Annotated in this window: 51 protein-coding genes and 1 tRNA gene (1 of these 52 only partly in view); 35 read left to right on the forward strand and 17 right to left on the reverse strand. The window is 65.2% G+C overall.

Features of this window, described 5'->3' with window-relative positions:
* Positions 1-169: 169 nt before the first annotated feature.
* From SMA01S_RS08885 to SMA01S_RS08900, 4 genes are all read left to right on the forward strand, one after another.
* Positions 170-2,503 carry a GH92 family glycosyl hydrolase gene (locus SMA01S_RS08885; protein ID WP_439654306.1) on the forward strand — a complete coding sequence of 778 codons (2,334 nt, stop codon included), beginning with the start codon at positions 170-172 and terminating at the stop codon, positions 2,501-2,503.
* 50 nt (positions 2,504-2,553) lie between these two features.
* Positions 2,554-2,940 carry a DUF427 domain-containing protein gene (locus SMA01S_RS08890; RefSeq protein WP_066820493.1) on the forward strand — a complete coding sequence of 129 codons (387 nt, stop codon included), beginning with the start codon at positions 2,554-2,556 and terminating at the stop codon, positions 2,938-2,940.
* Positions 2,941-3,016: 76 nt separating this feature from the next.
* Positions 3,017-3,352, forward strand: coding sequence for a WYL domain-containing protein (locus SMA01S_RS08895; RefSeq protein WP_066820705.1), 336 nt, complete (start codon positions 3,017-3,019; stop codon positions 3,350-3,352).
* Positions 3,353-3,416: 64 nt separating this feature from the next.
* The gene (locus SMA01S_RS08900; protein ID WP_066820707.1) at positions 3,417-3,788 is read left to right on the forward strand and encodes a GFA family protein; all 372 of its coding nucleotides are present in this window, start codon (positions 3,417-3,419) and stop codon (positions 3,786-3,788) included.
* Positions 3,789-3,830: 42 nt separating this feature from the next.
* Here SMA01S_RS08900 and SMA01S_RS08905 read toward each other — a convergent pair whose 3' ends face one another.
* From SMA01S_RS08905 to SMA01S_RS08920, 4 genes are all read right to left on the reverse strand, one after another.
* Positions 3,831-4,190 (reverse strand): hypothetical protein, encoded by a 360-nt coding sequence (locus SMA01S_RS08905; protein WP_066820495.1) that lies wholly within the window; start codon positions 4,188-4,190, stop codon positions 3,831-3,833.
* Positions 4,191-4,288: 98 nt separating this feature from the next.
* Positions 4,289-4,639, reverse strand: coding sequence for a DUF3147 family protein (locus tag SMA01S_RS08910; protein WP_066820497.1), 351 nt, complete (start codon positions 4,637-4,639; stop codon positions 4,289-4,291).
* A 9-nt stretch (positions 4,640-4,648) separates the two neighbouring features.
* Positions 4,649-5,962 (reverse strand): chromate efflux transporter, encoded by a 1,314-nt coding sequence (chrA, locus tag SMA01S_RS08915; protein WP_066820499.1) that lies wholly within the window; start codon positions 5,960-5,962, stop codon positions 4,649-4,651.
* Between the two features lie 288 nt (positions 5,963-6,250).
* A complete protein-coding gene (locus SMA01S_RS08920) occupies positions 6,251-6,436 on the reverse strand; it encodes a hypothetical protein (RefSeq protein WP_066820501.1) in 186 nt (61 codons plus the stop codon).
* A 75-nt stretch (positions 6,437-6,511) separates the two neighbouring features.
* Between SMA01S_RS08920 and SMA01S_RS08925 the strand changes: the two genes are divergently transcribed.
* Positions 6,512-7,234, forward strand: coding sequence for a phosphatase PAP2 family protein (locus tag SMA01S_RS08925; protein ID WP_066820503.1), 723 nt, complete (start codon positions 6,512-6,514; stop codon positions 7,232-7,234).
* A gap of 141 nt (positions 7,235-7,375) precedes the next feature.
* Positions 7,376-8,461, forward strand: coding sequence for an FRG domain-containing protein (locus SMA01S_RS24145; RefSeq protein ID WP_157093875.1), 1,086 nt, complete (start codon positions 7,376-7,378; stop codon positions 8,459-8,461).
* A 2-nt stretch (positions 8,462-8,463) separates the two neighbouring features.
* On the opposite strand, the gene SMA01S_RS08935 is transcribed toward SMA01S_RS24145, so the two are convergent.
* The gene (locus SMA01S_RS08935) at positions 8,464-10,839 is read right to left on the reverse strand and encodes an ATP-dependent helicase (protein ID WP_066820507.1); all 2,376 of its coding nucleotides are present in this window, start codon (positions 10,837-10,839) and stop codon (positions 8,464-8,466) included.
* 39 nt (positions 10,840-10,878) lie between these two features.
* Complete coding sequence (locus SMA01S_RS08940) at positions 10,879-12,276, reverse strand: class I SAM-dependent methyltransferase (RefSeq protein ID WP_169804219.1); 1,398 nt, start codon at positions 12,274-12,276, stop codon at positions 10,879-10,881.
* A 116-nt stretch (positions 12,277-12,392) separates the two neighbouring features.
* Between SMA01S_RS08940 and SMA01S_RS08945 the strand changes: the two genes are divergently transcribed.
* Both SMA01S_RS08945 and SMA01S_RS08950 read left to right on the forward strand, forming a co-directional pair.
* Positions 12,393-13,880 carry an amidohydrolase family protein gene (locus SMA01S_RS08945; RefSeq protein ID WP_066820510.1) on the forward strand — a complete coding sequence of 496 codons (1,488 nt, stop codon included), beginning with the start codon at positions 12,393-12,395 and terminating at the stop codon, positions 13,878-13,880.
* 411 nt (positions 13,881-14,291) lie between these two features.
* On the forward strand, positions 14,292-15,539 hold the full coding sequence (locus SMA01S_RS08950; protein WP_066820511.1) for an MFS transporter: 1,248 nt from the start codon (positions 14,292-14,294) through the stop codon (positions 15,537-15,539).
* Here the strand turns inward: SMA01S_RS08950 and SMA01S_RS08955 are convergent, their stop codons facing one another.
* Positions 15,540-15,809: a hypothetical protein gene (locus SMA01S_RS08955; protein ID WP_157093876.1), complete on the reverse strand. Its 270-nt coding sequence runs from the start codon at positions 15,807-15,809 to the stop codon at positions 15,540-15,542.
* A 152-nt stretch (positions 15,810-15,961) separates the two neighbouring features.
* Here SMA01S_RS08955 and SMA01S_RS08960 point away from each other — a divergent pair, with 152 nt between their 5' ends.
* The 9 genes from SMA01S_RS08960 to SMA01S_RS09000 all read left to right on the forward strand — a co-directional run bounded on the left by SMA01S_RS08960 (position 15,962) and on the right by SMA01S_RS09000 (position 28,498).
* On the forward strand, positions 15,962-17,617 hold the full coding sequence (locus SMA01S_RS08960) for an inorganic phosphate transporter (RefSeq protein ID WP_066820514.1): 1,656 nt from the start codon (positions 15,962-15,964) through the stop codon (positions 17,615-17,617).
* A 92-nt stretch (positions 17,618-17,709) separates the two neighbouring features.
* The gene (locus tag SMA01S_RS08965; protein ID WP_066820516.1) at positions 17,710-18,342 is read left to right on the forward strand and encodes a CerR family C-terminal domain-containing protein; all 633 of its coding nucleotides are present in this window, start codon (positions 17,710-17,712) and stop codon (positions 18,340-18,342) included.
* Entirely contained in the window at positions 18,339-19,466 is a 1,128-nt protein-coding gene (locus SMA01S_RS08970; protein WP_066820518.1) for an HlyD family secretion protein, read from the forward strand. The genes SMA01S_RS08965 and SMA01S_RS08970 overlap by 4 nt, the downstream gene beginning before the upstream one ends.
* A 1-nt stretch (position 19,467) precedes the next feature.
* Positions 19,468-21,093 carry a DHA2 family efflux MFS transporter permease subunit gene (locus tag SMA01S_RS08975; protein WP_245649212.1) on the forward strand — a complete coding sequence of 542 codons (1,626 nt, stop codon included), beginning with the start codon at positions 19,468-19,470 and terminating at the stop codon, positions 21,091-21,093.
* Between the two features lie 272 nt (positions 21,094-21,365).
* Complete coding sequence (locus SMA01S_RS08980) at positions 21,366-22,838, forward strand: efflux transporter outer membrane subunit (protein ID WP_157093877.1); 1,473 nt, start codon at positions 21,366-21,368, stop codon at positions 22,836-22,838.
* 528 nt (positions 22,839-23,366) lie between these two features.
* Complete coding sequence (locus tag SMA01S_RS08985; RefSeq protein ID WP_245649213.1) at positions 23,367-24,644, forward strand: GGDEF domain-containing phosphodiesterase; 1,278 nt, start codon at positions 23,367-23,369, stop codon at positions 24,642-24,644.
* A gap of 56 nt (positions 24,645-24,700) precedes the next feature.
* On the forward strand, positions 24,701-27,115 hold the full coding sequence (locus SMA01S_RS08990; protein WP_066820520.1) for a sensor histidine kinase: 2,415 nt from the start codon (positions 24,701-24,703) through the stop codon (positions 27,113-27,115).
* Between the two features lie 66 nt (positions 27,116-27,181).
* A complete protein-coding gene (locus SMA01S_RS08995) occupies positions 27,182-27,568 on the forward strand; it encodes a response regulator (RefSeq protein WP_066820522.1) in 387 nt (128 codons plus the stop codon).
* 39 nt (positions 27,569-27,607) lie between these two features.
* Positions 27,608-28,498, forward strand: coding sequence for an aldo/keto reductase (locus SMA01S_RS09000; RefSeq protein WP_066820524.1), 891 nt, complete (start codon positions 27,608-27,610; stop codon positions 28,496-28,498).
* A gap of 25 nt (positions 28,499-28,523) precedes the next feature.
* On the opposite strand, the gene SMA01S_RS09005 is transcribed toward SMA01S_RS09000, so the two are convergent.
* Positions 28,524-28,597: transfer RNA gene (locus SMA01S_RS09005), tRNA-Cys, on the reverse strand.
* A 182-nt stretch (positions 28,598-28,779) separates the two neighbouring features.
* On the opposite strand from SMA01S_RS09005, the gene SMA01S_RS09010 reads away from it, so the two are divergent.
* The 4 genes from SMA01S_RS09010 to SMA01S_RS09025 all read left to right on the forward strand — a co-directional run bounded on the left by SMA01S_RS09010 (position 28,780) and on the right by SMA01S_RS09025 (position 33,630).
* A complete protein-coding gene (locus tag SMA01S_RS09010; RefSeq protein WP_066820526.1) occupies positions 28,780-29,460 on the forward strand; it encodes a protein-L-isoaspartate O-methyltransferase family protein in 681 nt (226 codons plus the stop codon).
* A 34-nt stretch (positions 29,461-29,494) separates the two neighbouring features.
* Positions 29,495-31,000 carry a TolC family outer membrane protein gene (locus tag SMA01S_RS09015; RefSeq protein ID WP_066820527.1) on the forward strand — a complete coding sequence of 502 codons (1,506 nt, stop codon included), beginning with the start codon at positions 29,495-29,497 and terminating at the stop codon, positions 30,998-31,000.
* Positions 31,001-31,046: 46 nt separating this feature from the next.
* Complete coding sequence (locus SMA01S_RS09020) at positions 31,047-31,511, forward strand: DUF2497 domain-containing protein (RefSeq protein ID WP_174543103.1); 465 nt, start codon at positions 31,047-31,049, stop codon at positions 31,509-31,511.
* Positions 31,512-31,581: 70 nt separating this feature from the next.
* Positions 31,582-33,630, forward strand: a complete 2,049-nt coding sequence (locus tag SMA01S_RS09025; RefSeq protein WP_066820528.1) for an alpha/beta hydrolase family protein — start codon at positions 31,582-31,584, stop codon at positions 33,628-33,630.
* Between the two features lie 43 nt (positions 33,631-33,673).
* Here SMA01S_RS09025 and SMA01S_RS09030 read toward each other — a convergent pair whose 3' ends face one another.
* Positions 33,674-34,546: an HpcH/HpaI aldolase/citrate lyase family protein gene (locus tag SMA01S_RS09030; protein WP_066820530.1), complete on the reverse strand. Its 873-nt coding sequence runs from the start codon at positions 34,544-34,546 to the stop codon at positions 33,674-33,676.
* Positions 34,547-34,651: 105 nt separating this feature from the next.
* Here SMA01S_RS09030 and SMA01S_RS09035 point away from each other — a divergent pair, with 105 nt between their 5' ends.
* Positions 34,652-35,851, forward strand: coding sequence for an acetyl-CoA C-acyltransferase (locus tag SMA01S_RS09035; RefSeq protein WP_066820534.1), 1,200 nt, complete (start codon positions 34,652-34,654; stop codon positions 35,849-35,851).
* Positions 35,852-35,989: 138 nt separating this feature from the next.
* Here SMA01S_RS09035 and SMA01S_RS09040 read toward each other — a convergent pair whose 3' ends face one another.
* Positions 35,990-37,060: an alpha/beta hydrolase gene (locus SMA01S_RS09040; protein ID WP_169804220.1), complete on the reverse strand. Its 1,071-nt coding sequence runs from the start codon at positions 37,058-37,060 to the stop codon at positions 35,990-35,992.
* Between the two features lie 146 nt (positions 37,061-37,206).
* Here SMA01S_RS09040 and trxB point away from each other — a divergent pair, with 146 nt between their 5' ends.
* Entirely contained in the window at positions 37,207-38,175 is a 969-nt protein-coding gene (gene trxB, locus SMA01S_RS09045; RefSeq protein WP_066820536.1) for a thioredoxin-disulfide reductase, read from the forward strand.
* Positions 38,176-38,177: 2 nt separating this feature from the next.
* Here the strand turns inward: trxB and SMA01S_RS09050 are convergent, their stop codons facing one another.
* Genes SMA01S_RS09050 through SMA01S_RS09065 form a run of 4 tightly spaced genes read right to left on the reverse strand, consistent with a single transcriptional unit; the run spans position 38,178 to position 40,362 of the window.
* A complete protein-coding gene (locus tag SMA01S_RS09050) occupies positions 38,178-38,564 on the reverse strand; it encodes a nuclear transport factor 2 family protein (RefSeq protein ID WP_066820538.1) in 387 nt (128 codons plus the stop codon).
* Positions 38,565-38,621: 57 nt separating this feature from the next.
* Positions 38,622-39,392 carry a hydrolase 1, exosortase A system-associated gene (locus SMA01S_RS09055; protein ID WP_066820540.1) on the reverse strand — a complete coding sequence of 257 codons (771 nt, stop codon included), beginning with the start codon at positions 39,390-39,392 and terminating at the stop codon, positions 38,622-38,624.
* A complete protein-coding gene (locus tag SMA01S_RS09060) occupies positions 39,380-40,078 on the reverse strand; it encodes a hypothetical protein (protein WP_066820541.1) in 699 nt (232 codons plus the stop codon). The genes SMA01S_RS09055 and SMA01S_RS09060 overlap by 13 nt, the downstream gene beginning before the upstream one ends.
* Complete coding sequence (locus SMA01S_RS09065) at positions 40,075-40,362, reverse strand: acyl carrier protein (RefSeq protein ID WP_066820542.1); 288 nt, start codon at positions 40,360-40,362, stop codon at positions 40,075-40,077. The genes SMA01S_RS09060 and SMA01S_RS09065 overlap by 4 nt, the downstream gene beginning before the upstream one ends.
* A 255-nt stretch (positions 40,363-40,617) precedes the next feature.
* On the opposite strand from SMA01S_RS09065, the gene SMA01S_RS09070 reads away from it, so the two are divergent.
* The 12 genes from SMA01S_RS09070 (at position 40,618) to SMA01S_RS09125 (ending at position 56,054) form a co-directional block, all read left to right on the forward strand.
* Positions 40,618-42,102 carry an AMP-binding protein gene (locus SMA01S_RS09070; RefSeq protein ID WP_066820545.1) on the forward strand — a complete coding sequence of 495 codons (1,485 nt, stop codon included), beginning with the start codon at positions 40,618-40,620 and terminating at the stop codon, positions 42,100-42,102.
* Positions 42,099-43,286: a pyridoxal-dependent decarboxylase, exosortase A system-associated gene (locus SMA01S_RS09075; RefSeq protein WP_066820547.1), complete on the forward strand. Its 1,188-nt coding sequence runs from the start codon at positions 42,099-42,101 to the stop codon at positions 43,284-43,286. Before SMA01S_RS09070 ends, SMA01S_RS09075 begins: the two co-directional genes overlap by 4 nt.
* Positions 43,287-43,396: 110 nt before the next feature.
* Positions 43,397-44,038 carry an XrtA/PEP-CTERM system exopolysaccharide export protein gene (locus SMA01S_RS09080; protein WP_066820549.1) on the forward strand — a complete coding sequence of 214 codons (642 nt, stop codon included), beginning with the start codon at positions 43,397-43,399 and terminating at the stop codon, positions 44,036-44,038.
* A gap of 15 nt (positions 44,039-44,053) precedes the next feature.
* Positions 44,054-45,574, forward strand: coding sequence for an XrtA system polysaccharide chain length determinant (locus tag SMA01S_RS09085; RefSeq protein ID WP_066820552.1), 1,521 nt, complete (start codon positions 44,054-44,056; stop codon positions 45,572-45,574).
* Complete coding sequence (locus tag SMA01S_RS09090) at positions 45,571-46,575, forward strand: AAA family ATPase (protein WP_066820554.1); 1,005 nt, start codon at positions 45,571-45,573, stop codon at positions 46,573-46,575. Before SMA01S_RS09085 ends, SMA01S_RS09090 begins: the two co-directional genes overlap by 4 nt.
* Entirely contained in the window at positions 46,572-48,206 is a 1,635-nt protein-coding gene (locus SMA01S_RS09095) for a hypothetical protein (protein WP_066820556.1), read from the forward strand. Before SMA01S_RS09090 ends, SMA01S_RS09095 begins: the two co-directional genes overlap by 4 nt.
* A gap of 37 nt (positions 48,207-48,243) precedes the next feature.
* On the forward strand, positions 48,244-49,374 hold the full coding sequence (locus SMA01S_RS09100) for an AAA family ATPase (RefSeq protein ID WP_066820557.1): 1,131 nt from the start codon (positions 48,244-48,246) through the stop codon (positions 49,372-49,374).
* Positions 49,375-49,394: 20 nt separating this feature from the next.
* Positions 49,395-50,237: an XrtA system polysaccharide deacetylase gene (locus tag SMA01S_RS09105; RefSeq protein ID WP_066820559.1), complete on the forward strand. Its 843-nt coding sequence runs from the start codon at positions 49,395-49,397 to the stop codon at positions 50,235-50,237.
* On the forward strand, positions 50,234-51,307 hold the full coding sequence (locus tag SMA01S_RS09110) for a FemAB family XrtA/PEP-CTERM system-associated protein (protein ID WP_066820561.1): 1,074 nt from the start codon (positions 50,234-50,236) through the stop codon (positions 51,305-51,307). Before SMA01S_RS09105 ends, SMA01S_RS09110 begins: the two co-directional genes overlap by 4 nt.
* A complete protein-coding gene (locus tag SMA01S_RS09115) occupies positions 51,307-52,530 on the forward strand; it encodes a TIGR03087 family PEP-CTERM/XrtA system glycosyltransferase (protein WP_066820562.1) in 1,224 nt (407 codons plus the stop codon). The genes SMA01S_RS09110 and SMA01S_RS09115 overlap by 1 nt, the downstream gene beginning before the upstream one ends.
* A complete protein-coding gene (xrtA, locus tag SMA01S_RS09120; RefSeq protein ID WP_066820563.1) occupies positions 52,527-54,062 on the forward strand; it encodes an exosortase A in 1,536 nt (511 codons plus the stop codon). The genes SMA01S_RS09115 and xrtA overlap by 4 nt, the downstream gene beginning before the upstream one ends.
* A gap of 111 nt (positions 54,063-54,173) precedes the next feature.
* The gene (locus SMA01S_RS09125; protein WP_066820564.1) at positions 54,174-56,054 is read left to right on the forward strand and encodes an XrtA/PEP-CTERM system amidotransferase; all 1,881 of its coding nucleotides are present in this window, start codon (positions 54,174-54,176) and stop codon (positions 56,052-56,054) included.
* Between the two features lie 36 nt (positions 56,055-56,090).
* Here the strand turns inward: SMA01S_RS09125 and SMA01S_RS09130 are convergent, their stop codons facing one another.
* From SMA01S_RS09130 to SMA01S_RS09140, 3 genes are all read right to left on the reverse strand, one after another.
* On the reverse strand, positions 56,091-56,270 hold the full coding sequence (locus SMA01S_RS09130) for a hypothetical protein (protein ID WP_066820566.1): 180 nt from the start codon (positions 56,268-56,270) through the stop codon (positions 56,091-56,093).
* Positions 56,263-56,703, reverse strand: a complete 441-nt coding sequence (locus SMA01S_RS09135; RefSeq protein WP_066820568.1) for an MAPEG family protein — start codon at positions 56,701-56,703, stop codon at positions 56,263-56,265. The genes SMA01S_RS09130 and SMA01S_RS09135 overlap by 8 nt, the downstream gene beginning before the upstream one ends.
* Before the next feature lie 73 nt (positions 56,704-56,776).
* Positions 56,777-56,802, reverse strand: the 3' end of a protein-coding gene (locus SMA01S_RS09140; RefSeq protein WP_066820714.1) for a winged helix-turn-helix transcriptional regulator. It continues 373 nt past the right edge of the window; only the last 26 of its 399 coding nucleotides appear in the window; its start codon lies beyond the right edge, outside the window — the gene reads right to left on this strand; the stop codon is at positions 56,777-56,779.

Consider the following 56,802-nt stretch of genomic DNA (forward strand, 5'->3'; position numbering starts at 1 on the left):
AGCGGTGGGAAGGTGAGGGTCTTTTTTCTTCTTTTTGACGATCCCTCGCTTGGAAGAAGAAAGAAGACCCTCACCCAACCCTCTCCCGCAAGCGGGAGAGGGGATATCTAATGACCTGATTTCGCCGGTAACCTTGGCGCGCGGCGGCTGGTGTGCTTTGAAGCGGAGCATGCCGATGCTCCTCCCCCGCCGTCTGCCCGCCATGCTTGCCGCATGGGGGCTGGTTTTCTCGCCGATCGCCCAGGCCGCGCCGTCGGGCGCCGTTGCGGCGGTCGATCCGTTCATCGGGACGGGAGGAGAGGGGCACACGTTCCCGGGCGCGGTGTCGCCGTTCGGGATGATGCAGGTGTCGCCCGATACCGACGCGACCTGCGTGATCCGTACCTGTTACGGCCATGCCGCGGGCTATCGCTATGACGATCCGACCATCCAGGGGTTCAGCCAGACGCATTTCTCGGGATCGGGCCATTCCGACCTCGGCGATTTCCTCGTCATGCCGGTGTCGGGCGATGCCGTGCCGCTCGAGCCGGGCGATCCCGCAAAGCCGGGCAGCGGCTACCGCTCGCGCTTCACCCATCAAGGCGAGGTCGCGTCGCCGGGTTATTACGCGGTCAACCTGACCGATGCCGGCGTCCGCGCCGAGCTGACCGCGGGGGCGCGGATCGGCGTGCATCGCTATACGTTCGAGGTGGGCAAGCCCGCCCACCTCGTGTTCGACCTGCGCTCCAGCCTGTACAATTATCCCGGCAAGGTGTCCTGGTCCTCGGTTCGCCTCCGCGCCGACGGCACGCTGACCGGCGGGCGCGAGACGCGCGGCTGGGCGCCGGGGCGCAAATTGTTCTTCGCGATGCGCTTCTCGCGCCCGCTCACCGGGCACGAATTCGTCAATCGCGAGACCGACATCCCGTACAAGGGCTTCAAGGGCCCCGGCCGCACCGGTAGCGACATCGCCGAGATCAAGGGCAGGGCGCTGGTCGCGCGGCTCGATTTCGGCCGGCTCGATGCCCCGCTCGAGGTCAGGGTAGCGATCTCCAGCGTCGATGAGGACGGCGCGATCCGCAACCTCGACAGCGAGCCCGGCGGCTTCGACGCGATCCGCGCGAAGACCGAGGCGGCCTGGGCCAAAGCGCTGGGCGCGGTCGACATTCAGGCCGAGCCGGGCATCCGCAAGTCGGTCTATACCGCGCTCTATCATGCGATGATGGCGCCGAGCATCGCGGGCGATGCCGACGGCCGCTATCGCGGGCCCGACGATCAGGTCCACAAGGCCGAGGGCTTCACCTTCCGCTCGACCTTTTCGCTGTGGGATACGTTCCGCGCCGAGCACCCGCTGCTGACGATCATCCAGCCGCAACAGACCTCGACCGACGTCGTCCGCTCGCTGCTCGCGAGCCGCGACCAAAGCCCGTACGGCATCTTGCCCGTCTGGCAGTTCCAGGGGCAGGAGACGTGGTGCATGATCGGCTATCACGCCGTGCCGGTCATCGCTGACGCGTATCTGAAGGGCATCAAGGGGTTCGATGCCAACAAGGCGCTCGATGCGATGGTCGCGAGCGCGACTTATGCGCCTTATGGCGGGCTCGGCGACTATATGAAGCTCGGCTACGTGCCGATCGACCGTGAGCCCGAAGCGGCGTCGAAGACGGTCGAATATGCGTTTGACGACTGGACGATCGCGCGAATGGCGCGAAAGCTCGGTCGCAACGATGTGGCGGAGACGTTCGAGAAGCGCGCTGCCTTCTGGCGCAACAGCTTCGACACCCAGACGGGGTGGCTGCGCGCGCGCAAGGCCGACGGCAGCTATCGCACCCCGTTCGATCCAACCGCGATCAACTACGGATCGGACTATACCGAAGGCAATGCCTGGCAATATTCCTGGTTCATGCCGCATGATCAGGGCGGACTGATCAAGCTGCTCGGCGGCGATGCGGCAACCGTGAAGAAGCTCGACGCGATGTTCGACTTCGACAATTCGAAGGTCGATTACAGCCATGCCGAGGATATCGCCGGGCTGATCGGGCAGTACATCCATGGCAACGAGCCGAGCCACCATGTTGCCTATCTCTATGCCTATGCCGGCGCGCCATGGCGGACGCAGGAGCGGCTCAAGCAGATCGTCGACAGCCAGTACAAGCCGACGCCGGATGGGCTCGCGGGCAATGACGATCTCGGCCAGATGTCGGCTTGGCTGGTATTCACGTCGCTCGGTTTCTACCCGGTGGCGCCGGGCAGCGGGCAATATGTGATCGGCCGTCCGTTCGTCGACCGCGCGACGCTCAACCTGCCCAATGGCAAGCGCTTCACCATCACCGCCGACGGTCTGTCGCCGGCCAACCGCTATGTCGGCGCGGTAACGCTCAACGGCAAACCGCTCGACCGCGTGTGGATCGGGCATGACGAGATCATGCGCGGCGGCACGCTGCGCTTCACCATGAGCGCGACGCCCAACAAGGCCTGGGGCACCAGCACCGCCTCCCGGCCTTATTCGATGAGCGGCTATTGAGTGGGGCAGGGGGCGGACCCATCTGACCGGCAGTCCCAAGGAGGATCGCCATGTCCGATACCGCCACTGCCCGCCGCACGCTGATTCCGGGCCCCGACCACCCGATCACCGTCACGGCCAACCCGAAGCGCGTCGTTGTCAGCGCCGGCGACAAGGTGATCGCCGACACGCGCAACGCCTTGACGCTCAAGGAAGCGAGCTATCCCGCGGTGCAATATATTCCGCGCGCCGATGCCGATCTGGCGGCGCTCGAGCGGAGCGATCATCACAGCTGGTGCCCGTATAAAGGCGAGGCGTCCTATTTCTCGATTCCCGGCATCGATCGCGGCGACAATGCGATTTGGACCTATGAGCAACCGCATGAGGCGGTAGCCGGCATCCGCAGTCACCTTGCTTTCTACCCCGACCGCGTAGTGATCGAGGAACGCGACGACTGACGCTTCCGGGCCGCCGGATAACACATTTTGCCCCTAGGTTCTTGCTGCAATGCAGCATTTCCGCTATGGCCGAGTCATGTACCTCGCTGAGAAAACCGAGCCCGCGCCGAATGGCGGTCCCCCCGTCATCCTGGAAGGGATCGTGCGCAAGAAGTGCGTCGCGGCGACCTATAACCGCATGGCGGTGATCCTGGCGCCGCATGCCTTGTTCACCAAGAACGACGCGCTCTACGTCGCCGCGGTGACCATCGAGCGCGAGGGGCAGCGCCCGCGCGAGGAAAAGGTCGGTCTGTTCAAGCTCGACGGCCTGGTCGGCCTGCGTCTCGAAGAGCGCGATTTCGTGACCAGCTCGGTCTATGAGCCCGAGGACGAACGCTTCGTCGGCTCGACGCTGATGGCGGTAGAAGCCTGACCTGAGCCGTTCTCCTGCGGCAACTCCAATACGCTTCGAGCGTAGTGCCGAGAGGAGAATGCCGATGCCACTGACCGGCCGATGCCATTGCGGGCGTAATGCGTTCGAGATCGATGGCGACCTGCCCGAGGCGCTGACCCGCTGCACCTGTTCGTTCTGTGCGAAGCGCGGGCACCTCTACGCTTACTACCCGCCCGAGCGGTTCAAGGTCACGCTGGCGGACAGCGACGCGATCTATCGATGGAACACCCGGACGGTGCACAACCATTTCTGCTCGGCGTGTGGGTGCGATCTCTATGCCGACAGTCCCGCTTTTCAGCGTGACGGCAGTTGGGACGGCAAGACGCGGCGGATCGCGGTCAACGCGCGGCTGCTCGACGATTTCGAAGCGGCCGACTGGCCGGTGATGGTCATCGACGGCAAGAATTTATGGTGAAACGAAAAAGGGGCGACCAACTGGCCGCCCCTTTTTGTTCATTCAGCGCCAGTTGCGGCGGCCGCAGACGCGCACCCAGCGGCCATGGCGGCGTTCGTTGTGGCAACGGCGAGCATTCCAGCCCCAGCGATTGCCGCGACCATTGTTCCAGCGGTCCTGGCGATTGTCGCGGCGGCCATTGTCCCAACGGTCCCCACGGCGGTCGTCGCGACGATCCATCCGGCGGTCGCCGCGATCATCGCGCCGATCCATTCCGCGGTCATCGCGCTGATTATCACGCCAGTCGCCGCGCGACTGCGGAGCTTCGATCCCCGGCGCGTTGCCCGCGACGGGCGCTGCAACCGCTGGTGTAACGCCCAGCATGGTGGCCATCAGGCCAGCCGCTATCAGGAACGTTTTCATGTAACCTCTCCTGGCCCGATATGAGCCGTTCCCAACGCTACGATTCGCAGCCGTTATGGTTCCTGAACGAGCCGTCTCTGACAGGTTCACATTCCCCCTCAGAGCTGGATGCCCAGCCGCGGCGCGATCGCGGTCATGCCGAGATAGAGGATCACGGTCAGCACGCAGCCGAGCGCGAGCGCGAGGTGGAATTGCACGCCGGCGCGCAACATCGCCGGAATCGCCAGGAACATCGGCAGCGACGGCAGCACGTACCAGAAGGTCGCCTGGGCATGCGCCGCCATGTTGCCGGCATCGGGCTTCTCGCTCCACAGCCACAGCATTCCGAGCACCGAGACGAGCGGGAGCGAGGCGATCAGCGCGCCGAAGCCGGGATAGCGCTTGGCGAGGGTCGAGGCGGCGGCGATCAGGATGCCGGAGATCGCGGCTTTTAGGGCAAGCTGGAGCATGGTCCCCCTCTACGCCGCGACCGCGCCGATCCCAAGCCCGGCCGCGGCGCAGATCGCGAGCGTTCCGAGCAATCCCAGCCGCGTTCGAAACAGCAGCATCGCGGCAAGGGCAGCGAGCGCGACGGCGGCAAGGTTCACGCTCGCCCAGTCGGGCAGCAGCAATCGGATGGGGCCTGCGTCGAGCGGCGCGGTGCGACGAAACAGCACGTGGAGCGCGAACCAAAGGCTCAAATTGGCGATCACCCCGACCACCGCCGCCGTGATCGCGGCAAGCCCGCCTTTCAGTCGCGTCGCGTTGCGCGCGCGGTCGATCCACGGCGCCAGCGCGAAGATCCACAGGAAGCACGGCGCGAACGTCACCCAGATCGTCAGGCCGGCACCCAGCACGCCCGCGACGAACGGCGTGAACGGGGCCGGCGCGCGAAACGCGGCGAGATAGCCGACGAACTGCGTCACCAGGATCAGCGGCCCGGGCGTGGTCTCTGCCAGGCCCAGCCCGTCGGCCATCTCGCCCGGCAGCAGCCAGCCCTGCGTCTGAACCGCCTGCTGCGCCATATAGGCGAGCACCGCATAGGCCCCCCCGAACGTCACCACTGCCAGCCGCGAGAAGAACAGGCCGATCTTCCACAGCACATGGCCGGGGCCGAGCAGGACGAGCACGACCACCATCGGCGCTGCCCAGATCGCCAGCCACAGGATCACCGTCCGCACCGTCCGCCAGATCGGCAAGGGCGTGCGCGCCGCGTCACCCTCCGCCGATGGCGCCAGGGCGAGCAGCGCCGGCCGCCATGCCGCGACGGCAATGCCGATCGCGCCGGCGCCCAGCACGACGAGCGGGAAGGGGGCGTTGATCGCGAACAAAGCGAGGAATGCCGCCACGGCGATGCCGCGCTTGAACCCGGTATCGAGCGCGCGGCGCCCGATCCGGATCAGCGCCTGGACGACGATCGCCAGCACCGCCGCCTTGATGCCGAGGAACAAGGCCGCGAACCAGGCCAGCCCGGCCGCCGCGGCATAAAGCGCCGACAGAACGAGCATGACGAACGCGCCGGGCAGGACGAACAACAGCCCCGCCGCCAGCCCGCCGCGGGCGCCGTGCAGCCGCCAGCCGATCCAGGTCGCGAGCTGCTGCGCCTCCGGCCCGGGCAGCAGCATGCAGACGTTGAGCGCGTGGAGATACGAGTCCTCATCGACCCAGCGTTTTTGTTCGACGATCTCGCGATGCATCAGCGCGATCTGTCCGGCCGGGCCGCCAAAGCTGAGGCATCCGATCCGCGCGAAGGTGCGCACCAGCTCGGCGAAGGTCGGGCTCGGCTCGGTCACGGCGATGTCTTCCCCTCGGCGCGGATCAGGTTGCCAGGATCATGCCGGCCCGGATCGGCTGCGTCTCCGTAATTTTGCTTGGCCAGAGGATGCTTCTAACTCCCCTCCCTACTTGCAGGGAGGGGCTGGGGGTGGGTGCGCGCGCCCGCGCGCCCTCTAAAGACTCGATGGCCGACCGACAAAACAGCGCCGGACGAGGCATCGAGCCCCGTCCGGCGCTCAACCCACCCCTTGATCCCCTCCCTTGCAGGGAGGGGAAATCTGGAAGTCGACCGCTCAGTCGCTCCATCACCCCTCCGTCGGCAACCGCCGCAGCAATACGATCGCCCAGATCGCCATCCCGAGCGCGGCGAGCGACGCCATTACGAAATCGGGCTCGATGAGCAGGCGCGTTCCCTCCGCAACCACGCGCGCGACGTGCGCGCCCAGGATCAGGACGAAGATGGCGGCGGAGACGATCAGATAGCGTCGCATCGGCAGATCCCCCAAGGTCGCGACAGTCTGGCACGGATCCCGGGACCGTGCGAGAGTTCGCGCGTTGGAGGGGCGATGACCGAACCAGACAGCATCGAAGCGATTGTGGCGCCGGCGCGGCGCGGCGGCTGGGCATGGCCGGCGCTCGTCCTGTTCGCAGTGTCGCTGGTGTTGTTGGGCGTGCACCTGGCCGACGAGCTGATCGAAGGGGAAGGGTTCTCCTTCGACACTCGCCTGCTGCTCGCGCTCCGCGTGCCGGGGCATCCGCAGACCCCGATCGGGCCGTCCTGGCTGCTACAGTCGGCGGTCGATATCAGCGCGCTCGGCGGTTACACCTTGCTGTGGCTGTTCGGCGTGGCCGGCATCGCCTGGCTGATCGGCGCGGGCAAAAGGTCGGAGGCGGCGGGGATCGCGCTGTCGCTGATCGGCAGTTCGGTGATCGACGGCCTGCTCAAGAACTGGATCGCCCGCCCGCGCCCCGAGCTCGTCCCGCATCTGGTCCAGGTGACCCATGCCAGCTTCCCCAGCGGCCACGCGATGATCTCGTCCGCGGTCTATCTGACGCTCGCGCTGATGCTGGCGGAAGGCATGCCGCGCGATGGCTGGCGCGGCCGGGCGGGGCGCGTCGCGGTGGTCGCGTTCTTCAGCCTGATCGCCGTGCTGATCGGGATGAGCCGGGTGTATCTTGGCGTGCATTGGCCGAGCGACGTGCTGGCGGGCTGGTGCTTCGGGACGGCCTGGGCGTTGCTGGTGTGGATGGGGGATCGGTGGTTGGGGCGGCGGCACCGGAGTTTCTAGTCATGGGAGTGGTGAGCGCATCGGTGGTCGAGGTTTCGCAAGTTGGTTAGCAGAGGCGTTTTCGCGAACCAGCCGACGTGCTTATACTGAATGCAACAATTGTGATCGGGGGGCGTAAGAGTGGAAGGTCAATGGATCGGGGTGACCGATGGAGACACAGTTGGGCGTCTAATCGTCGACATAGATGATTGCTTTTCTCACTATGAAGGCATGGCTCGTTTGTTGGCTAAAGGTGAGCCGGGCATAGTGTGTCAGATCGTTACGTCAGATCGTTCAGATTCTTGTAAGCTGCAGGCTATTCCACTCGCCTGGCTTGAAGAGGGGCAAACCGTCCTGTTGGGGAGGGAAAATATCTCTGCGAAGTACCCCGACATATCGTTTCCCGAGACCGCCGACGTCGAAATGGAAAAGCAGGGCGACACCCTTAAAGTGTCGTGGAAGTCCAGTGTCGGTACGAGAGGAAGCGCTTTTCTTAAGCGAAGCGACGGAGGCTCTCCGTCTGACTTAAAACCGATTGCTACGGTAAAAACGTGGGATACTTTCAAAGAATTTGCTCTCGGGCAAAGTCCAGGAAAATACGTTTTTCGAGGACAGCCGGAGGCGTTCAAATTGCGGACTGCATTTCACAGATCACATCGAAAAGATCTGGTACGATACACCGTGAAAGATATTCCGGTTGCTCATAGGCTCCTAACGGCTAGGACGCGGCATATTTTCGATCTGTCGCGCCCAGACGAGCAAGGGGCTTTCTGGAACTTACTGCAGCATCACGGTTACCCTACACCACTACTCGACTGGACATACTCTCCTTTTGTTGCCGCTTTTTTTGCCTATAGAAGACGACAAGGCGCAAACTCGCCTAGCGATATGGTCAGAATATTCGCTTTTGACAAAGATCAGTGGGAGTCTGATTTTAATCAGATTCAGGCAATTAATTTTGCCGATATACATTTCTCGTTTCTTGAAGCTTTAGCAATAGAAAATCCCAGAGCTATTCCCCAGCAGGCCCTCTCGACCTTGGCAAATACTGATGACATCGAATCGTACATTCGTTTCCGTGAATCGGAAAAAGGAAAAACGTATCTTTACGCAATTGACTTACCCGCTTCTTCCCGTCGCGAAATAATGATCGAACTGAGCTTTATGGGAATAACGGCAGGGTCGCTCTTTCCCGGCTTGGACGGGGCCTGCGAGGACTTGAGGGGACGAATGTTCCACCAACAGTAAGATTAACCCACCGTCACAAAGCTATCCATCACCCGCTTCCGCCCGGCCTGCTCGAAATCGATCTCCAGCTTATTTCCCTCGATCTCCGCAATCTCACCATAACCGAACTTCTGGTGGAACACGCGCATGCCGACCGACAGGTCGCTGCGTCCCTTATTCCCCAAACTCACCGCACTCGCACGGCTCTCCACCACTCGTGCGGGCTCGCGCGTGAACGTCCGGCTCTGCCATTCGCCACCCGGCTTGGCCGCGTTGAGCGTGCCCGCCGCCCTCTGCCACCCAGGCCCGCGCCCGGTCCCACGTCCGACATCGGCGAACGGATCGCTCCGCTCGCTCCAGTTCGCGCGCCACAGGCTTTCGCCGCCCGACATGCTGCTTTCGCTGTCGATATGTGCTTGCGGAAGTTCGCCGACGAAGCGGCTGGGGATGCTCGACGTCCATTGGCCGTAGATGCGGCGGTTGGCGGCGTGGATGATGATCGCGCGGCGCCGGGCGCGGGTGATCGCGACATAGGCGAGGCGGCGTTCTTCCTCGAGGCTGGTCAGCCCGCCTTCGTCGAGCGCGCGTTGCGAGGGGAACAGGCCTTCTTCCCAGCCGACCAGGAACACGGTGTCGAATTCGAGGCCCTTGGCGGCGTGGATGGTCATGATCGTGACCTTGGCCTCATCCGCCTGCGCCTCATTGTCCATGACGAGGCTGACATGTTCGAGGAACGCGCCGAGCGTTTCATATTCCTCCATCGCACGGACGAGTTCGCTCAGGTTCTCGAGGCGGCCGGCGGCGTCGGCGGATTTCTCGGCTTGCCACATGGCGGTGTAGCCGCTCTCGTCCAGGATGACTCTCGCGAGTTCGGAGTGAGGCACGCCCCCTCCGCCAGTCAGCTCCGTTAGCTGGTCCCCGTCTCCACGTTCTGGGGAGGAATTTAGCATGCTCCGCCAACGCATGATGTCGGTGACCAAATTGCCGAGCGCGCGACGAGCTTGCGGGGTGAGTTCGTCGGTGTCGAGGATGCGCGCCGCGGCGGTGGTCAGCGGGACCTGTTCTGCACGGGCGAGCTGGTGGACCTTGGCCAACGCCTTGTCGCCGAGACCACGCTTGGGGGTGTTGACGATGCGCTCGAACGCCAGGTCGTCGGCGGGCTGGGCGACGACGCGGAGATAGGCGAGCGCGTCGCGGATTTCCTGCCGCTCGTAGAAGCGGAAACCGCCGACGATGCGATAGGGCATGCCGATCGAGATGAAGCGGTCTTCGAACTCGCGCGTCTGATGCTGCGCGCGGACCAGGATGGCGATGTCGTCTAGGCTGGCGCCGCGGATCTGTTGCGCCGCCTCGATCTCGTCGCCGACACGGCGCGCTTCCTCGGGACCGTCCCAGACGCCGAGCACCTTCACCTTCTCGCCCTCGTTATGCTCGGTCCACAGCGTCTTGCCGAGCCGGCCCGAATTGTTGGCGATCACCCCCGACGCGGCGGCGAGGATGTGCGGGGTCGAGCGATAATTCTGTTCGAGCCGGATCACCTTGGCGCCGGGGAAGTCCTTCTCGAACTTCAGGATGTTTTCGACCTGCGCGCCGCGCCACGAATAGATCGACTGGTCGTCGTCACCGACGCAGCAGATATTCTTGCGTTCCTGGGCGAGCAGGCGGAGCCACAGATATTGGACGCTGTTGGTGTCCTGATACTCGTCCACCATGATGTAGCGAAAGCGCTGCTGGTATTCCTGCAGCACTTCGCGATGCGTTTTCAGGACGGTGAGCATGTGGAGCAGCAGGTCGCCGAAATCGCAGGCGTTCAGCGCGCGCAATCGCTCCTGATAGGCGGCATAAAGCTGCGCGCCGCGGCCATTGGCGTAGCGTTCGCCTTCGCCGGCATCGACATCCTTGGGCGTCAGGCCCTTGTTCTTCCACTCGTCGATCAGCCCGGCGAGTTGCCGCGCCGGCCAGCGCTTCTCGTCGAGATCCTCGGCCTGGATCAATTGCTTGAGCAGGCGGAGCTGGTCGTCAGTGTCGAGGATGGTGAAATTGGGGTGCAGCCCGACCAGCTCGGCATGGCGGCGCAGCATCTTGGCGCCGATCGCGTGGAAGGTGCCGAGCCACGGCATCCCCTCGACCGCGTCGCCGACCAGGCGGCCGACGCGCTCCTTCATCTCGCGCGCGGCGCGATTGGTGAAGGTGACGCTGAGGATTTCGGACGGATAGGCCTTGCGCGTCCAGAGGAGGTGCGCGAGCCGTGCGGTCAGTGCCGCCGTCTTGCCCGTGCCCGCGCCGGCCAGCACCAGCACTGGGCCGTCGGTGGTCAGCACCGCTTCACGCTGCGGCGGATTGAGGCCGCGCAGATAAGGCGGATCGTCGGGAAGAGAGGCGGGGGCAGGGTCGGTCACGCGTGAACACTTAGGGAACGGTGCCCGGCGGGGCAACCGTCAGGACGCGCGAGTGAGCGTCATCCGATACATCCCCGCGAAGGTGGACGGGTGGCCCATTTCATAGGCATGCCATGCGGCGACATCGCGGTGCAGCGGATCGTGTGGGGCGAGCTCGCGATATCGCGCGGCGTCTTCCGGTGTCGGCAGCCCGAAGCGCAGCAATTTCAGGCCGAGCGCATCGATCGCCCGCTCGATCCGGGGCACGTCGAAACAATCCTCATGGACGTGGAACAGCAGGTCGTGGACGCCGGCGGTGCTGAAGAAATCGCGCGAGTCGGTCACGCTCGGCACCGGCGCGGCGATCAGCTGACGCCGCGCGGCGCGGATCAGATCGTCGCTGACCGGCTCGCGCATCAGCGCGCCCAGCCGCATCCGCGCGGCGGCGACCGGCAATCGCGCGATCCGGCTGTATAGCGCGACTTGCATCGCGCCGCGGGGCGCCAGCACCCCGACCAGCGCCGCCCATCCGGCCTCGGGATCGGGCAGGTGGTGAAGTACGCCCGAGCAGACGATATAGTCGAACCGCTGGCCAAGCTCGGCGACGGCATGGAGATCATGGCGCAGCAAATGCAGATTGGCTTGCCCGGCGCAGCGCGCCCGCGCGACGGTGAGCGAGGTGTCGCTGAGCTCGATCGCGGTCACCGTCGCATCTGGCGCCAGGCGGGCCAGCGTCATCGCCTCGCGGCCCGTGCCGCAACCGGCGACCAGGATATTGGGTCGATCGGGCAGGACCGGCGCGTCGGAGCCGCACGCGCGCAACGTCTCGGCAAGCGATCGCAGCGTGACGGCGTTCGCCCGCTGCCACACCGGATAAGGCCAGCGGCCATATTGCGCGGCGACCGCGCGCGTCACTGGCGCATCGAAATCCGCACCGGCAGCGTCCGGTGGCGCCGGCAAATAGGCGGCAAGGAAATCGGGCGTGGCGGGAAGCGCGGCGCGTTCTTCCGCATCGAACGGCCAGGCCCCGCCATTGATCGCCGCTTGCCGGACCAACGCTGCCGCGAGGCGGGGGAAAGCGCCCGTTTTGCGGTCGAGCAACAGCCAGCGGCGTACCGCGCTTAGCACGCGCTCGGCGGCGGCATCGGCGACCTGGGTTTCCTCGATCAGCGCGATCGCAAGATCGTGGCGGTCGAGCCAGAGCGCTGCGGCCTGCGGATCGGCGGGATCGGGCAGCGCCGGACCGAGCGCGACCCAGCCCGCGCGTTCGAATTGGGCGGGATCGATCTCCGGATCGCGGATCATCGCTGCGATCGCCGGCAGGTGGGATGCATCGGCCAGATCGGGCCGACGCGACAGCTGGACCGCCAGCCGGGTACGCACGGCTGCATCGTCGGCCGCCGCCCGCCAGGCGCTGGTCGCGGCGGCGAGGCGCTTGACGGAGGGTGTGTCGGTCATCGTTGCGACCATGGCGCGGCGGCCGCCGGGCGGCAAGGCGGCCATAGGGCGCGATTGCCTTGCGCCGCCGAACATCGCATCGTTCGCCTGACGCCGGTTTTGGGAAGGCAAGAACGATGCGACCACTGATTCCGCTGACCGCCTTGCTGCTTGCCGCCGCGCCTGCCGAGAAAGTCGACATGGCCGCGGCGATCCTGCCGCCGCGCGCGGTGCCGGGCAAAGCGGTGCAGCCTTTCGTCAAGCTCGGCGACGCCAGGATCGCGCTCGCACATGTCCGGATCATCGACGGCACCGGCGCGCCCGCGCAGGACGACCGGCTGCTGCTGATCGACGGCGGCAAGATCGTGGGGATCGGCGCAGGCGGCGATCCCGTGCCGGCGGGATATCGCGTCATCGACGCGACCGGGCAAACCGTGTTGCCCGGCATCGTCGGCATGCACGACCATATGTATTATGCCGCACGGCCCAATCTGACCTCCGAGGGCAAGTCGGAACCGCCGATCATGGTGCCCGAAATGGCGTTCAGCTCGCCCCGTATGTATCTGGCGGCGGGCGTCACCACGATGCGGACGACGGGCGCGGTCGAGCCGGCAACCGACGTCAATATCAAGCGCGCGATCGATCGCGGCGATCTGCCCGGCCCGCATATGGACGTGACCGGCCCGTATCTAGAAGGGGCGAGCAGCCCGTTCATCCAGATGCAGCGGTTGAAGGATGCCGACGATGCCCGCCGCGTCGTCGCCTTCTGGGCGGATCATGGCGTGACCTCGTTCAAAGCGTACATGAACATCACCCGCGACGAGCTCAAGGCGGCGATCGACGAGGCGCATCGTCGTGGGCTGAAGCTCACCGGGCATCTGTGTTCGGTGACCTATCCCGAGGCGGCGGCGCTGGGGATCGACGATCTGGAGCACGGCTTCTTCGTCAATACGCAGCTCGACCCGGGCAAGTCACCGGACAAATGCCCGGACAGCGGCGGCGACCCCACCTTGACCGCGATGACGCCCGGCAGTGCTGCGGGTGCTGCGTTGATAAAGATATTGGTCGACCGTCATGTGGCGGTGACCTCGACCTTGCCGGTGTTCGAGGATGCGTCACCTGCCTACAAGATCCTTCCTCCGCGCCAGTTGGAGTTGCTGACGGCGGAGGCGCGCACAGCCTATCTTTACGGCTTTGCCCGGGTCGGCCGCCGCAGCGACGCCGCGCGGGCGGAACTTGCGACACTCTGGACCAATGAGCTTGCCATGGAGCGCGCCTTCGTCGCGGCGGGCGGTCTGTTGCTGGCCGGACCGGATCCCACCGGCGACGGCCATGTGTTGCCCGGATTCGGCGACCAGCGCGCGATCGAATTGCTGGTCGATGCCGGGTTCACCCCGCTCGAGGCGATTCGCATCGGCACGTTCAACGGCGCTACCTATCTGGGGCTGGCCGATCGCATCGGCTCGATCGCGGTCGGCAAGCACGCCGATCTGCTGCTCGTCCGTGGCGATCCGTCGCGGCGCATCGCCGACATCGAGAATGTCGAGACGGTGTTCAAGGATGGCGTCGGTTATGATCCGGCGGCGCTGCTGGCATCGGTGCGAGGGCGCTACGGCCAATATTGACCCCGAAAAGACGGGGCGGTTCCGGGAAGAACCGCCCCGCAGTTCGGGAAGAGCCGGCACATGGGGATGGACCGGCGCTCGCGGTCAGCAAGGGGCCTTCCGCGAGCGGCGCTCTGGGCGCGATTTGTCGCACGCGCGTGTCAATCTTGTATCAAAATGTCGCAACGCGAAAAAAGAGCGCGATCATCGGCGGGCCTCGTTCGCGGCCATGCCGGGCAAAAAAAGGGGGGCGGTCCGCAGGTGGAACCGCCCCGTAGTTCAGGGAGGACCGGCCCACAGGGGGAGGGGGCCGGTACAAACCGCGGCAAGCAAGGGGAAGAACTCTCCGCGGCAAGGCATAGGTAGGCGCACTTTGTCGCAGCGCAATGTCGCAATTGTTGCAAATTGTCGCAGGCTGCGTGCAGTGGGCGCATGCACCCGATCATCGCCAATCGCCGCATCCTGCTCGCCGCCCTGGTTGGCACCTCGGTCGAGTTTTACGACTTCTATATCTACGCGACCGCCGCCGCTCTGGTGCTCGGGCCGCTGTTTTTCCCCTCGTCATCCGACACCGCGCAATTGCTGTCGGCTTATGCCAGCTTCGGGCTCGCCTTCGTCGCGCGCCCGGTCGGGGCCGCGGTGTTCGGCCATTTCGGCGACCGGATCGGGCGCAAATCGACCCTGGTCGCCAGCCTGATGCTGATGGGTGCGTCGACATTGCTGATCGCCTTCCTGCCGACTTATCAGCAGATCGGCTGGTGGGCGCCGTTATTGCTGTGCGTGCTCCGCTTCGGCCAGGGGTTCGGCCTCGGCGGCGAGTGGGGCGGGGCGGCGCTGCTTGCGGTCGAGAACGCGCCTGACGGCTGGCGCGGCCGGTTCGGCACCGCGCCGCAAATGGGCGCGCCGATCGGGTTCATCGCGGCGAACGGCCTGTTCCTGATCCTGGGCGTGACGTTGACGCCCGAGCAGTTTCGCGACTGGGGATGGCGGCTGCCGTTCCTGGCAAGCGCGATCCTCGTCGGACTAGGACTGTGGGTGCGGCTCAAGGTGAGCGAGACTCCGGCATTCAAGCGCGTGCTCGCAGAGGGGCCGCCGCCGAGCGTTCCGCTGGGCGAAATGGCGCGCGATCATCTCGGCGCGGTGGTGCGCGGGACGCTAGCGGTGGTGGCGTGTTTCGCGATCTTCTACATCGCGACCGCGTTCGCACTCGGGTACGGCACGACCAAGCTCGGACACGCCAAACAAGCGTTCCTCGGCGTCCAGCTCGTCGCCATCCTGTTCATGGCCGCGGGCATCGCGATCGCCGGCTGGTGGAGCGACCGGTCGAACCCGCGGACGGTGCTGATGTGGGGATGCGCAGGGACGGTGGCCGCGGGCATGCTGTTGGCGCCGTTGATGGCCGGGCCGCTCGCGCTGGCCGGCCTGTTCCTGGCCTTCGCGCTGTTCGTAATGGGGTTTGTCTATGGGCCGGTCGGGGCTTGGTTGCCCGATCAGTTCCCGGCGCGCGTGCGCTATACCGGGGCGTCGATCGCGTTCAATGTCGGCGGCGTGATCGGCGGCGCGTTAACTCCGTTCGCGGCGCAGGCGTTGTCGGCGCGCGGTCTTGGCTGGGTCGGTCTGTATCTGGCGGCGGCCGGCGTACTGAGCTGGATTGGGCTCGCGGTGTCGCGCCGCCGCTAATCAAAACAAGGCGGGGCGACGGGTCGGAGAATCTGTCGTCGGCGTCGCGGAGGGAGCGCCGCTCGCCGCGGGATCATCATATTGGACCGGCGCCATCGGTTCGGGCGCCGGGGTCGAGGGTGAGGGAGCCGAAGGCGCCACGCTGGCGCTGACATTGGCGTCCGGCGAGGCACCCGCTGGGGCCGCCGACTGGGCGCCCTTGCCGCTAACGCCGAACGCGAACAATCCGATCATCACGCCTGACATGACCACAAGCACCAGCGCGATCATGAATGACCTGTTCTCCTTCATGCGCGTCCCTCGGCGAATCGATGTCGACCGGAGGCGGCTTAGGCGCGCGACTATGAAGAAATCGGCAATGTCGGCCCGCAATGGGACGGGGCTGTAACAAGCCTGTCACACGATCCGTGCAGGGCGGCGACATGGCTACCGATTTAACGGCTGATTCCGGCCAAGTGCTTCTTGCGGCCGAGTCTGACCCGACGCCGCGAGGCCGGCGTCTCGATCAGCCCAACCACCCGATCGCGAAGTTCGTGTTCGCCGCGCTGATCGTCGGCGCGCTGGGTTATGCCGGTTATTCGATCCTGGTCGACACCAACCATGTCGGCGAACAGATGGCGACGCACGTCTTCGCGTTCCTGATCGTCGCCCTGGTCATCGCGCTGGGATTCGAATTCGTGAATGGCTTTCACGACACCGCCAACGCGGTCGCGACGGTCATCTACACCAACTCGATGCCGGCCCCGCTCGCGGTAATGTGGTCGGGAGCGTTCAATTTCCTCGGTGTGCTGCTGTCCTCGGGCGCGGTCGCCTATACGATCGTGACATTGTTGCCGGTCGACCTGATCCTGCATGTCGGATCCAACGCCGGCTACGCGATGATTTTCGCCCTGTTGCTGGCGGCAGTGCTGTGGAACCTCGCGACCTGGTATGTCGGGCTGCCCAATTCGTCGAGCCATACGCTGATTGGGTCGGTGCTCGGCGTCGGTCTCGCCAATCAGCTGATTTCCTCGGGCTCGAAAGGCGGCACCGCCGGCGTGGATTGGAGCCAGGCCTATGGCGTGCTGTCCGGGCTGTTCTGGAGCCCGTTGATCGGTTTCGTCTGCGCCTTCCTGTTGCTCTCGCTGATGAAAAAGGTGATCCGTACGCCCAGCCTCTACGAGGCACCCCAAGGCGACGCGCCGCCGCCGGGGCCGGTCCGCGCGCTGCTGATCTTCACTTGTACGTTGGTCAGCTTCTTCCACGGCTCGAACGACGGGCAGAAGGGGATGGGGCTGATCATGCTCATCTTGATCGGCTGCGCGCCGACGGCTTATGCGCTCAACCGCACGATGCCCGCGAGCGCGAGCGCGGCGTTCATCGAGACGGCGAAGACCGGGGTGGCGCCGTTCACGGCCCGCGCCGGCATTGCCGATCCAAACGCCGATCATGCCCGCGCGACATTGGTTACCGCGCTGCAGCAGCGCAAGGCGGACGACGCGCGCGTCTATGGCGCGATCACCATCTTGTCGGCCGATATCAGCCAGCGCATCCAGGGCTATGGCACCATTTCCAACATTCCGGCGGCGGCGACCGGAAACCTGCGCAACGACATGTATCTGGTGCTCGACACGTCGAAGCTGATCACCAAGGCGAAGGACGCTGGTACGCGCTTCCGGCCCGCCGAGTTGAAGGCGATCGACGGCTATCAGAAGAACCTCGAGCTGGGCACGCGCTATATCCCGATCTGGGTGAAGCTGGCGGTCGCGGTCGCGCTCGGGCTCGGCACAATGGTCGGCTGGCGGCGCATCGTGAAGACCGTGGGCGAGCGGATCGGCAAGACTCACCTGACCTACGGTATGGGCGCAGCGGCCGAACTGGTCGCGGGTCTGACAATCGCGTTCGCGGACAGGATGGCGGTGCCGGTGTCGACTACGCACATCCTCACCTCCGGTGTGGCGGGGGCCAGTCTCGCCAATCGCGCCGGCCTGCAATTCCGGACGATACGGAACATGGTGCTGGCCTGGGTGTTGACCCTGCCGGCGGCAATGATCCTGTCGGGCGGGCTGTACTGGATTCTATTGCAATTCGTCAGTTGAAGACCGGCTGAGTTCGGGGAGGGGAGAGCGGATTTCCGCTCTCCTTTCATTTATGGGTTGATTGTTCGTTCGAACGAACTAATGGGCTGCCCATGGTCCAGCAGCGACTCCTAGACATTGCCGTAGATGCCTTCGGAAAGCATGGACTCGAGGGCGCCAGCACCCGCGAAATCGCAGCGGCGGCGGGGACCGCGATGTCCTCGATCACTTATCATTATGGCGGCAAGGAAGGGCTCTATCTCGCCGCCGCCGACCATATCTCCAGCCGCATGGCGGAGGGGATGTCTTCGGCTCTTCTGGTCGAAGTTGGGGATGGCGACGCGGCCGGCGCGCGTCGGGCTGTGCACGGAATGCTGGACGCGTTGTTCGACAAGATGATCGCGCAACAGAGCGAAAGCTGGAGCCTGTTCATCGTCCGTGAACAGATGCGCCCGACGGCCGCGTTCGCGCGGTTGTTTGACGGGCCGATGGGACAAATGATGCGGAAATTGATCCGCTTCATTTGCATCGCCACCGGGATCGAGGACGACGAGGACGCGCGCGTCACTGGCCTGACACTGTTCGGGCAAGTCCTGGTCCTGCGGTCGGCCCGCGCCTCGGCGCTTCGGCTGTTCGAAATCGAAACGATCGGCGACGAGCTGGCGCAGCGCATCCGCGCCCGCATCCACGCCAACACCAACGCCATTCTCGATGCCCTGACGGCGGAAGCAAAGGAAACGCGATGAGCGACGATACCCAGCCACCGGCGGCCCCCGATCAGCCCGAAGCAGGGGACGAGGCCAGGGAAAATGCCAAGGCCAAGGACGCCACGCCGATCTATCGCCGGCCGTTCTTCTGGGTGCTGATCCTCGTCGCGGGGGTCGCGGTGGTAGGCGGGACGCTCTACTACCTGCATTCGCGCCAGTTCGAAGCGACCGACGATGCATTCGTCGACGCGCACATCGTGCGAATTGCGCCTGAAGTGGCGGGCACGCTGATCGATGTCGCCGATCTCGACAACCGCCACGTCAATGCCGGTCAGTTGCTCGCGGTGATCAAGCCCACAGGCCCCGAAGCGCAGCTCGCCGAAGCCAGTGCCGGCGTGGATCAGGCTATCGCGCAGCTGCAACAGGCGCAGGCGCAGGTCAGCAGCGCGATCGCCACGCGCAATCAGTCGGCGGCGGAAGCGCAAGCCCCGCTGGCCGCCGCAATCAAGGCCGCGCAGGATCTCGCCCGTTATCAGAATTTGGCGAGGATCGATCGCTCGGCGGTCGCCTCGACTCAGCTCGACCAAGCGCGTGCCAACGCCAATTCGACCCGGGCGCAGGCCGATGCCGCCCGGCGCCAGATCGCGAGCGCCGACGCGCAGATCGCGGTCGCGCGCAAGCAGGTCGACGCGGCCGGCGCGGTGATCGCCGCCAAGCGTGCCCAGGTTGCCCAGGCCAATGTCACCTTGGGCAATCTCCGCCTCGTCGCGCCGGTGTCGGGTCAGGTGGTCAATCGCCAGGTCAACAAGGGATCGTACGTTGCGCCGGGCAGCCAATTGCTGGCGATCGTGCCCGACACGATGTGGGTCACCGCGAACTTCAAGGAAACCCAGCTCAAGAACATGCGCATCGGCCAGCCGGTATCGATCAAGGTCGACGCCTATCCCGATATCGAGTTCAAGGGTCGGGTCGATTCGATCCAGCGCGGCGCCGGCCAGGCCTTCGCCATTCTGCCGCCGCAGAATGCGACGGGCAATTACGTGAAAGTGGTCCAGCGCGTGCCGGTGCGGATCACCTTCGTCACCGGCAACGGCAATCCGGACCCGCGCAATTACCCGATCGGCCCCGGCATGTCGGTGACGCCGTCGGTCAAGGTCCGCTGAGGTGGCGAGCGCCGCGGTGCCGGCCGGCGCGGCGAAGCCCGCGCGGAGCGAGGACGGCTGGGATGACGCGAGGTCGGCGGCGGGGCGGTTCAATCCCTGGCTGATCGTCGCGATCATCTCGCTGCCGACCTTCATGGAGGTGCTCGACACCTCGATCGCCAATGTCAGCCTCGACCATATCGCCGGCGGCCTGTCGATCACCATCGATCAGGCGACCTGGGTGCTGACCAGCTATCTGGTCGCCAACGCGATCGTCATTCCGATCTCGGGCTGGCTGTCCGATGCGATCGGGCGCAAACGCTATTTCCTGATCTCGATCGCGCTGTTCACGATCTCCTCGTTCGTCTGCGGCATCGCGCCCAACCTGACGACCCTGGTCATCGCACGCGTGTTCCAGGGGATAGGCGGGGGCGGGCTGGCACCGGTCGAGCAATCGATGCTGGTCGACACGTTCCCGCCCCGACAGCGCGGCATGGCGATGGCGGCCTTCGCGATCGTCGTCGTGGTCGGTCCGGTGCTCGGCCCGACGCTCGGTGGCTGGATCACCGAGACGTCGAGCTGGCATTGGGTGTTCCTGATCAATGTGCCGATCGGCATCGGCGCATGGATCCTGGCCGACCTGTTCGTCGACGAGCCCAAGCAGGTGAAGCAGGATCGCGCGAAGCGGCTCGAGGGTGGCCTTCGCATCGACTATATCGGCGTGATCCTGGTTGCACTTGGTCTGGGCTTCTTCGAACTGACGCTCGACCGCGGCGAGCGCGAGGACTGGTTCGCCAGCGGCCTGATCGTCGCCACGGCGACGATCTCGGCGGTGTCGCTGGTCGCGCTGGTCTTCTGGGAGCTCAACCACAAGGATCCGGTGGTCGACCTCAAATTGTTCAAGAACCGCAGTTTCGCGATCACCACGTTGATCATGGGCATCACCGGGCTGATCCTGTTCGGCACGACCCAATTGATCCCGCAGATGCTGCAGCAAGTGATGGGCTACAGCTCGTTCGATGCCGGGCTGGCGCTGACGCTGGGCGGCCTCGCGACATTGGTCGCAGTACCATTCGCCGGGCGCATGGTCGGCAAGGTCGATGCCCGGATTCTGCTCGGCGGAGCGTTGCTCGTGCAGGCGGCGGCATTGTGGAACATGTCGCATTTCAGCCCCGATATCAGCTTCGCCGACGCCGCGATGGGGCGGCTCTATCAGGCGATGGCGCTGCCCTTCCTGTTCGTGCCGATCAACGCGGTCGCCTATCAGGGGCTGCCGCGCAACAAGACCGCGCAAGCGTCGAGCCTGCTCAACGTCGCGCGCAATTTGGGCGGATCGATCGGCATTTCGGCGGCGCAATCGATGCTGGCCGGCTCGATGCAACGGCACCAGACGGAGCTGGTCCAGAAACTCAACCCGCTCGACCCCAATTATACCGACTGGCTCGCCAAGGCTAAGGGCGCGTTCGCCGGGTTGGGCGATCCGACCATGCTGCCCCAGGCGGTCCTCTACCAACAAGTGCAGCGGCAGGCGGCGATGCTCGGGTTCCTCGACGTCTTCCGGTCGCTGATGGTGCTGATCCTGATCTTGCTGCCGGTGGTCTTCTTCATGAACTCGGGCAAGGGCGCGAGCGGCGGAATGGGACATTAGGGTCCGCATGCAGTTGGAACGAGCATCGTGATCGCCCGGAGAAGCCCGTTGGCTAGTAACGCAGCGCAGTCGCGTAGCTATAGCTACGCGCAAGTAAGTGACGACGTCCGGCGGGCTTCTCCGGGCGACCCCTTCGGGGCGGGCCGATTTTGGCGTGGGGCGGCGTCGCCGCGTCGGTCACGATGCTTCAGCATCGCTCCCTCCTTGCTTCTTGCCCAACACCAGAATCGGCTCCGTCACGAGCTCGTTCCAACTACATGCGGACCCTTATAATGCTGAAGAAACCGATCCTGCTCGTCTCGATGCTGGCGCTCGCCGCCTGCACCGTCGGTCCGAATTACACCAAGCCCGATCTGGCCGTGCCCGCGACCTATGCCGGCCCGCAAGGCGCGCCGCCTCCCGGCCAGGCAATCGATCCGGCGCATTGGTGGGAGGCGTTCAACGATCCCAAGCTGACCGATCTGATCGGACGCGCGCTCAAGGACAATCCCGATATGGCGGCGGCCGCGAGCCGAGTGCGCCAGGCGCGGTTGGGCGAAATCCAGGCGCGCGCGCAGTACAAGCCGGTGGTCAACACCGACGCCAACGCGACCGACGTCAAGTTCAGCAAGAATGCCGGCTTCGCGACCCTGGCGCGCGCCTTTTCGGGAGGCGGTAACAGCGGACCGCCTTCCGGCGTCGCTTTGCCCGGCGACAGCATCAAGACCTTCGCGGTGGGCTTCGACGCGAGCTGGGAGCTCGACGTCTTCGGCGGCGGCCGGCGCGGCGTCGAGGCGGCCCTGGCGCGCACCGAGGCGGCCGAGTGGAACCGGCGCGACGCCGCGGTGACGCTCGCGGCCGAAGTCGCCGACGCTTATTTCGCGCTTCGCCTCGATCAGGAACAGATCGCGGTGATCGAAAGCGAGATCGAACGGCAGAGCAGGGCGCTGCAGATCGCCTCCAACATCGCCAAGGTCGGGCTGACGCCGTCGATCGATGTCACCCGCCAGAACGGCAACATCACCGCGACGCGGGCGCGATTGGAACCGCTCAAGGCCGATCTCGACGTGCGCAAACACGCGCTAGGCGTCCTGGTCGGACAACCGCCAGAGGCTCTGATGGGCGAATTGTCCGGGCCGTTGCCCGCATTGGTCCCGACGCCGGAAATCCCGGCCGGGTTGCCCAGCGACCTGCTGCGCCGCCGCCCAGATATTCGCGCCGCCGAACGCAATCTGGCCGCGTCGACCGCCGATATCGGGGTCGCCGTCGCCGATCTCTACCCGAAGTTCAGCCTGACCGGGATGGCGCAACTCATTTCGACCACGCTGGGCAGCCTGTTTGCGGGCGATAGCCTGCAACTGACCGGCACCGGACAGGCGACGTTTCCGCTGTTGGATTGGGGAAAGCGCAAGGCGACGGTGAGCATCCGCAAGGAGCAGCGCGAGCAAGCGTATCAGGATTATCGCCTGACGGTGCTGCAGGCACTGCGCGACGTCGAGGATCCGTTGAGCAGAATCGACGCCGAACGCCGCCGCAATGCGCTGCTCCGCCAGGCGTTGGCCGATGCCGACCGCACCGCTGCCGCCGATCAGGCGCGATACCAGGCAGGCCTGGTCGCGCAGGATACGGTCATCAACACGCAAGTGGACGTCCTGCGCGCGAGGGAAAACCTGGCGGACAGCGACGCGCAACTGCGGCAGCTATCGGTTGCCTTGTTCAAGGCGATTGGTGGCGGCTGGTCGGAAGGCACCCCGAGCGCCGGTTAACGAGCGCGCTGGGCAAACGCGCAGACCATTTTTCTTTTCGCGCGGGGTTGCCACGGCGCGTAATGGTTAGCGGCCGATTCGGAAAAGTTAATAAAAGGTTAATTTAGCGCGACTTTCGGCCGCAACGGCAGTGCCGCAAGAGAACGATCCGGCCAGACACAGAGCGACCCGCCTCCACCGCCAACTTGTTGAATCAACAAGTCAATCGGTGGGAAGCGGGCCGTCTAGAATCGCTTTACCAGGGACGAATGGTTTCGCCGTGGACGAGCGCAATGAGAAACGCGAGCATTGCTTTACTCCTAATGCGCCCACCCCGGGCACGAGCAAATTCTTAATGGGTTTTTAACTTAAAAGCAATCGCGATTCCGGACGGTTACGTGTTTTCCCTGAGGTTCGGGCTTGGGAGCTTAAGAGTTCTTTCAGGCCCTTGGGGGTAGCAGGGCGACGATGGCGCGCGACCACACCCCGATCAGCCCGGTCGAAGAACCGGTTGGCCAATCCGGCCTTTCGTCGACATCGCGGAGTCGTATGCGCGGTGCTGCGACGCCGTTCGCGCAGGTTTCCGCCGCGAAACCCTGGGCTGTTCAGGCGCTTGCGCAAATGACCAACCAGGCATTCCTGCGCCGGCATCTCGGCGTCGCACGGTCGAACGACATCGCATTCGACATCGCCGACCGAATCGCGGGCGCGATGCCCGGCGTCGTGGCGACGGTGATCGGCCGCTGGACAGTCGAGGTCGAAACCTGCGTCGCTGATGCCAGCCAACTTCAACAATTCTCCGATAGCCTGACCGAGGCATTGGCCGAGCCGTTCGACCTTGACGGTGAACGTCATCATATCGACCTCGCGATCGGTATCGCTGCCGGCCCCCCAGGCACGCTGGATGACGTTCGCCTGGCAGAGGAGGCCGAGGACGCGCTGGTTCAGTCGCGCAACGAGAATCAATTGGTGCTTCGCGATCTGTCGCTGGTTGACCCGATGATCGACAAGCAGGCGTTGAAGCGCGAGCTCAAGGGCGCGATCGATCGCGGCGAGCTGTTCCTGCAATATCAGCCCAAGGTGCATGTCCGCCGCCAGGAGATTGCCAGCGCCGAGGCATTGGTGCGCTGGCGTCACCCTACGCGCGGATTGATACTGCCGAGCGACTTCATTCCGCTGGCCGAGGCCTCGCGCGATATCGATCGGCTGACGCTATGGACGATCGAACAGGTCATCACCGACCAGCATTATCTCCGCGCCGACGGGCAGGAGATCACGATTTTCGTCAACATCTCTGGCCAATTGCTGAGCAATGCCTTGTTCGTGAAGCGCGCTTGCGAGATGGTCAGCAACTCAGGCGTCCCGTTTGGTTTCGAGATCACTGAGACCTCGGTGATTCGCGACCCGGTCAGCGCTATCGCCAATCTGAATATCTTCGCTGATCATGGCATTGCGATCGCCATCGACGATTACGGCGCGGGGCTGTCGAGCCTAGCCTATCTCAAGCAGCTGCCGGCGCGCGAGCTCAAGATCGACAAGATGTTCGTTCTGCAGCTGACGAGCAGCAACCGCGACCCGCTGATCGTCCGATCGACCATCGACCTTGCCCACGCGCTGGAAATGGAAGTGACAGCCGAGGGGGTCGAGACACCGGCGGCACTCGCCCTGCTCAGCGTCATGGGATGCGACATGATCCAGGGGTATCTGATCAGCCGTCCGATCGAGATCGAGGCGTTCCGTCAGTTCCTGCGCGATCACAAGGATGCCGCGCTGGTGGATTCGGCGCGGGCGAGCTTCCGCGCCGCTGCTTTTCGCCGTCTCGCCTGATCGGTCGTGTCGACCTTAGCGCGGTTTTAACGTCGCACGTTCATTCTGGCCACGTCATGACTCGGTGGATCCTGCGCGCGTGCACGTTGTTTGCGATTCTCGTCGCGGCGCCTTGCGTGGCGCAGGTCGACGGGACGCAAGTCGACAAGGCCCAAGTCGACAAGGCGTTGGGCGACGCCAAGGCGACCATGGGCGTCAATCCGCAACTGACCGTGGAGAAGGCAATCGCGGCGCGCAAGCTCGCGGAGCGCATGGCGGGACCCGATCGCGACGTCGAGATCGCCACCGCACTGTGGCTGCAGGGTGTCGCGTCCAATTTCAGCGGCAAGCCGGCCGCTGCGGGCCAATTATTGGCGCAAGCGTTGAGCATCACTGAACGCGTGGCGAAGGGCAGCAAGCTGAATGCCGATATCTTGCTCGCCCGGGGCAGTTGGAATGCCGACAAGGCCAACATCGCCAGTGCATTGCATGACTATCAGGCGGCGCACGACCTCTATCGCGGGATCGGCGATACGACCGGCCAGGCCAAGGCGTTGATCGGCATTGCCGGGATCTACCTCGATGCCAACGACTTCGACGGCGCGATCAAGAATAGCGACAAGGCGCTCGCGGTTGGCAGCGCCGATTCTCAATTGTTGAGCACGATTCACGGCAACCGAGGCGACGCTCTGCGCGAGCTGCGCAGATATGACGAAGCTGAGGTCGAATTTCAGAAGGCGCTCAAGTTCGCGCGGCGGAGCCAGAATCCGGCCCTCGAAGCGATGGTATTGCGCAATCTGGCGCGGAACGAATTGTGGGCCGGCAAGCTTGATGAAGCCGAACGGACGATCGCGCAGGGCTTCAGCCTGACCGATAGCTCCTCGCGCGACGATGTGGCCCAGCTCTGGGCGCTTGCCGCCAAGGCCGCGTTCGAGCGTCGTAAGTTGACCGAGGCACGCTCAAAGATCGAACGAGCCTTTGCTTTGGCGGGTGGCGCGGTCGACACCGTGGCTTTTTGGCAGGCACACACGACCGCCTATGATATTTACAAGCAGCTGGGCGACAAGCCGCAAGCGCTGCACGAGCTCGAGGTGATTCGAGCGATCGACGAAAAAACGACGACGACCGCGCGATCGAACAACACCGCGCTGATGAGCGCGAAGTTCGACTTCGCCAATCAAGAGCTTCAGATCGCCAAGCTACAGGCCGACGAGGCGAAGAGGCGCGCCGATGCGCAATTCTGGATATTCGTCGCGACATCGGTGGTTTCGGTCATCGTGTTCGGTATGTTGAGCTTCGGGCTCATCACGATCCGTAAGAGCCGCAACCAAGTGCGCGCGGCGAACATCGATCTCGAAGCGAGCAACGCGGCCCTGGGCAAGGCGCTGGCCGCCAAAACCGAATTCCTGGCCACGACCAGTCACGAGATCCGCACGCCGCTCAATGGCATTCTGGGGATGACCCAGGTCATGCTGGCCGATCGACGGCTCGACCCCGCGATGCGCGACCGGATCGGCGTGGTGCATGGCGCCGGCGTATCGATGCGCGCGTTGGTCGACGATATCCTAGACGTCGCCAAGATGGAGACGGGCAATCTGACGATCGAGCGCGCGCCGGTCGACCTCGCCGCGATGCTGCGCGACGTGTCTCGCATGTGGCAGGAGCAGGCAGCGGCCAAGGGCGTCGAATTCGCGCTCGACGTGAGCGAGGCGCCGCCCTTGATCGAAAGCGATCCGGCGCGTTTACGACAAATCGCGTTCAACCTACTTTCCAATGCGCTGAAATTCACCCAGAATGGACATATTCACGTCCGGTCGGGGGTGATTCAGGGGGCCGACGGCGAGCAGGTGACCATCGAAATCCGCGATACCGGGATTGGCATCCCTCCGGACAAGCTCGAACTCATCTTCGAGTCGTTCCGTCAGGCTGACGCCGGCACAACGCGTCAGTTCGGCGGCACCGGCCTGGGCTTGGCGATCTGTCGCAACATCGCGCGGGCGATGGGCGGCGACGTCACGGTGGCGAGCGTTCCCGGGGAGGGGTCGACGTTTACCGTGGCCGTTCCGCTGGTTCGCGTCGAGGAGGATAAAGCCGCGGCGGTCGAGAACGAGCATGGCAAGGCACTGCTCATCGTCGACAAGAACCCAATCAGCCGCGCAATGCTGAAGACCTTGTTCGCGCCGCGTTTCCCGGCGCTGATCGCGGTCGGCTCGATCGACGAAGCGGCGGAGATGATCGAAGCAGGCGGCGTCCAGCGGATCGTCACCGATGAGGCGACGATTGCGATGGACGGCGATGTGGAAGCGGCGATCGGGCGCCTCGCCGGCGCGCCGATGTCTCTACTCTGGACAAACCCGGATGTGGCTGACCGCACCCGGTTAACCACGGCAGGCGTAGATCAACTGATTGCCAAGCCGATTGCCGGGGCGGCACTGGTTCAGACGATCGTTTCGGTAGCGCAAAATGAAGATGTTGATAGTCGGGCTGCATAAGCGGATAGGGGACCCAACCATGCTACCTGATACGCTTTGCCCGACGGCCTGGATGGGGTCGCTGCGATGAATGTGCTGTTCATCGAGGACGATCCGATGAATCGGCGCGTCGTCGCCGACATGCTCGATGTGGCGGGCGCGGCAATGACCGAGGCGGAAAGCGCGGAGATCGGTTTGAAACTGATCGACGAGCGCGATTTCGACATGGCGCTGGTCGACCTGCGCATGCCGGGGATGGATGGCATCACCGCGATCGAGCGCATTCGCGCGCGGCCCGATGCCAAGGCAAAACTGCCGATCATCGTCGTCACCGCGGATACCGCGATCGATCTGCGCGAACGCTGCATCGCGGCGGGCGCCAATGAGGTATTGTTCAAGCCAGTGGCGATGGATGCTCTGTTCGAGGCGATGGGCCGCATTCTCGCGGGCGGCGAGGGCGACGTGATCCTTTAGCCATTTCCGCTCGCTCACGCTCGTGGCAAGAGCGCTGCCATGATCGAACATCTCTCCACTGAATCACGGCCGCTCGGCAAAAGCGGCATTCTCGTCTCGCCTATCGCCTGGGGCATGTGGCGGCTTCGCGGTGACGACGTCGCCGGCGCCCGCGCGCTGATCGAGGCAGCGCTCGACAGCGGGATCACGCTCTTCGATACGGCCGATATCTATGGCTTCGACGGCACCGGCGGATTCGGCGATGCCGAAGCGGCGCTCGGCCACGTGCTAGGCGAGGCGCCCGAATTGCGCGCTCGCATGGTGGTGGCGACCAAGGGCGGAATCATTCCCGGTGTGCCGTACGATTCGAGTCCGGCCTATCTCGAGCGCGCTCTCGACGCATCGCTACGACGCCTGGGCGTCGAACAGGTCGACCTTTGGCAGGTTCATCGCCCCGACTTGCTCGCCCACCCGCAGGAATTGGCAGCGACGCTCGAGAAGATGATCGCCAGTGGGAAGACGCGCGCGATCGGTGTGTCCAACTTCACGCCGGCGCAGGTTGCGGCGCTGGAAAGCTTTCTCTCGATTCCGTTGGTGAGCACGCAGCCCGAATTCTCGCCGCTCCACACGGATCCCCTGTGGGACGGCACGCTCGACCTGGCGATGGCACGCGACCACGCCGTCCTTGCCTGGTCGCCACTGGGTGGAGGGCGACTGGGCCAGGACGGGCCGGTTGCCGCGCTGCTGGCGGAGAAGGGCGCGCACTATGGCGTTTCCGTGGCGGCCGCGACCTATGCGTGGCTGATGGCGCACCCGGCGCGGGTCATTCCGATCGTCGGCAGTCAGCGCGTCGAGCGAATTCGTGAGGCGCGCGATGCCTTCAAGGTCGAATGGACGCGCGCCGAATGGTATGCGGTTCTGCAGGCGTCGATGGGGAAAAAACTACCCTGATCGCTTGGCCGGAAAGGCGCGATGATGGAGGCCCGTGCCGGAATCGAACCGGCGTAAACGGATTTGCAGTCCGGTGCGTAACCACTCCGCCAACGGGCCCCGTAGGCGTGGTAAGGCGCGGGGCTTTGCGCATAGGACCGCCTCAAGTCAACAGTGGCTTCATATGACGTGTATAATTTAATACGCTATTGCGGGTTGGCGTGCGGCGCGGCGCGCCATATAGCAGCCGAGCGGCACGAAGTGTGTTGCATACGTAAAACAGTTATGCGATTGGGCGGGCTATGAGCAACTTGGCGCCAGAAACGACCGGCGAGGACATCAGCTTCGAGACGATGCGCCATGCCATGGTGCAGAGCCAGTTGCGTACCAACGCGGTCAACGACCCGCGCGTGGTTACCGCAATGGGCAGAGTGCCACGCGAAGCGTTCGTGCCGGAAGGCGCGCGTCGGCTGGCCTATCGCGATACCGCCGTGGCGATCGGCAACGGCCGCTATCTCAATCTGCCGATCGCTACCGGCAAGCTGTTGACCGAGGCCTATCTGGAGCCGACTGACCGGGTGCTGCTAATCGGCGCAGCCGGTGGCTATACCGCCGCGGTGCTTTCCGGCCTGGTGCGCTCGGTCGTCGCGGTCGAAAGCGATGCGGACCTTGCCGCGCACGCCCGCGCTGCGCTGGCGGGGTACGGCAATGTCGAGTTGGTGGAGGGACCGCTCGGTCAGGGCCATCAAGCGGGCGCGCCCTACGACGTGTTGATCGTCGATGGCTGTGTCGAGGCACTGCCCGAATCGCTGGTTGGCCAGGTTGCCCCCGGAGGGCGTGTGGTGACCGGGCTGCGTGAACGTGGCGTATCGCGCCTGGCGTCGGGGCGCACGATCAAGGGCGCGTTCGGGCTGCGCGCGTTCGCCGACGTGGATTGCGTCGAGCTGCCCGGTTTTTCGACGCCGCGGGGCTTCGCCTTTTGAAAGAAATGGGCGTTTTAGAAGAAATGGGGATTTGATGCGCGTTTCCGTCCTACTCGCTGGTGTCGCCATGGTGGCCATCGCCGCCGTGCCGGCCGCCGCCGACACGCTGCGCGAAGCGCTCGTCAAAGCGTACAACACCAATCCGGGACTGGCTGCCGAGCGCGCCAATGTCCGCGCGTCCGATGAGAACGTCCCGATCGCCAAGGCGCAGGGACGTCCGAATGCCGGCGTCACCGGCAATTATACCGAGAATGCGCTGAACAGCAGCCAGAACAGCTTGCTGTCGCCCGACCGCCAGCTTCAGGCGAGCGCGCAAGTCTCGGTCCCGGTGTATAGCGGCGGCCGCGTCCGCAACTCGATCAAGGGCGCCGAAACGCGCGTCGAGGCAAGCCGCATGCAGTTGCGCGGCACCGAATCGGATACATTCGTCGGCGTGGTCGGCGCCTATATGGACGTGATCCGCGACGAGGCGATCGTCGGGCTGAACAAGGAAAACGTGAAGGTGCTGGAGGTCAACCTCCAGGCTGCCAAGGATCGTTTCCAGGTGGGCGACCTGACGCGTACCGACGTTGCGCAGTCCGATGCGCGCCTGTCGGTCGCGCGCGGCCAGCTCGAACAGGCTCAGGCGCAGCTCATCTCGAGCAAGGAAAGCTACATTCGGGTGGTCGGTTCGCCTCCCGGGCAGCTGGAAGATCCTCCCGCTTTGCCGAACCTGCCCAATGCGCCCGACGACGCTGTCGACGTCGCGTTGAAGAACAACCCGGTACTGCTCGCGGCGCAGCGGAACAGCGACGCGACGCGCTTCGACATCAACGCGGCCAAGGGTGCGCGCCTGCCTACATTGAGCGGTGTCGTCGGCGGCAATTATTTCAACTATCTCGGTTCCTACGGCGCCGGCACCAGCCCCAAGCCGGGCCAGACCGGGTCGGCGGGCACGGTCGGTCTGCAATTCTCGGTCCCGCTCTATCAAGGCGGCGGCCCGTCGGCGCAGGTGCGCCAGGCGCAGGCGCGCCGGGCCCAGGCGCTCGAGCAGACGACGGATACCGAACGCGGCGTGATCGCGCAGACGCGCTCGGCCTATGCCATCTGGAAGTCTTCGCTCGAGGTGATCGCCTCGTCGCAGCGTGCGGTCGAAGCCAACAAACTGAGCCTGGAGGGTGTCCGCGCCGAGAACAGCGTCGGCAACCGCACCATCCTCGACATCCTGAATGCCGAGCAGGAATTGCTCAACAGCCAGGTGACCCTGGTGACCGCGCAGCGCGACGCTTATGTCGCCGGTTTCGCATTGCTCGCGGCGATGGGGCAGGCCGAGGCGCGTGACCTCGGTCTCGAGGGTGGCGCGCTCTACGATCCGCTGACCAACTACAAGCGCGTCAAGGGCAAATGGAGCGACTGGGACATCGATCCAACATATAAACCGATCGGTACCAGCACCCGCGATACGCCGTCGCAGGACTCGTCGCAAAAGCGTCCGCTCGACCCTCAGTTGAATGCCCCGGTTGACACGGCCCCCGATCGTCCCGCAAACGAGTCCAAATAGCTCGCGATTTGCGCGGGTTCGTGCGTCGTCAGGAAGCAGGCCGCCTATGGGGGATGTAAGCGCCGAACCGTCGATGGAGGACATCCTGTCCTCGATCAAACGGATCATCGCCGAGGATGTCGAGACCAGCGGGGCGTCGCGCGCGCGTCGTCGTCCGTCGCCGCAGCCGATTCCGGTCGAGGCGGCTGAAGAGGATGACGTGCTCGAATTGAACGAGCCCGCGCCCGATTCGGATGTGCCGTCGATGGCGGCACCCGTTGCCGCTTCGCCCGCGTCTGCCGCGCCCGCCGAAAAGATCATCTCCGATGAGGCAGCCGAAGTCAGCCGCGCGCGGCTCGCCAGCCTGTCGCGGCTCGTCATCAAGCCCGAAGTCGCGGGGAGCGACACGCTCGAGGGGCTGGTCCGCGAGATGCTGAAGCCGATGCTGCGCGACTGGCTCGACGCGAACCTGCCCGATCTGGTCGAAACCATGGTCGCCAAGGAAATCGCGCGGATCACCGGTCAGCGCTAGCCGAGACGAAGCGAGTTTTCGGTACGACGGGTAGTTGCTCGCGCAACCACCTTCTGCTCTATCTCGCGCCATGAAGAAGCTCCTCCTCGCGAGCGTCGCGCTCGCTTCGTTCGCTTTCCCTGCAACCGCGCGCCAACTGACCATCGAGGATGTGACGATGTTCAGTCGCGTCTCGTCGCCGGCCGTGTCGCCCGACGGCCGTTGGCTGGTCTGGCAGCAGCGCGAGACCGATCTGGCGGGCGACAGGGGGCGCTACGATTTGTGGCGGCTCGACCTGACCGCCAAGGGCGCCAAGCCTGAAAAGCTGATCGGCGAATGGGCGGTCAACGAAACCAGCCCGCAATTCTCGCATGATGGCAAGACAATCTGGTTCCAGTCCGACAAAGGCGGCGAGGACAATGTCTGGGCGATCGCGGTCACCGGCGGCGCACCGACCCAGGTCACCGACCTCAAGGGCGGGATCGGCGGGTTCAAGGTCGCGCCGACCGAGGACAAAATGCTGATCTGGGCCGATCGCCTGCCCGGCGCGCCGTCGAGCGAGCCGGCGATGGTCAAGAAGCGCGACGATGCCGGCAACGGCCGCACGTTCGACCAGATGTTCATCCGCCATTGGGCAAGCTGGTCGGACGGCACGCGATCGCAGCTGTTCGTGCTGCCGATGGCGAACGGCAAGGCCGCTGGCTACGGCAAGGCGATCGAAGGAGGACTGGTTGGCGATTCTCCGTCCAAGCCGTTCGGCGGCGGCGAGGAAGTGTCGTGGTCGGCCGACGGCAAGACGGTGTTCTTCGCGCTGCGCGAGGCAGGCCGGATCGAGCCGCTATCGACCAATCTCGACATCTTCGCGGCACCCGCCGACGGATCGGCCGCGCCGACCAACCTGACCGATGCCAATGACGGCATGGACAATCTGCCCACCGCGTCGCCCGACGGCAAATATCTCGCCTGGTTCGCGATGAAGCGCCCGGGCTACGAAGCCGACCGTCAGGTGCTGATGGTTCGCGATCTGGCAAGCGGCCAGGTGCGGGCGCTGACCGAAAGCTGGGACCGGTCGGTCGGGTCGATCGCGTGGAGCGAGGACAGCAAGACGATCTACGTCACCGCCGAGGACACGCAGGAAGTCCCGATCTTCGCGATCGACCTCAAGTCGGGCAAGCCGATGCGGCTGACTCAGGAAGGATCGGTTTCAGCGGTGGTGCCGACCGCCAAGGGCTTGGTCTATGCGATGAACTCGCTGACCGCGCCCGACGACTTCTACTGGCTGGCGGGCAAGAAGAGCGCGCGGCTGACCAGCGTCAATGCCGACAAATTCGCCGGGATCGACATGCCGACGGTCACGCGGTTCAGCTTCACCGGCGCCAATAACGACAAGGTCTGGGGCTATGCGGTCAAGCCGGCCGGCCTCGCCGCGGGTGCCAAGGCGCCGGTCGCGTTCATGGTCCATGGCGGCCCGCAAGGGTCGAGCAACAATAGCTGGTCGTACCGCTGGAACCCTGCTTTGTTCGCCGGCGCAGGCTATGGCCTGGTCGCGGTCGATTTCCACGGCTCGACCGGGTACGGCCAGGGCTTCACCGACGCGATCCGCAACAATTGGGGCGGCTGGCCGCTCGAAGACCTGAAAAAAGGCCTCAACGCCGCGACGACCAAGTTCACCTGGCTCGACGGCAACAACGCCTGCGCGCTGGGTGCGTCCTATGGCGGCTATATGATGAACTGGATCGAGGGCAATTGGCCCGACCGCTTCAAGTGTATCGTCCAGCATGACGGCGTGTTCGACGCGCGGGCGATGGCGTACGAGACCGAAGAACTCTGGTTCGACGAATGGGAGCATGGCGGGCATCCTTATTACGAGGACCCCGCCGCGTTCGAGAAATGGAATCCGGTCAACCTGGTCGACAAGTGGAAGACGCCGCAGCTCGTGATCACCAGTGAGGGCGATTACCGCATTCCCTATACCCAGGGCATCGCGGCCTTCACTGCGCTCCAGCGCCGCAACATCCCGTCGCGCCTCATCGTCTTCCCGGGCGGCAGCCATTGGGTGCTCAACCCCAAGGAAAGCCGTCAATGGTACCGCGAAGTGCTCGGCTGGATGGGCAAGTGGACGGGGAAGGGCGCCAACTAGCCCTTTCCTATCCTCGATAGCGGCGGATCAAGACCGAGTAGCGTTATCGCTTCATCGCCAGCAGTGCCTGGGCGCGCTTCAGATGCGGCATGTCGAGCATCGCGCCGTCGAGACCCACGGTCCCGGCGCCGGGATTGGCGTCGAACGCGGCGAGGACCTTCTCGGCATGGGCGATTTCATCGGGCGAGGGGGTGAAGGCGGCGTTGATCACCGGGACCTGATCGGGATGGATCGCCAGCATCCCGCGAAAGCCTGCGCGTCGCGCGCGGCGGGCCATTTTCTCCAGGCCCTCGGAATCGCGGAAATCGCCATGGATCGTCTCGATCGCGCTGACCGAGGCGGCAGCGGCGCCGGTCAGGCAGAGCGCGCGGAACAGCTGATAAGGGAAGTCGTACTCGCCATTGTCGTCGCGGTTGTTGGTCGCGCCGAGTGCCGTGGCGCTGTCCTCCGCGCCCCAGCTCAAGGCGGCGAGGCGCGGGCAGCCGGCATAATTGCCGACGTCGAACACGCCCGCGGGGGTCTCGGTCGCGAGGACGAACACCGGAATGCCGCCGATCGGAAGGCCGGCGGCCGCCTCGAGCGCGGTCAGATAATGGTTGAGCCGCTCGGCATCGGCACGGGTCGCCTTGGGCAGCATGATGCCATCGGGACGCGCTGGCACGATCGCTGCAAGGTCGGGCAATGCATGCGACGTATCGAGCGGATTGATCCGTACCCAGTGCGGTTGGCGGCGGTGCGTCGTCTTGAGGTGGCCGGCGACCGCCTTGCGCGCATCGGGCTTGGCGCTTTCGGCGACCGCGTCTTCCAGGTCGATGATCACCAGGTCGGCGGCACTCAGCCCGGCCTTTTCGAGCTTGCGGGGCGAATCGCCGGGGGCGAACAGGAGCGAGCGGGCAGCGAGCGGAGTGGTCGTCATGGCGGCGTTCTGGCGCAGGTGAGGGGCGTGCGCCAGCCCTCTCGCTTTTCGCGTTCCGTGAGGTTAAGCGCCATACCCGATATTCGATAAATGAGAGGACAGGTCATGCGCGAAGCCGTCATCGTCTCCACCGCCCGCACCGGTATCGGCAAGGCCAATCGCGGCTATTTCAACATCACCGAAGCACCGGTGATCGGCGCACATGTGATGAATGCCGCGGTCGAACGCGCCGGCATCGATCCGTCGCGGATCGACGACGTGTTCTACGGCGCCGGCAACGAATGGGGGACGCAGGGCTATAACGTCGCGCGCAACACGATCTTCGCCGCTGGCCTGCCGACCGAGGTGCCGGCGTTCACGCTCGATCGCAAATGCGGATCGGGTCTGACCGCGATCGCGCTCGCCGCGCGCGGGATCATGTGCGACGAGCTCGACGTCGCGCTCGCCGGCGGGATGGAATCGATTACCTTGACCGCCAAACAGGCAGGCAAGCCGTATCAGAACCAGTCGGTGATCGCGAAGAAGCCTTATGCCTATATGCCGATGATCGAGACCGCCGAGGTGGTCGCCGAGCGCTACGGGATCAGCCGAGAAGCACAGGACGAGTTCGGCGCGATGAGCCAACAGCGCGCCTATGACGGGCTGCAAAAAGGCGCGTTCGCCGAAGAGATCGTGCCGATCACGGTCGAAAAGGCGACCTTCGACAAGGAAGGCAACCAGACCGGCACCGAGCAGGTCACCGTCACCCAGGACGAGGGCATTCGCGGCGGTACGACGGCGGAAATCCTGTCGGGCCTACGCACCGTGTTCAAGGACGGCATGGTGATCAAGGAAGGCAAGTACATCACCGCGGGTAACGCCAGCCAGCTGTCCGACGGCGCCGCGGCGCAGATCCTGATGGAGCGCAAGGCAGCCGAGGCGGAAGGCAAGGACATCCTCGGCATCTATCGCGGTTTCCAGGTCGCGGGATGCGAGCCCGACGAAATGGGCATCGGCCCGGTCTTCGCGATCCCCAAGCTGCTCAAGCGCGCCGGGCTCAAGATCGAGGATATCGGCCTGTGGGAGATCAACGAGGCGTTCGCCTCGCAATGCCTCTATTGCCGCGACACGCTGGGGATCGATCCCGGTAAGCTCAACGTCAATGGCGGCGCGATCGCGGTCGGGCATCCGTTCGGGATGACGGGCTCGCGACTGGCGGGCCACGCCCTGATCGAGGGGCGCAAGCGCGGGGTGAAGTACGTCGTGGTGTCGATGTGCACCGCGGGCGGCATGGGCGCGGCGGGATTGTTCGAAATTCCGGGCTGACGAGCGAAACAAGGCGCCTTCGTCACCCCGGACTTGTTCCGGGGTCCAACCTTCCACAACGGAAATCCGACGGTTGTTGCCCGTTGGATGCCGGAACAAGTCCGGCATGACGGTTGGCTTTCCCCAGTGCTGGCTCACTCATCGCCTATCTCGACCAGCCAAATCCCAATTCGGGGAAGGGCTATCGGCGTTCGCTGATCGCGCCTGCAGCATCCCGATCTGCGTCATCCAGTGCTCGACCAGTTGCGGCCAGATCCCGACCGGCTCGTTCTTCTTGCGCAATCCGAAGGCGTGGCCGCCCTTGGCGAACAGGTGCATTTCGGTGGACACGCCGACTTTATCGAGCGCAGCGGCATACATCAGGCTGTTGCAGATCGGGTCGATCGGGTCGTTCCACGCCTGGGCGATGAAGGTCGGCGGCGCGATCTTGATGATCGGCAGGGTCGGGTCGAACTTGCCGCCGCCACGGCAGATATGGCCGGGATAGAGCGCGACGGCGAAGTCGGGGCGGCTGCTGACCGTGTCGATGGCGTCGACCGGCTTATAGGTCGGCGTGAGGATGTTGCTGGTCTGCGCAACCAGATAGCCACCCGCCGAAAAGCCCATCACGCCGATCTTGTTGGGGTCGATGTTCAGCTCTTTCGCCTTCGAGCGAACCAGCCGGATCGTCCGCTGCGCGTCCTGCAGCGCGCGCATGATCTTCGGCGTGATGTGGCGCTGGAGCCCGTCGTCCCAATATTCATTGCCGCCGGGCGCGCGGTATTTCGACACGATGCATGTAATCCCCTTGGTGGTCAGCCAGTCGCAGATCTCGGTGCCTTCGAGGGTGATGAACACCTTCTGAAATCCGCCGCCGGGAAAGACGATGACGGCGGTACCAGTGTTGCGGCCCTTGGGCGGGATGATCGTCATCGTCGGAATGGCGATGTCGAGCACCGCTTCGGACTTGCCGCCGAACTCGGGCGGTTCCTTGTACGTATCCACGCTTTCGGGCGGCTGCGGCCGGAGCGTGCCATCGGGCGGATTGCCGGGCCAGATCGGTAGCTGCGTCAGCCCCGCCGCGGGTTGCCAGACGCCGCTGGTGCGCACCGGCGGCGCGTCCTTTGCGGGAGCAGGCTGTTTGTCCGCCTGCGGCGCACTCTGCGCGCTGCAGGCGAGGCTGGTCAGGGTCAGCGCACAGAGAATCGGCAATCCGAGACGTAGCACCATCACGTTCCCCGCTCGACAAATGATTGGTTCTGCATCCTGCGGCGCTTGGAGCGGTGCAAGCTTTTCTCTCCATCCACGCAGCTTGTTGTGGATAAATCCCAACCCATGTTTGCGCCAAAGGGCCCTTCGCCCTTAGGACGTCCCGCATGACTACGCATACCACCCGCATGCTCATCCTCGGTTCGGGCCCGGCCGGCCTGTCGGCCGCGATCTACGGCGCGCGCGCCGGGATGGAGCCGATCGTCGTCCAGGGCATCCAGCCCGGCGGCCAGCTGACCACCACCACCGATGTCGAGAATTATCCCGGCTTCCGTGAGGTGATCCAGGGCCCCTGGCTGATGCAGGAGATGCAGGCCCAGGCCGAACATGTCGGCACGCGGATGATGTGGGATACGATCGTCGAGGTCGACCTGACCCGGCGCCCGTTCCGGTTGATCGGCGATAGCGGCGAGATCTATGTCGGTGACGTGCTGGTGATCGCGACCGGTGCGCAGGCCAAGTGGCTCGGGCTCGACAGCGAGGAAGCGCTGAAGGGCAAGGGCGTCAGCGCCTGCGCGACCTGCGACGGCTTCTTCTATCGCGGCAAGAAGGTCGCGGTGATCGGCGGCGGCAATACCGCGGTCGAGGAAGCGCTCTACCTCACCAATCACTCACCCGACGTGACTCTGATCCATCGCCGCGATTCGTTTCGGGCAGAAAAGATCCTGCAGCAGCGCCTGTTCGCCAACGAGCGGATCAAGGTGTTGTGGAACAAGGAAGTCGAAACCTTCGTCGATGGCGGCGGCATCGCCGGTCTGGTCGCGCTCGAGCTGCGCGACACGGTGACCGGCGAGCTCTCGCGGCTGGATGTCGAGGGCGGGTTCGTCGCGATCGGCCATCATCCGGCAACCGAACTGTTTCGCGGGCACCTCGAACTCGACGCCGACCATTATATCAAGGTCGAGACCGGCACGACGCGTACCAGCGTCCCGGGCGTGTTCGCGTGCGGCGATGTGATGGACAAAGTGTATCGGCAGGCGGTCACCGCCGCCGGCACCGGCTGCATGGCCGCGCTCGACGCCGAGCGCTTCCTGGCAGAGGCCGATTTCGAGAAGGTCGCCGAAGCCGCCGAGTGACGTCAGGCGCTTGCCGGCTCTTTTTTAGGGTCGGCATGCTGGCCCTCGGCGACGTCGTGAGGGACGTTCCAGCCGAAGTAGACCTCGGCCTCGACAATCTTGCGGTCGTGCAGAGTGTGAACTTCCGTATTGCGGAATCGCCGCCCGCGCATCGTGCCGATATAGGTGACGAACACCGTGTCCCCGTCAGAGGCCATGCGGACGATCTCAAAATCATCCATGTTCCGGCTGCTGGGCCAACAAAGGCGGAAATAGGCGTCGCGGTCGATCCGGTTGTCGAGGGGGCTGGAGAAATGGAAGTTCTCGGCGATCAACTGCTCGATCGCCTCGCGGTCCTTGTCGACATAGGCCTGCAGCGTACCGCGGACGACATCTTGGTCGGAAATCATGAGGGCAGCTCCCGTAGCGTCTCGCGCAAACGCGAGGGCGCACCGGGCGTTCCCGCGTCAGGCGCTCCGGATCGCCGTCAAGACCTCCTCGCGCAGCCAGTCGCCATCCCCCGGCCGCGCGAAGCTGTGGCTGTCGGTTTCGCGATAGTGGATCGGATCTGGCTCGCGCCAGGCATGCTCGAAGCGGATCGCGGTATTGTCGCGCCGGGCGAGCAGAATCGTGCGCGGCGTACCGATCATGGCCACTGCCATCCGCGCCGCAATCGGATTTGCAGCTTCTTTCGATTTGGTAGAAGCCTTGCGTAACCCCTTGATCGCTTTTCCGATATTTATCCCACCGGACAGGGCGCGAAGCCATTGGCGTGGATCGCGCGCGCGGTCCGCATAATGCGACCGGATGGCGGAGGCGGGGGGCAGAGCATCGTCTTCGTCTCCGACCCAGGGGTTGGCGAGGACCAGCGCGTCGATCCCGGCATCGCGATGGAACAAGGCGAGCGCGGTCGCGGCATCGCAATTGCCGAAGCCGACCACGCGCTTCATGTGCGGCGCGAGCGTACGAAAGGTGCATGCCGCGGCCGCGATGTCGGGCCCGCTATCCTGATAGCCGTGATTGGCACCGTCCGAATCGCCGATGCCGCGCCGGTCGAAGCGGAACACCGGAATGCCGGTGGCGGCCAAATCAGCGGCGAGCAGCGCCATGCCGCGATGCGCGCCGCAGCGCAGTTCGTTACCGCCCGACACGATCAGCAGCCCGGTCGTGCCCGGCGCATCGTCGAGCGTACCGATCAGCGTGTCGCCATCGCAGGGAAAGGTTGTCAGCTCGCGCATTGCGCGATCCAGTCGGCTATATCGTCCGCGAGCAGGTCGGCGAGCGCGGGATCGTCGCCCGGCTCGCTCTGCCGCCATAGCGGCGCGCCGGCGACCTTGCGATCAGCGACCGCGGGATCGGTTTCGAGGCGGACGACGCGGACCGCGCCATCGCGCACGCAATCGGCGGCGTTGAGATCGCGGAGCAATGTTCGCGACAGTGCGTTGCCGGCGATCGTTACCGGATTGCCCTCGTCATTGTAATTGCCGAGGTCGATCTCGATCCGCTCACCCGCGGCCGCACTGGTGCGTAGCAATTCGCGGACCAGCGCCTCGCCTTTCGCCGGAGCGAGTTGCCAGCGCGATGCCGCCTTGACGTCATGATCGAGTAACGCCCCGCCGCGACAGGATAAAATATGAATGGGGCGCCCGTCTGCGGCGGCGGTCGCGGCAGACGCCAATGCCGTGCGCCAGCCAGCGAGCATGGCGTTTTCGGTGGGCACCAGGCTCTCGCCTTGCCCGGGAAGGTCGGGAAGCGCGCTTGAGATATGGCGGTCGGCGAGGCGCCGCAGCACGCCGGTCAGGAAGGTGCGCGTTCGATTGGCTTCTTCGAACAACGGCAGCACCGCGACCACGACCGGGCCCGTACTGGGGCCGAAGCGGATCATCGCCTCTCGCCCCCCGGCCCAGTCGTAGTGATCGATCATGCGTCCTTCTTAGCGTGGACCTTGGCTTCAGCGAAACGGCGGAGCGCACCGAAGCTCTCAAGCATCTCTCCGTCCACCTCGTCATCCTCGATCAGGATGTGCAGCCGGTCCTCGATTTCGGTCAGCACGCCGGCGACCGCCATCGAATCGAGCTCGGGCAGGGCGCCGAACAACGCGGTGTCGTCGTCGAACGCGGCGACGCGATCGGCGTCGAGCGCCAGGACATCCTTGAGAACGGCGCGCACGGTCTGGTCGACCGTCGACGGAGCGTGGTGCGTGGTCATCGTTTCGGCGCGTTACCGATAGGGAAGCGGCTTGGGAAGGGTCAGGTCGCAGCGGCGAGAGACGAAGGCCCATTGCAATGCGTCGAAGTCGTCATGCCGGGCTTGTCCCGGCATCCACCGTGCAACAGGACGCGACAGGAGCGGTTGCGCGGTGGACCCCGGCACAAGGCCGGGGTCACGGAGTAGGGAGGCTTGGCCGAAGAAACACTCGAGCGAAACCTTGGGTGAAGCACCCGACCCCGCTATCAGGGCCTCATGGTCCCACTCGATCCCGCGCCGCGGCCGCTCGACCACCTGACGTTGCGTGGGCGCGCGGGCGATCCGGCGCTGGCGACGCGCGACGGCGTGCTCGATTTCGCCGGTCTGGAAGCGGCGGTCGGGGCACTGGCTGGCTGGTTGGCGGGGCAGGGACTGGCTTCGGGCGACCGGGTCGCCACTTGGCTCCCCAAGACGCGCACCGCTTGTCTGATGCCGTTGGCGGCGGCGCGCGCTGGTTTCGTCCATGTTCCGGTAAATCCCCAGCTCAAACACTTGCAGGTACAGCATATTCTATCCGACAGCGATGCGCGCCTGCTGATCACCCAGGCAACTCGCGCTGAGACGCTGGAGATGGAGGGAGTGAGGATCGTGACGGACGATCCACCGCTCGTCGGCCCTGCCTTGCCGCCCTCCGACGCCGATCCCGGCGCCTTGGCGGCACTCCTCTACACGTCGGGATCGACCGGGCGGCCCAAGGGCGTGATGCTGAGCCACACCAATCTGTGGCTCGGCGCGATCAGCGTCGCGCATTATCTGGGGCTGGACCATGCCGATCGCGTGCTCGGCGTGCTGCCGCTCAGTTTCGATTACGGGCAGAACCAGCTCTTCTCGACCTGGGCGGCGGGGGCGTGTGTGGTGCCGTTCGACTATCTGCTGCCGCGCGACGTCTATCGCGCGATCGAGCGCGAGCGGATCACGACGCTGGCCGGTGTGCCGCCGCTCTGGGCGCAGTTACTTGATATCGACCCTCAGGAAATCGACACAAGCACTCTGAAAAGAATTACGAATTCTGGTGGTGCGCTGACCCGGCGGCTGATTGACGGGCTGCGCGAACGATTCCCGCAGGCCGATATCTATCCAATGTACGGGCTGACCGAGGCATTCCGCTCGACTTATCTCGACCCCGCCTTGGTCGCGGACCATCCCGACTCGATTGGCCACGCGATTCCCTTCGCCGAGATCATGATCGTGCGGCCCGACGGCGCCCAGGCTGCAGCTGGCGAACCCGGCGAACTGGTCCACGCCGGTCCGCTCGTGGCGCAAGGCTATTGGCAGGATCCCGAACGGACCGCGGCGCGCTTCCGGCCGGCACCGGCATGGTCGCAGGCGGGCGGCATGGCAGTGTGGTCGGGCGATACGGCGGTAGCGGACGCCGATGGGCTGCTGCGCTTCGTCGGTCGTGATGACGAGATGATCAAATCGGCCGGCAACCGCATCAGTCCCAACGAAATCGAGGAAGCGATCACCGCCGGCGGCGAGACGGGTGAGGCGGTCGCGATCGGCGTTCCCGACGAGCGCCAAGGCCAGGCAATCGTGGTGGTGGCGAAGGGCGACGGATCCGCCGAACCGGCCTTGCGGGAGCGCCTGCGCCGCGATTTACCCAATTTCATGCAGCCGGCGCGCTATGTCTGGCTGGCCGAGCTGCCTCGCAACGCCAACGGCAAGCTCGACCGCGCGGGATTGAGGGGGATGATGTCATGAAGCCGATGGGCGCGATCCCCCTGGAGTTCCAATCGGTTCCGCTTGTCATTGGCGGCCGGTCGGTGGCGGAACTGCTCACATCGTCGCCCCTGTTCGTCTATGACATGGCAGTGGTCAGCAGCCGGATAGCACGGTTCCGGTCGGCGTTTCCCGGTGTCGACCTCCATTATGCCGTGAAGGCCAATCCCTTCGCTCCGTTGCTCGCGGCGATGGCGCCGCTGGTCGACGGGTTCGATGTCGCGTCGGCGGGCGAACTGGCGCGCGTTGTCGGCCTCGACAAGGCGGTGAGCTTTGCCGGACCCGGCAAGGCCGATGCCGAGCTCGACGCCGCAATCGCCGCCGGGGTGACGATCAATCTCGAGAGCGAGAACGAGGCGGATCGCGCGCTCGCCATTGCGGAACGGCGCGGCGAGACTCCGCGACTCGCGGTCCGCGTGAACCCCGAATTCGAGCTGCGCGGGTCGGGCATGCGGATGGGTGGGCGCGCCTCACCATTCGGGATCGATGCCGAAGGCGTCCCGGCGCTGGTGAAGCGCATCCTGGCAGCGGGCGCCGAATGGCGCGGTTTCCACATCTTCGCAGGATCGCAAGCACTCGATCCGTCCGCGATCATCGACAGCCAGGCGCATACGCTCGACCTTGCCGTCCGGCTGGCCGAGAAGGCGGGGGCATCGCCGCCGCTCGTCAATCTCGGCGGCGGATTTGGCATTCCCTATTTCCCGGGCGAGCAGGTGCTTGATATCGAAGCGATCGGTGCCGCGCTGACGCCAAGCCTAAGCGTGCTGCCCAACACGCGGTTCGCGATCGAACTGGGGCGCTGGCTGGTAGGCGAAGCCGGCGTTTATCTGGCTCGCATTGTCGACCGCAAGGAAAGCCGGGGCGAGATCTTCCTGGTGTGTGACGGCGGCCTCAACCACCAACTCGCCGCCACGGGTAACCTGGGCACGGTGGTACGCCGCAACTACCCCGTCGCCGTCGCCACGGCTGCGCCAGACGCACCGCGCGAAACGGTAAGCGTCGTCGGCCCGCTCTGCACCCCGCTCGATCGCCTCGCCGATCAGGTCGACCTGCCGGTGGCGGGCACCGGTGACGTCATCGCGATCTTCATGGCCGGAGCGTATGGACTTACTGCCAGTCCGTGGGAGTTCCTGGGCCATTCCAGACCCGCGGAAATCCTCGTCTGACTTTTACTCCTAACGCAATCTTTACCCCCGCGACCCCATAGCCAAGCCCGAAGTCTGCGCGTGCCGGAATGACGTCACCGGTCCAGCCGTGCGCAGACGGGAGGCTGATTATGAGTTTCGTTAAGTTTTCCAAGGCCTTGATGCTCGTCGGTGCGAGCGCCAGCGTGCTGACGGGATGTGCCGGCGGCGGCGGTGCTCAATTGCCGCCCGCATCGTTCGTCGGGTCGCGCGAGCAGCCGAGCGAGGAATATGTGATCGGTCCGATGGACCAGCTCAACATCTTCGTGTGGCGCAACCCCGAATTGTCGGCGAAGGTCCAGGTGCGCCCCGACGGCCGTATCACCACCCCCTTGGTCAACGACATGCCCGCGGTCGGCAAGACCCCGGCGATGCTCGCCGACGACATGAAGCTGGCGCTGTCGACCTATATCAAGGACCCGATCGTCTCGGTCATCGTCGAGAGCCCGCAGAGCACCTATAGCCAGTCGATCCGCATCGTCGGCGCGACCGAAAAGCCGGCATCGATTCCGTATCGTGCCAACATGACTCTGCTCGACGCGATGATCGCGGTCGGCGGGCTCAATCAATATGCGGCGGGTAACCGGGCGCGGCTGGTGCGTCAGGACCGCAATACCGGCCAGCAGCGCCAGTATAACGTCAAGCTCGGCAAGCTGCTCAAGGACGGCGACCCGTCGGCGAACGTCAAGCTCGAGCCGGGCGACGTCATCATCATCCCCGAATCGATGTTCTGACGGAGGCCTGGAACGGTGAACGGCCTCTATGACGAAGTTCGCATCGCGCTCCACGCGATCTGGAACCGCCGCTGGATTGCTCTGGCGGCGGCCTGGGTCGTCGCGATCCTGGGCTGGCTGGCGGTCAGCCAGATGCCCAACCGCTACGAATCGAAAGCGCGCGTGTTCGTCCAGATGGGGCAGGTGCTGCCGTCCAAGATCGGCATCAGCGCGGCCGAACAGCAGAACGATATCGACACGATCCGCCAGACGCTGACCAGCGCGGTCAACCTGGAAAAGGTCGTGCGCGGCACCGACCTCGCCAATACCGTCTCGACCCCGCAGGAAATCGCCGATCGCGTCGCCGGCCTGCAGCAGGCCGTCAAGATCGTCGCGCAGCAGAACAATCTGTTCGAGATCAGCGTGACCGCGTCGAGCCCCAAGCTTGCCGCACAGATCAACCAGAAATTGATCTCGATCTTCGTCGACCAGAATCTGGCCGATTCCCGAACCGATACGCAGACCACGTTGCGCTTCCTCGACAGCCAGGTCGAGGATCTGCAGCGCCGGCTGGGCGATGCCGATGCCAAGCGCGCGCAGTTCCAGACCCAATATCTCGGATCTCTGCCGGGTACCGGCTCGCTGTCCGACCGCATGTCGGCGGCGCGTACTCAGATGGCGCAGATTGACGGCGATCTCGCCGCCGCGCAGACCAGCCTGGCGTCGATCAACGGGCAGATGTCGGGCATTGCACCGACCATTCCGGGGGTTGGCGGCGCCGGCAGCGCCGGACCGGCGCGCGCGCGCCTCGCCGCGATCGAGGGCCAGCTCGCCGATGCGCGGGCCAAGGGCTATACCGACAGGCATCCCGACGTGATCGCGCTCAACAGCCAGCTCGGCGCCGCGCGCGCCGCGGCGGCACGCGAGCCGGCGGTCGGCAGCTATGCCGGCAATGGCCAGCCCAATCCGCAATATCTCTCGCTCAAGTCGATGCAGGCGGACAAACAATCGCAGGTCGCGGCCTTGTCGGCGCGCAAGCAGCAGTTGCAGCACGACATGGACGCGATCACCGGCAAGCTGAACGGCGATCCCGCGGCGGCCAACGAGCAGAGCCAGATCGACCGCGACTATCAGGTGCTCAAGGACCAGTACGACAAGCTATTGAGCGACCGCGAGGACGTCCGCGTGCGCGCCCAGGCGCAGGCGCAGACCGACTCGATCAAGTTCAAGGTCATCGATCCGCCGGTGGCGCCACGCGCGCCGACGGCGCCCAATCGCCCGCTGTTGCTGACGGGCGTGCTGCTCGCGGCGATCTTCGGCGGGATTGGCGGGGCGTTCGCCCTGTCGCAGCTCAAGGCGACCTATGCCACCGCAGGGCGCCTCGAAAAGGCGACCGGGCTGCCGGTGATCGGGTCGATCAGCGAGCGCGTGTCGAGGGCGGAAGTCGAATTGAGGAAACGCAAGCTGCGCATGTTCGCGGGCGCCGCGGCCGCGTTGCCGGTCGCGTTCGTCGGCCTGCTAGGCGTGGAGATGCTGATGCGGGGGCTCGCGGCATGAACAAGCCGATCATCACCAAGCAGGGATCGCTGCTCGAGCGCGCGGCCGAAGTCTACGACTTCTCGGCCCGCCTGAACGCACGCGCGATTCCCGAAAGCGACTTGCAGGCACCCCCGGTGCTCAAGCCGGTCGCGCCCGCGACCGTCGTTGAGACACCGAAGCCGGTGGAAACGCCGAGCGCGGCCGCGGCGCCGGTGGAAACACGTGCCGCTCCCATCGCTCGACCGGCCCCTGTGCCGCCGGTGGCTTTGCCCGTGGCGGGTCGCCAGGCCAAGATCGACCGCGACCTGCTGGCCGAAAACCAGTTGCTCGTCCCCGGTGCCGCCATCGGCGTGCTGGCCGAGGAATTCCGCCTCGCCAAGCGGCATCTGCTGCTGACCGCGCGTCAGCTCAACAAGCACGAGCCCGACAAGGCGCGAACCATCCTGGTCTGTTCGGCCAAACCTGGTGACGGCAAGACCTATTGCGCGATCAACCTGGCGATCTCGATGGCCGCGGAGCGTGAGACGCGCGTACTGCTGGTCGATGCCGATTTCGCCAAGCCGGGGATCATGGAGCGGCTCGGAGTCGCCGATGGACCCGGTCTGCTCGACGCGCTGGCCGATCCGTCGATCGATATCGAGAAGTGCGTGGTCGGGACCGACATTCCGAATCTCAGCCTGCTGCCCGCCGGCGCCCGGACCAATGCCGATGTCGAGCTGGTCGCGAGCGGACGCACGCCGGACCTGATCGCGCGGCTGCTTGCCGCCGATCCGGAGCGCGTCGTGATTTTCGATTCGCCGCCGGCCCTGTCGGCGTCGCCCGCTTCGGTCCTGGCGCTGCATGTCGGCCAGGTCATGCTCGTCGTCCGCGCCGACAAGACGTCGGAAGGCGAAATCCGCGACACGGTGCAGCGGCTCGAGGGCTGCGAGCACATCCAGCTTTTGTTGAACAGCGTAGCGTTCGCCCCGGGGGGGGCTCGTTTCGGCAGTTATTACGGCCAGGAGGACGAGGGCCAATGATGCGCGTTATTTCCGCGGGGGTCGCGCTTGCGACGCTGCTGGCAGCGATGCCGGCGGCGGCGCAGGATGATAACGGCGATGGGGGCAAGAGCCGGGGCAGGGACCGCAAGGTGGCGATCGCTCCCTATATCGAACTGAGCCAGGTGCTTACCGCCGACGTCCAGTCGGGCGACGTGCTGACCTACAGCTCGGCCGCGGCTGGGGTCGACGCCTCGGTCGAGACGCGGCGCGTGTCGGTCAACCTGTCGGCGCGCTACGAGCATCAGTTCGCCTGGGACAAGAATAGCGGCGACGCCGATGTCGTCACGGGTCTCGCCAATGCGCAGGTGCGCGTGGCGCGCGGCCTGTCGCTGGACGCCGGCGGCATCGCCACGCGCTCGCGCAACGACATTCGCGGTGCGGCGCCGGTCTTCTTCGGCAACGATCGCGACAATGTCAGCAACGTCTATTCGGGCTATGTCGGCCCGACGCTGACCACCGGCAGCGGCCCGATCGCGATCAACGCGGCCTACCGCTTCGCTTATACCAAGGTGACCGAGCCGGGCCCGACCGGCGTCGCCCCGGGCAGCCCGCGGCTCGACTATTTCGATGATTCGAAGACACAGATCGCGACCGCCTCGGTCGGCTTCAAATCGGGCACGGTGGCGCCGTTCGGCCTCACCGCCAGCGGTGGCTGGACGCGCGACGATCAGAGCCAGCTCGGCAACCGCTTCGACGATCTCTATGGCCGCGTCGACGCGGTGATGCCGCTGTCGGCTAATATCGCGGTCGTCGGTGGCGTCGGCTATGAAAAGCTGACCTCAAGCGCGCGCGATCCGTTGCTCGATAGTGCTGGGGTGCCGGTCACCGACAGCCGTGGCCGCTTCGTGACCGATCCCAACTCCCCGCGCCGTATCGCGTACCAGACCGATGGCATTTATTGGGATGCCGGCGTCGTGTGGCGCCCGAGCCCGCGCACGGCGCTGGAGGCGCATGTCGGCCGTCGTTACGGATCGTGGAGCTATACCGGCTCGCTCAGCTATGCTCCGACCAGGAGCGTCGGCGTCCAGGTCGGCGTCTACGATACGGTCGAGACTTTCGGAAGCCAGTTGCAGCGCAGCTTGCGCGGGCTTCCCGCCCAGTTCACCGCGACGCGCGATCTCCTGGCCCAGCAATTCAGCGGCTGCACCTTCGGTACGACCGGCGGCAGCGCAGCGGGCGCATGCATGAATTCGGTGTTCCAGTCGGTGTCGACCGCGACCTACCGCTCACGTGGCGTCGATGCCGTGGTAAGCCTGACTCGCGGCTCCTCGACGCTCGGCTTTGGTGCCGGCTATTCGAACCGCAAATTCTACGCGCCCAACAGCCCGGGCGTGGTGATCATCGGCACCAGCGACGAAAGCTATTACGCTCAGTTGTTCTACTCGACGTCGATCGGCCAGCACACGTCGTTCAATGCCGATCTGTTCGCCAATTATTTCGACAGCGGCCTTGCGCCGGGCATCTACAGTCTGGGCGCGACCGGGTCGGTCTCGCGCAGCTTTGGCCGCCTCGGCACGACCGTCTCGCTTGGCGCCTATACCTTCAGCCAGAAGGGACAGGAGGACCAGACGACGGCGCAAGCGTTGCTGGGCGCGCGTTACCAATTCTGACCGGAGAGGCGGGGGGCCCCGCCCGGAGACGAAGACGATGTATGACGACCATTACGGATTGAGCGGACGCCCGTTCGCGCTGACGCCCGATCCGAAATTCTGGTTCGATACCGCCACCCACCGCAAGGCGATGGCGTATCTCGGCTATGGCCTGAGCCAGGGGGAGGGCTTCATCGTCATCACCGGCGATGTCGGCGCGGGCAAGACCACGCTCGTCGGCCATTTGATGGCGACGATCGATCGCGAGCGGCTGCACGTGATCAAATTGGTGTCCAGCCAGGTCGATGGCGACGATTTGTTGCGCATCGTCGCGACCGGGCTGGGGGTCGAGACCGCGGGCCTGATGAAGGCGCAATTGCTCGTCGCGATCGAGCGCGGGCTGCATTCGGTCGCGCGCTCGGGCCGCCGCACCTTGCTGATCGTCGACGAAGCGCAGGCGCTGCACACCGGCGCGCTCGAAGAATTGCGCATGCTGTCCAATTTCCAGGCCGGCGGCCATGCGCTGCTGCAGATCTTCCTGCTTGGCCAGCCGGAATTCCGCGCTGCGCTCCATGGCGGCGACCGGCTCGAACAGCTCCGCCAGCGCGTGATCGCGATGCACCATCTCGACCCGATGGGCGCCGAAGAGGTCGAGCCCTATGTGCTGCACCGCATGTCATTGGTTGGCTGGAATGGCCGTCCTAAATTCACTGCCGATGCTTTCGCCGCGCTCTATCGCGGATCCGACGGCGTGCCGCGCCGGCTCAACCAGCTGGCGGGGCGCGTCTTGTTGTTCGGCGCGATCGAGCAGGTCGACGTAATCGACGCCAAGGTGGTCGATGCTGTGATCGCCGACATCACCGGCGACATGCCTGCTCCCAGCGCGCCTGCGCAATGGCCGGTCGTTGCCGCGCCTGAGCCTAAGCCTGAGCCCGAAATCGTCGCGGCGCCGGAGCCGATCAAGGCCCCAGAGCCGGTCGCGATGCGCGAACCTCTCGCGGCGGTCGAACCGGCGGCGGCCGCCAACGATCCCAAGCCTGCGCCGATCGAGATCGCGCATGACCGTTTCGCGGCGATCGAGGCGCGGCTCGAGGAACAGGATGCGGCGTTGCGCCGGGTGCTGGCATTGCTGGTTGACTGGGTCGAGGGTAACGAGGCCGCGGCAGCGCGCGGTGGCCGCGCGGCCTGACGCGCGACGGGAGCGGCATCATGCGCAACGGCCTGTCGGTCGACGTCGAGGAGTGGTTTCAGGTCGGCGCCTTCGAACGCGTGATCGCCAAGGCCGATTGGGACGGTCTGGACAGCCGCGTCGCCTACAATACCGGCAAGGTGCTCGACCTGTTCGGCGAGACGGGGGTCAAGGCGACCTTCTTCACGCTGGGCTGGGTGGCCGAGCGAAACCCTGCGCTGATCCGCCGCATCGCCAATGAGGGGCATGAGGTTGCCAGCCATGGCTGGGACCATGACCGCGTTTTCACGATGAGCGCCGACGCCTTTCGCGCCGATCTGAAGCGCGCCCGGGCCGCGCTGGAAGATGCATCGGGCCAACGCGTGACCGGGTATCGTGCCCCGAGCTTTTCGATCGACCAGCGCACGCCCTGGGCGCATCAGGTGCTGGCCGAGGAAGGCTATGCCTATTCGTCGAGCGTCGCCCCGCTGATCCACGACCATTATGGCTGGGCCGACGCGCCCAGGCATGCCTATCGCCCGGTCACCGGATCTGACTTGATCGAGCTGCCGATCACGCTCGCCGATGTCGCTGGGCGCAAGATCACTACTGGCGGCGGGTTCTTCCGCTTGTTTCCGGCGGCGATTACCGATCGCGCGGTGACGCGCGCCAATCGCGACGAGCATCGCCCGGCGGTGTTCTATTTCCATCCCTGGGAGGTCGATCCCGATCAACCGCGTGTCGCGCGCGCGCCGATCAAGTCGCGATTGCGCCATTACAGCCGACTCGGTGCGATGGCGGGCAAATTGCGTGGGCTGGTGAAGCGCCACGATTGGGGTCGCGTCGATGCGGTCGTCGCCGTCGAAGCGGAGCGCCTGCAATGACGATGCCGTTGGTCTCGACTCCGGTAGCGATCAGCGCCGCCGATCTGGCTCAGGCTGGCGAGCGTGCGCGGATCGATGCCTATGTCCGCGCGCATGCCGACGCGACACCGTTCCATCTCACGGGCTGGAATGTGGCGGTCGCGCGCGCCTGTGGGCAAACCGCGCATTGCCTGATCGCCGAATATGCCGACGGCACGATCGCCGGCATGTTGCCGTTGACCGAGATCCGCTCGCCCTTGTTCGGCAAGGCGCTCGTGTCGGCCGGCTTCGCGGTCGATGGCGGTATCCTGACCAGCCGCGACGCTGTGGCCGACGCGCTCGCCGCCTCGGCCTGGGCGCTGGCTGAGAGGCTCGGTTGTCCCAGCCTCGAGCTGCGCGGCGGACCCGCACCGGGCGAGGGCTGGATCGTCGACGAGACGACATACCTGGGCTTTGCGCGCGATCTCGCCCAGGACGACGAGGCCGAACTGCTAGCGATCCCGCGCAAGCAGCGCGCCGATGTCCGCAAGTCGCTCGACGCAGATCTGGAGATCGCGATCGGCAGCACGCCGCGCGATCTGGCGATGCATTATGCGGTGTTTTCGGAATCGGTGCGCAATCTCGGCACGCCGGTATTCCCGGCCAAATTGTTTCGCGAGGTTGCCGCCGAATTGAGCGAGCACGCCGATGTCGTGACCGTGTCCAAAGACGGCAAGCCCCACGCCAGCGTATTCAGCCTCTACCTCAACGGCACTGTCTATCCCTTTTGGGGCGGCGGCACGCGCGAGGCGCGGTCGCTCAAGGCCAATGACCGGCTCTATTACGAGCTCATGCGCCATGCCCGTGGACGCGGCTGCACGCGCTACGATTTCGGGCGCTCGAAGGCGGGGACCGGCGTTGCCGCGTTCAAGAAGAATTGGGGATTCGAGGGCGTGCCGCTGCGCTATGCCAAGCGCGTGGCCGCCGGCCAGACGCCGCGCGAGATGAACCCGATGAGCCCGAAATATCGGCTGCAGGTCGTGGTTTGGAAGAAGCTGCCCCTGTGGCTCGCCAATGCGATGGGACCGGTGATCGCCAAAGGCCTCGGCTGATGGGCGACATCCTATTCCTCGCGCATCGATCGCCATTCCCGCCCGATCGCGGCGACAAGATTCGCGCGTTCAACGTGCTCAAACACCTTGCCGCGCGACATCGCGTGCACCTCGTTGCGTTCGCCGACGATCCTCGCGACCTCAAGGCGAAGAAGGGGCTGGTGGCGTTCACCGCGAGCCGGTCGATCCTGTGGCGCGGCAAGTCGCGACCACGGGCGTTGCTGGAGGCGTTGGCGCAGCGCCGTCCAGCCTCGCTGACCGCGTTCGACAATCACGCCATGCACGACGTCGTCGCCGACCTGTTGGACCGCCGCTCGATCGATACGATTTACGTCTTTTCGGGTCAGATGGCACAGTATGTGCCGGCCAAAACCCGCGCCCGCGTCATCATGGACTTTTGCGACATGGATTCGCTCAAGTTCGCCGACTACGCCAAGGCTTCACACTGGCCGATGCGCTGGCTAATGCAGCGCGAGGCGAACTTGTTGTTCCAGTTCGAGCGCCGGGTCGCGCGGCGCGTCGACGCCAGCCTGTTCGTCAGCGACGCCGAAGCAGAGCTGTTCCGCAAGCGCACTGGCGCCGCCAATGTCCAGGTGGTTGAGAACGGCATCGACACCGACTTCTTCGATCCCGCAGCGGCGTTTCGCCGGATCGATACCACCGGAAAGCTGATCGTGTTCACCGGCCAGATGGACTATCGCCCCAATGTCGAGGCAGTGACATGGTTCGCCGAAACCGTGCTGCCGCATATCCGCGTCGTCCATCCCGATGCCGTTTTCGTCATCGTCGGCCGTAACCCGACGGCTGCGGTCACCGCGCTGGCGAATCAGGATGGAATTCGCGTGACTGGCGAAGTTGCGGACGTCCGGCCGTGGCTGGACGCCGCCGCCTGCGTGGTCGCCCCACTCAAGATCGCGCGAGGCATCCAGAACAAGGTCCTCGAAGCCATGGCGATGGCGCGCCCGGTGGTGGCGAGCGGGCCTGCCGCCGAGGGGATCGACCATGACGGCACGATCCTGAGTGGCGACACCGTGGCGGAGGTTTCGGATGCGGTGAACGGGTTGTTGTCGGATGCGCACGACGCGGCCGCGATGGGGCGCAAGGCGCGCGAGCGGGTACAGGCACGCTACGGCTGGAGCGCCCGGCTCGCGCCGCTCGACGCCTTGATCGGATGGGGCACTAAGGGCGTGCCGCCAAAAGCCAAGGGACGGGTGGCGGCATGACCAGCATTGCGGGCTCCGCGCCTCGTCCCGGGCTGGTGATCGCCCCCGCCTGGCGACGTCCGCTGGCGGCGCTCGCGGCGGCGATGGCGGTGATCCTGTTGATGTTCCGGCATGATGTCGCGGCACTGGCCGAGCTCTATTGGACCAACACCACGTTCGGGCATTGCCTGTTCATCGCGCCGGTGGTCGGCTGGCTGGTGTGGATCCGGCGCGGCGAACTCGCGCAACTCAAGCCTCAAGCCTGGGCGCCTGGACTCGCGCTGGTCGCGGCCGGCGGATTTGGCTGGCTGCTCGGCGATGCCGGGGGCGTCTCGTTCGCGCGGCATCTGGGCGTGGTGATGATGCTGCAGGGCGCGGTGGTGACGGTACTCGGCCCCAATGTCTCGCGCGGGCTGCTCTTCCCGATCGCCTATGCGCTGTTTCTGGTGCCGTTCGGCGAATTCCTCGAGCCGCCACTCCAGACGATCACCGTATGGATCACGATGCATCTGCTCCATCTGGTCGGCGTCGCGGCAACGGTCGATGGCGTGCTGATCACTGCGGGGGACAAATATTTCGAAGTGGCGGAGGCATGCTCCGGCTCCAAGTTCGTGATCGCGATGATCGCTTATGGCGTGCTGGTCGCGAACCTTTGCTATCGCACCTGGCCGCGACGGATCGCGTTCATGACGATGGCGGTCATCGTGCCGGTGCTGGCCAATGGCGTGCGCGCGTTCGGGACGATCTATGCCGCGGTGCTGACCAGCGTCGAACAGGCGACGGGGTACGACCATATCGTGTTCGGCTGGGTGTTCTTCGGGCTGGTGATGGCGGCGGTCCTGGCGATCGGCTGGAAATGGTTCGACCGCGCGCCCGACGCGCCGGCATTCGATCCGGCGCGACTGCAGGGGCCGGTCCGCTGGCCGCTCGACACGATCGTCGCGGCGCTACTGGTGCTCGCGGTCGCGGCGGCTTTCCCCGGATGGTCGACGGCGATCGCCAGCCGCGCACAGATACTGCCCCAGCATATCGACTTGCCGCAGGTGGCGGGCTGGAAACGCGCGCCGGTCAGCACCCGCGCGCCCTGGGCACCGACCTATCCTGGCGCCGACCATCAATTGTTCGGCCGCTATGTCGATGGTGCGGGCAATGCCGTCGATCTGGCGATCGCGGTCTATGGCAGCCAGCATCAGGGCAAGGAGATTGTCGGCTTCGGCATCGGCATCATGCAGCAGGATGATCGCTGGGTTCGGGTCGAAGACCTCGACGATCTCAACGGCGGCAGCGTCATGCGGATCACCGCACCGGGACCGGTGGAGCGTCAGGTCGCGACGTGGTACCGGATCGGCAATGTCCTTACGTCCGATCCCAAAATCGTGAAGCTCGAAACGCTCAAGGCCAAGCTGCTGGGTGGACCGCAGCGCGCGGTCGCGATTCATGTTTCAGCCGAAACGCTGCCCGGCCACGACCCGCGCGCGGCGATGGCGACGTTCCTCGCGGCTTTGGGGCCGCTCGACCGATTGGCGGATCGCAGCGCGGGGATGGCCCGGTGACAACTCCCGTCATCCCAGCGAAAGCTGGGATCTCTAGAGTTATGGCGACATTGCCTGAGACCCCAGCTTGCGCTGGGGTGACGAGCACGAATACGGGGGTCGGTCGGTAACATGTGCGGTATCGCCGGGATCTATCACCCCGGAACTCCCAAACCAGTCGATCGCGCCCGCGTGCTGGCGATGGCCGATGCCCAGGCGCATCGCGGCCCCGATGGTGCTGGCGTATGGACCGCATCGGGCGTCGGCCTGTCGCACCGCCGTCTGGCGATCATCGACGTCGCGGGCAGCCCACAGCCGATGCACGACGGCGATCTGACCGTCACCTATAATGGCGAGATCTACAATTTCGCCGAGATCCGTGCCGAGCTCCAGGCGATGGGGGCGCGGTTCGTCACCAATGGCGATACCGAAGTGCTGCTCCATGGCTGGCGGCAATGGGGCCCGGCTATGCTCGATCGCCTCAACGGCATGTTCGCCTTCGCGCTGCACGATGCCGGACGACAATGCCTGTTCCTGGCGCGCGACCGGCTGGGGGTGAAGCCGCTCCATTATGTCGTGCTGTCCGACGGGTCGGTGGCGTTCGCGTCGGAGTTGAAGGGCTTGCTGGTGCACCCGCTGCTCCGTCGCGCGCCCGACCTCGCCGCGATCGAGGATTTCATGGGGTTGGGCTATGTTCCCGACGATGCCTGCGTCGTCGCCGGCGTGAGGAAACTGCCTGCCGCGCACTATCTGATGCTCGAACGCGGGCGACCGGTGCCGGCGCCGCGACGCTGGTGGGATCTCGACTTCACCAACCGCGCGAGCGGATCGCTCAAGGACCTCGAGGCCGAATTGGTCGACCGCATGCGCGCCGCGGTGAAGCTGCGGATGGTGTCCGACGTGCCGCTTGGCGCGTTCCTTTCTGGCGGGGTCGATAGCTCGGCAGTGGTCGCGCTGATGGCCGAATTGTCGAAGGGCGCGGTCAAAACGTGCACGATCGGCTTCCGGGAAGCCGGACATGACGAGCGCGCTTATGCCGAGGCGATCGCGCAACGCTATCACACCGATCATCGCGAGCGTGTCGTCGCCGCGGACGATTTCGCGCTGCTCGACCGGCTGACCAGCGCGTTCGACGAGCCTTTCGCCGATGCCTCCGCGCTGGCGACGTTCCGCGTCTGCGAACTGGCCCGCGAGCAGGTAACGGTGGCACTGTCGGGCGACGGCGCCGACGAGGCGTTTGCGGGTTATAGACGCTACAAATTCCAGGCAGCCGAAGAACGCGTGCGCTCGCTCTTGCCGCGCGAAATGTCCGCTAATGTATTCGGAACATTGGGACGGCTCTATCCGAAGGCCGACTGGGCGCCGCGCCCGTTGCGCGCCAAGACGACCTTGCTCGCTTTGGCCGAGGATGGCGCGACTGCCTATGCCCGTTCGGTGGGAGTAACGACGCCGACACTGCGCGAGAAGCTGTTCACCGCCGAGGCCTGGCGCCAGCTTGGCGGCCATCGCGCCGAGAATCGCTATATCGCGACGATGCGTGACGCGCCGGCGCGCGATGCGCTCGACCGCGCGCAATATGCCGATATCCAGCATTGGTTGACCGGCGACATCCTGACCAAGGTCGATCGCACCAGCATGGCGGTCAGCCTGGAAGCGCGTGAGCCGCTACTAGACTATAAATTGATGGAATTCGCGGCGACCCTGCCAGTGTCGATGCGGTTGCGGCGCGGGCAGGGCAAGTGGCTGATGAAGAAGGCGATGGAGCGGTATCTGCCCGACGATATCCTCTATCGGCCCAAGATGGGGTTCGTGACGCCGATCAGCGCCTGGTTCCGAGGTGCGCTGGCCGACGAGGCGGCCGGTCTGGCGCGTTCACCGCGGCTGCTGCAATGGTTCGATAGTAGGATGATCGAACGGATCGCCGCAGAGCACAAGGCGGGCCGTGCCGAACATGGCCGCACGCTGTGGCAATTAGTGACACTCGACCGGAGTTTGGCGCGGTTGTTCGGGTAAGCAATTCCCTTCCTGCTTGCGGGAGGGGAGAAACGTTCACCGCAATTTCGCGATCGATAGCCCGTCTTCCTTCGCCCGCTGCTTGACCGACTCCTCGCTCCTGGTCAGCGCCTTGGCGATCGCCTTCAGCGCCATGCCTTTCTTGGCCAGTGTATGGAGTTTCTGGATTTCGTCCTGCCGCCAGGGCTGACGGTGGCGCTCGAATTTCTCAGCCATGATGCCAACCGAACACCGCCATCGCGGCATGCAAAGTCAGGGCGATGAGGCACAAGGTCGCCAGCATGAAGATCGTGAAGCGGATCGAGACCTTGTTGACCGTCGCTTGCCACAGGCTGTGCGCGATGCGCAGCGCGACATAGGCCCAGGCGATCCAGGCATTGATCCCGTCACCGGTGCCGGTAAAGGCAATCACGAAGGATACCGCGTAAAAACACGTCGGTTGTTCGAACAAGTGATTGTAATTGTGCGCCTTCCATTGTGCCTGCGGAGGAAGAACGCCGTCGGCGTCGCTGCCCTTGCCGCCCTTCAACTTGGTCATGTCGATCCCGGCCGCCTTCATCGCCGGCAACCGCACCGCCATCATCCAGACGAGCATCACCAGCGTCCAGGCGATCAGGACGACGACCGGCTTCAGGATCTCGCTGTGCATGAAGAGCCTCCCCCAGACTATTGTGCCGGGAAGCTGCATCAACCGGTTCGCGATTGCAACGGATTGCGCGGGCTCAGCCCGGTCGTCGGGAATCGAAGG

The organism is Sphingomonas mali NBRC 15500 (genome assembly GCF_001598415.1).
In the GTDB taxonomy this organism is placed as follows: domain Bacteria; phylum Pseudomonadota; class Alphaproteobacteria; order Sphingomonadales; family Sphingomonadaceae; genus Sphingomonas; species Sphingomonas mali.

Coding starts and splice junctions, on each gene's coding strand:
- SMA01S_RS08885 (WP_439654306.1), top strand. CDS start 170: ATGCCGATGCTCCTCCCCCGCCGTCTGCCCGCCATGCTTGCCGCATGG.
- SMA01S_RS08890 (WP_066820493.1), top strand. CDS start 2,554: ATGTCCGATACCGCCACTGCCCGCCGCACGCTGATTCCGGGCCCCGAC.
- SMA01S_RS08895 (WP_066820705.1), top strand. CDS start 3,017: ATGTACCTCGCTGAGAAAACCGAGCCCGCGCCGAATGGCGGTCCCCCC.
- SMA01S_RS08900 (WP_066820707.1), top strand. CDS start 3,417: ATGCCACTGACCGGCCGATGCCATTGCGGGCGTAATGCGTTCGAGATC.
- SMA01S_RS08905 (WP_066820495.1), bottom strand. CDS start 4,190: ATGAAAACGTTCCTGATAGCGGCTGGCCTGATGGCCACCATGCTGGGC.
- SMA01S_RS08910 (WP_066820497.1), bottom strand. CDS start 4,639: ATGCTCCAGCTTGCCCTAAAAGCCGCGATCTCCGGCATCCTGATCGCC.
- SMA01S_RS08920 (WP_066820501.1), bottom strand. CDS start 6,436: ATGCGACGCTATCTGATCGTCTCCGCCGCCATCTTCGTCCTGATCCTG.
- SMA01S_RS08925 (WP_066820503.1), top strand. CDS start 6,512: ATGACCGAACCAGACAGCATCGAAGCGATTGTGGCGCCGGCGCGGCGC.
- SMA01S_RS08940 (WP_169804219.1), bottom strand. CDS start 12,276: ATGACCGACACACCCTCCGTCAAGCGCCTCGCCGCCGCGACCAGCGCC.
- SMA01S_RS08945 (WP_066820510.1), top strand. CDS start 12,393: ATGCGACCACTGATTCCGCTGACCGCCTTGCTGCTTGCCGCCGCGCCT.
- SMA01S_RS08950 (WP_066820511.1), top strand. CDS start 14,292: ATGCACCCGATCATCGCCAATCGCCGCATCCTGCTCGCCGCCCTGGTT.
- SMA01S_RS08955 (WP_157093876.1), bottom strand. CDS start 15,809: ATGATCGCGCTGGTGCTTGTGGTCATGTCAGGCGTGATGATCGGATTG.
- SMA01S_RS08960 (WP_066820514.1), top strand. CDS start 15,962: ATGGCTACCGATTTAACGGCTGATTCCGGCCAAGTGCTTCTTGCGGCC.
- SMA01S_RS08965 (WP_066820516.1), top strand. CDS start 17,710: ATGGTCCAGCAGCGACTCCTAGACATTGCCGTAGATGCCTTCGGAAAG.
- SMA01S_RS08970 (WP_066820518.1), top strand. CDS start 18,339: ATGAGCGACGATACCCAGCCACCGGCGGCCCCCGATCAGCCCGAAGCA.
- SMA01S_RS08980 (WP_157093877.1), top strand. CDS start 21,366: ATGCTGAAGAAACCGATCCTGCTCGTCTCGATGCTGGCGCTCGCCGCC.
- SMA01S_RS08985 (WP_245649213.1), top strand. CDS start 23,367: ATGCGCGGTGCTGCGACGCCGTTCGCGCAGGTTTCCGCCGCGAAACCC.
- SMA01S_RS08990 (WP_066820520.1), top strand. CDS start 24,701: ATGACTCGGTGGATCCTGCGCGCGTGCACGTTGTTTGCGATTCTCGTC.
- SMA01S_RS08995 (WP_066820522.1), top strand. CDS start 27,182: ATGAATGTGCTGTTCATCGAGGACGATCCGATGAATCGGCGCGTCGTC.
- SMA01S_RS09000 (WP_066820524.1), top strand. CDS start 27,608: ATGATCGAACATCTCTCCACTGAATCACGGCCGCTCGGCAAAAGCGGC.
- SMA01S_RS09010 (WP_066820526.1), top strand. CDS start 28,780: ATGAGCAACTTGGCGCCAGAAACGACCGGCGAGGACATCAGCTTCGAG.
- SMA01S_RS09015 (WP_066820527.1), top strand. CDS start 29,495: ATGCGCGTTTCCGTCCTACTCGCTGGTGTCGCCATGGTGGCCATCGCC.
- SMA01S_RS09020 (WP_174543103.1), top strand. CDS start 31,047: ATGGGGGATGTAAGCGCCGAACCGTCGATGGAGGACATCCTGTCCTCG.
- SMA01S_RS09025 (WP_066820528.1), top strand. CDS start 31,582: ATGAAGAAGCTCCTCCTCGCGAGCGTCGCGCTCGCTTCGTTCGCTTTC.
- SMA01S_RS09030 (WP_066820530.1), bottom strand. CDS start 34,546: ATGACGACCACTCCGCTCGCTGCCCGCTCGCTCCTGTTCGCCCCCGGC.
- SMA01S_RS09035 (WP_066820534.1), top strand. CDS start 34,652: ATGCGCGAAGCCGTCATCGTCTCCACCGCCCGCACCGGTATCGGCAAG.
- SMA01S_RS09040 (WP_169804220.1), bottom strand. CDS start 37,060: ATGGTGCTACGTCTCGGATTGCCGATTCTCTGTGCGCTGACCCTGACC.
- trxB (WP_066820536.1), top strand. CDS start 37,207: ATGACTACGCATACCACCCGCATGCTCATCCTCGGTTCGGGCCCGGCC.
- SMA01S_RS09050 (WP_066820538.1), bottom strand. CDS start 38,564: ATGATTTCCGACCAAGATGTCGTCCGCGGTACGCTGCAGGCCTATGTC.
- SMA01S_RS09055 (WP_066820540.1), bottom strand. CDS start 39,392: ATGCGCGAGCTGACAACCTTTCCCTGCGATGGCGACACGCTGATCGGT.
- SMA01S_RS09060 (WP_066820541.1), bottom strand. CDS start 40,078: ATGATCGATCACTACGACTGGGCCGGGGGGCGAGAGGCGATGATCCGC.
- SMA01S_RS09065 (WP_066820542.1), bottom strand. CDS start 40,362: ATGACCACGCACCACGCTCCGTCGACGGTCGACCAGACCGTGCGCGCC.
- SMA01S_RS09070 (WP_066820545.1), top strand. CDS start 40,618: ATGGTCCCACTCGATCCCGCGCCGCGGCCGCTCGACCACCTGACGTTG.
- SMA01S_RS09075 (WP_066820547.1), top strand. CDS start 42,099: ATGAAGCCGATGGGCGCGATCCCCCTGGAGTTCCAATCGGTTCCGCTT.
- SMA01S_RS09080 (WP_066820549.1), top strand. CDS start 43,397: ATGAGTTTCGTTAAGTTTTCCAAGGCCTTGATGCTCGTCGGTGCGAGC.
- SMA01S_RS09090 (WP_066820554.1), top strand. CDS start 45,571: ATGAACAAGCCGATCATCACCAAGCAGGGATCGCTGCTCGAGCGCGCG.
- SMA01S_RS09095 (WP_066820556.1), top strand. CDS start 46,572: ATGATGCGCGTTATTTCCGCGGGGGTCGCGCTTGCGACGCTGCTGGCA.
- SMA01S_RS09100 (WP_066820557.1), top strand. CDS start 48,244: ATGTATGACGACCATTACGGATTGAGCGGACGCCCGTTCGCGCTGACG.
- SMA01S_RS09105 (WP_066820559.1), top strand. CDS start 49,395: ATGCGCAACGGCCTGTCGGTCGACGTCGAGGAGTGGTTTCAGGTCGGC.
- SMA01S_RS09110 (WP_066820561.1), top strand. CDS start 50,234: ATGACGATGCCGTTGGTCTCGACTCCGGTAGCGATCAGCGCCGCCGAT.
- SMA01S_RS09115 (WP_066820562.1), top strand. CDS start 51,307: ATGGGCGACATCCTATTCCTCGCGCATCGATCGCCATTCCCGCCCGAT.
- xrtA (WP_066820563.1), top strand. CDS start 52,527: ATGACCAGCATTGCGGGCTCCGCGCCTCGTCCCGGGCTGGTGATCGCC.
- SMA01S_RS09125 (WP_066820564.1), top strand. CDS start 54,174: ATGTGCGGTATCGCCGGGATCTATCACCCCGGAACTCCCAAACCAGTC.
- SMA01S_RS09130 (WP_066820566.1), bottom strand. CDS start 56,270: ATGGCTGAGAAATTCGAGCGCCACCGTCAGCCCTGGCGGCAGGACGAA.
- SMA01S_RS09135 (WP_066820568.1), bottom strand. CDS start 56,703: ATGCACAGCGAGATCCTGAAGCCGGTCGTCGTCCTGATCGCCTGGACG.